Annotated in this window: 44 protein-coding genes, 3 tRNA genes, 1 other RNA gene and 1 other annotated feature; of the genes, 43 read left to right on the forward strand and 5 right to left on the reverse strand. The window is 45.3% G+C overall.

Annotated elements, in window-relative coordinates; genetic code table 11:
- Window positions 1-148 precede the first annotated feature (148 nt).
- The 7 genes from DW183_RS11615 (at window position 149) to DW183_RS11645 (ending at window position 4,157) form a co-directional block, all read left to right on the forward strand.
- Window positions 149-236: transfer RNA gene (locus DW183_RS11615), tRNA-Ser, on the forward strand.
- Window positions 237-252: 16 nt separating this feature from the next.
- A tRNA-Glu gene (locus DW183_RS11620) sits at window positions 253-324 on the forward strand.
- A 59-nt stretch (window positions 325-383) separates the two neighbouring features.
- Window positions 384-454 (forward strand) — tRNA-Cys (locus DW183_RS11625).
- Window positions 455-548: 94 nt separating this feature from the next.
- Entirely contained in the window at window positions 549-1,703 is a 1,155-nt protein-coding gene (locus tag DW183_RS11630) for an AraC family transcriptional regulator (protein WP_118282348.1), read from the forward strand.
- Between the two features lie 104 nt (window positions 1,704-1,807).
- Window positions 1,808-2,059: a glycoside hydrolase family 78 protein gene (locus DW183_RS11635; RefSeq protein ID WP_118282351.1), complete on the forward strand. Its 252-nt coding sequence runs from the start codon at window positions 1,808-1,810 to the stop codon at window positions 2,057-2,059.
- A 64-nt stretch (window positions 2,060-2,123) separates the two neighbouring features.
- Complete coding sequence (locus DW183_RS11640) at window positions 2,124-2,378, forward strand: alpha-L-rhamnosidase C-terminal domain-containing protein (protein WP_158573079.1); 255 nt, start codon at window positions 2,124-2,126, stop codon at window positions 2,376-2,378.
- A 258-nt stretch (window positions 2,379-2,636) separates the two neighbouring features.
- Window positions 2,637-4,157 carry an MFS transporter gene (locus DW183_RS11645; protein WP_158573080.1) on the forward strand — a complete coding sequence of 507 codons (1,521 nt, stop codon included), beginning with the start codon at window positions 2,637-2,639 and terminating at the stop codon, window positions 4,155-4,157.
- Window positions 4,158-4,223: 66 nt separating this feature from the next.
- Here the strand turns inward: DW183_RS11645 and DW183_RS11650 are convergent, their stop codons facing one another.
- Complete coding sequence (locus DW183_RS11650) at window positions 4,224-5,297, reverse strand: AraC family transcriptional regulator (RefSeq protein ID WP_118282359.1); 1,074 nt, start codon at window positions 5,295-5,297, stop codon at window positions 4,224-4,226.
- Window positions 5,298-5,592: 295 nt separating this feature from the next.
- Window positions 5,593-5,861, forward strand: a binding site (T-box leader).
- A gap of 115 nt (window positions 5,862-5,976) precedes the next feature.
- Here DW183_RS11650 and tyrS point away from each other — a divergent pair.
- The 22 genes from tyrS to DW183_RS11760 all read left to right on the forward strand — a co-directional run bounded on the left by tyrS (window position 5,977) and on the right by DW183_RS11760 (window position 29,444).
- Window positions 5,977-7,197 carry a tyrosine--tRNA ligase gene (gene tyrS / locus DW183_RS11655; RefSeq protein WP_118282361.1) on the forward strand — a complete coding sequence of 407 codons (1,221 nt, stop codon included), beginning with the start codon at window positions 5,977-5,979 and terminating at the stop codon, window positions 7,195-7,197.
- Window positions 7,198-7,221: 24 nt separating this feature from the next.
- Window positions 7,222-7,800: a phosphatase PAP2 family protein gene (locus DW183_RS11660; protein WP_243069574.1), complete on the forward strand. Its 579-nt coding sequence runs from the start codon at window positions 7,222-7,224 to the stop codon at window positions 7,798-7,800.
- A 313-nt stretch (window positions 7,801-8,113) separates the two neighbouring features.
- Window positions 8,114-8,686 (forward strand): manganese efflux pump MntP, encoded by a 573-nt coding sequence (locus DW183_RS11665; RefSeq protein ID WP_118282364.1) that lies wholly within the window; start codon window positions 8,114-8,116, stop codon window positions 8,684-8,686.
- A gap of 33 nt (window positions 8,687-8,719) precedes the next feature.
- The gene (locus tag DW183_RS11670; protein ID WP_118282366.1) at window positions 8,720-9,697 is read left to right on the forward strand and encodes a calcium/sodium antiporter; all 978 of its coding nucleotides are present in this window, start codon (window positions 8,720-8,722) and stop codon (window positions 9,695-9,697) included.
- 108 nt (window positions 9,698-9,805) lie between these two features.
- A complete protein-coding gene (locus DW183_RS11675; protein ID WP_330416404.1) occupies window positions 9,806-10,252 on the forward strand; it encodes a cytidine deaminase in 447 nt (148 codons plus the stop codon).
- 60 nt (window positions 10,253-10,312) lie between these two features.
- Window positions 10,313-11,104: a uridine phosphorylase gene (udp, locus tag DW183_RS11680; protein WP_118282369.1), complete on the forward strand. Its 792-nt coding sequence runs from the start codon at window positions 10,313-10,315 to the stop codon at window positions 11,102-11,104.
- 45 nt (window positions 11,105-11,149) lie between these two features.
- A complete protein-coding gene (deoB, locus tag DW183_RS11685) occupies window positions 11,150-12,340 on the forward strand; it encodes a phosphopentomutase (protein ID WP_118282371.1) in 1,191 nt (396 codons plus the stop codon).
- 87 nt (window positions 12,341-12,427) lie between these two features.
- Window positions 12,428-12,892, forward strand: a complete 465-nt coding sequence (locus DW183_RS11690; protein WP_118282373.1) for a zinc ribbon domain-containing protein — start codon at window positions 12,428-12,430, stop codon at window positions 12,890-12,892.
- Window positions 12,893-12,907: 15 nt separating this feature from the next.
- Window positions 12,908-14,875 carry a methionine--tRNA ligase gene (gene metG / locus DW183_RS11695; RefSeq protein ID WP_118282376.1) on the forward strand — a complete coding sequence of 656 codons (1,968 nt, stop codon included), beginning with the start codon at window positions 12,908-12,910 and terminating at the stop codon, window positions 14,873-14,875.
- 91 nt (window positions 14,876-14,966) lie between these two features.
- On the forward strand, window positions 14,967-15,755 hold the full coding sequence (locus DW183_RS11700) for a TatD family hydrolase (protein WP_118282378.1): 789 nt from the start codon (window positions 14,967-14,969) through the stop codon (window positions 15,753-15,755).
- 15 nt (window positions 15,756-15,770) lie between these two features.
- Window positions 15,771-16,640, forward strand: coding sequence for a 16S rRNA (adenine(1518)-N(6)/adenine(1519)-N(6))-dimethyltransferase RsmA (gene rsmA / locus DW183_RS11705; RefSeq protein WP_118282381.1), 870 nt, complete (start codon window positions 15,771-15,773; stop codon window positions 16,638-16,640).
- A 49-nt stretch (window positions 16,641-16,689) separates the two neighbouring features.
- On the forward strand, window positions 16,690-17,427 hold the full coding sequence (locus DW183_RS11710) for a M23 family metallopeptidase (protein WP_118282383.1): 738 nt from the start codon (window positions 16,690-16,692) through the stop codon (window positions 17,425-17,427).
- 67 nt (window positions 17,428-17,494) lie between these two features.
- Complete coding sequence (locus DW183_RS11715) at window positions 17,495-19,126, forward strand: GGDEF domain-containing protein (RefSeq protein WP_158573081.1); 1,632 nt, start codon at window positions 17,495-17,497, stop codon at window positions 19,124-19,126.
- Window positions 19,119-19,397 (forward strand): GIY-YIG nuclease family protein, encoded by a 279-nt coding sequence (locus DW183_RS11720; protein ID WP_118282399.1) that lies wholly within the window; start codon window positions 19,119-19,121, stop codon window positions 19,395-19,397. Before DW183_RS11715 ends, DW183_RS11720 begins: the two co-directional genes overlap by 8 nt.
- The gene (locus DW183_RS11725) at window positions 19,394-21,532 is read left to right on the forward strand and encodes a YhgE/Pip domain-containing protein (RefSeq protein WP_118282402.1); all 2,139 of its coding nucleotides are present in this window, start codon (window positions 19,394-19,396) and stop codon (window positions 21,530-21,532) included. Before DW183_RS11720 ends, DW183_RS11725 begins: the two co-directional genes overlap by 4 nt.
- A gap of 13 nt (window positions 21,533-21,545) precedes the next feature.
- Complete coding sequence (locus DW183_RS11730) at window positions 21,546-22,061, forward strand: hypothetical protein (protein ID WP_118282406.1); 516 nt, start codon at window positions 21,546-21,548, stop codon at window positions 22,059-22,061.
- 1 nt (window position 22,062) lies between these two features.
- Window positions 22,063-24,207 carry a YhgE/Pip domain-containing protein gene (locus tag DW183_RS11735; protein WP_158573082.1) on the forward strand — a complete coding sequence of 715 codons (2,145 nt, stop codon included), beginning with the start codon at window positions 22,063-22,065 and terminating at the stop codon, window positions 24,205-24,207.
- A 170-nt stretch (window positions 24,208-24,377) separates the two neighbouring features.
- Window positions 24,378-24,785, forward strand: a complete 408-nt coding sequence (locus tag DW183_RS11740; protein ID WP_118282413.1) for a Fur family transcriptional regulator — start codon at window positions 24,378-24,380, stop codon at window positions 24,783-24,785.
- Between the two features lie 103 nt (window positions 24,786-24,888).
- Complete coding sequence (locus DW183_RS11745) at window positions 24,889-25,482, forward strand: NADH peroxidase (protein ID WP_118282416.1); 594 nt, start codon at window positions 24,889-24,891, stop codon at window positions 25,480-25,482.
- A gap of 259 nt (window positions 25,483-25,741) precedes the next feature.
- Window positions 25,742-26,107 carry an Hpt domain-containing protein gene (locus tag DW183_RS11750; RefSeq protein WP_118282419.1) on the forward strand — a complete coding sequence of 122 codons (366 nt, stop codon included), beginning with the start codon at window positions 25,742-25,744 and terminating at the stop codon, window positions 26,105-26,107.
- Between the two features lie 30 nt (window positions 26,108-26,137).
- Complete coding sequence (locus DW183_RS11755) at window positions 26,138-26,941, forward strand: substrate-binding periplasmic protein (protein WP_243069575.1); 804 nt, start codon at window positions 26,138-26,140, stop codon at window positions 26,939-26,941.
- A gap of 4 nt (window positions 26,942-26,945) precedes the next feature.
- Window positions 26,946-29,444, forward strand: coding sequence for a hybrid sensor histidine kinase/response regulator (locus DW183_RS11760; protein WP_158573083.1), 2,499 nt, complete (start codon window positions 26,946-26,948; stop codon window positions 29,442-29,444).
- Window positions 29,445-29,676: 232 nt separating this feature from the next.
- Here DW183_RS11760 and DW183_RS11765 read toward each other — a convergent pair whose 3' ends face one another.
- The 4 genes from DW183_RS11765 to DW183_RS11780 all read right to left on the reverse strand — a co-directional run bounded on the left by DW183_RS11765 (window position 29,677) and on the right by DW183_RS11780 (window position 33,446).
- The gene (locus tag DW183_RS11765; protein ID WP_118282428.1) at window positions 29,677-31,470 is read right to left on the reverse strand and encodes an oleate hydratase; all 1,794 of its coding nucleotides are present in this window, start codon (window positions 31,468-31,470) and stop codon (window positions 29,677-29,679) included.
- A 145-nt stretch (window positions 31,471-31,615) separates the two neighbouring features.
- Window positions 31,616-32,173, reverse strand: a complete 558-nt coding sequence (locus DW183_RS11770; RefSeq protein WP_118282432.1) for a TetR/AcrR family transcriptional regulator — start codon at window positions 32,171-32,173, stop codon at window positions 31,616-31,618.
- Between the two features lie 18 nt (window positions 32,174-32,191).
- On the reverse strand, window positions 32,192-32,743 hold the full coding sequence (locus DW183_RS11775; RefSeq protein WP_118282435.1) for a GNAT family N-acetyltransferase: 552 nt from the start codon (window positions 32,741-32,743) through the stop codon (window positions 32,192-32,194).
- A 4-nt stretch (window positions 32,744-32,747) separates the two neighbouring features.
- Entirely contained in the window at window positions 32,748-33,446 is a 699-nt protein-coding gene (locus DW183_RS11780) for an anaerobic ribonucleoside-triphosphate reductase activating protein (RefSeq protein WP_118282439.1), read from the reverse strand.
- Between the two features lie 78 nt (window positions 33,447-33,524).
- On the opposite strand from DW183_RS11780, the gene tadA reads away from it, so the two are divergent.
- From tadA to DW183_RS11850, 14 genes are all read left to right on the forward strand, one after another.
- Window positions 33,525-34,028 (forward strand): tRNA adenosine(34) deaminase TadA, encoded by a 504-nt coding sequence (gene tadA, locus DW183_RS11785; RefSeq protein ID WP_118282442.1) that lies wholly within the window; start codon window positions 33,525-33,527, stop codon window positions 34,026-34,028.
- A gap of 92 nt (window positions 34,029-34,120) precedes the next feature.
- Window positions 34,121-34,253, forward strand: an RNA gene (gene ffs, locus DW183_RS11790) — signal recognition particle sRNA large type.
- 210 nt (window positions 34,254-34,463) lie between these two features.
- Window positions 34,464-34,712, forward strand: coding sequence for a TM1266 family iron-only hydrogenase system putative regulator (locus tag DW183_RS11795; protein WP_118282445.1), 249 nt, complete (start codon window positions 34,464-34,466; stop codon window positions 34,710-34,712).
- Between the two features lie 50 nt (window positions 34,713-34,762).
- Window positions 34,763-35,821: a [FeFe] hydrogenase H-cluster radical SAM maturase HydE gene (gene hydE / locus DW183_RS11800; RefSeq protein ID WP_243069576.1), complete on the forward strand. Its 1,059-nt coding sequence runs from the start codon at window positions 34,763-34,765 to the stop codon at window positions 35,819-35,821.
- 111 nt (window positions 35,822-35,932) lie between these two features.
- A complete protein-coding gene (gene hydG, locus DW183_RS11805) occupies window positions 35,933-37,351 on the forward strand; it encodes a [FeFe] hydrogenase H-cluster radical SAM maturase HydG (RefSeq protein ID WP_118282450.1) in 1,419 nt (472 codons plus the stop codon).
- Between the two features lie 58 nt (window positions 37,352-37,409).
- Window positions 37,410-38,642: a [FeFe] hydrogenase H-cluster maturation GTPase HydF gene (gene hydF / locus DW183_RS11810; protein ID WP_118282454.1), complete on the forward strand. Its 1,233-nt coding sequence runs from the start codon at window positions 37,410-37,412 to the stop codon at window positions 38,640-38,642.
- A gap of 209 nt (window positions 38,643-38,851) precedes the next feature.
- On the forward strand, window positions 38,852-39,778 hold the full coding sequence (locus tag DW183_RS11815; RefSeq protein WP_118282459.1) for a calcium/sodium antiporter: 927 nt from the start codon (window positions 38,852-38,854) through the stop codon (window positions 39,776-39,778).
- Window positions 39,779-39,920: 142 nt separating this feature from the next.
- Complete coding sequence (locus tag DW183_RS11820) at window positions 39,921-40,709, forward strand: hypothetical protein (RefSeq protein ID WP_118282462.1); 789 nt, start codon at window positions 39,921-39,923, stop codon at window positions 40,707-40,709.
- 18 nt (window positions 40,710-40,727) lie between these two features.
- Window positions 40,728-43,013, forward strand: a complete 2,286-nt coding sequence (locus tag DW183_RS11825; RefSeq protein ID WP_118282466.1) for a hydratase — start codon at window positions 40,728-40,730, stop codon at window positions 43,011-43,013.
- A 6-nt stretch (window positions 43,014-43,019) separates the two neighbouring features.
- The gene (locus tag DW183_RS11830) at window positions 43,020-44,381 is read left to right on the forward strand and encodes an AI-2E family transporter (RefSeq protein ID WP_118282469.1); all 1,362 of its coding nucleotides are present in this window, start codon (window positions 43,020-43,022) and stop codon (window positions 44,379-44,381) included.
- 185 nt (window positions 44,382-44,566) lie between these two features.
- Window positions 44,567-47,278, forward strand: coding sequence for a tetratricopeptide repeat protein (locus tag DW183_RS11835; RefSeq protein ID WP_118282472.1), 2,712 nt, complete (start codon window positions 44,567-44,569; stop codon window positions 47,276-47,278).
- A gap of 22 nt (window positions 47,279-47,300) precedes the next feature.
- Window positions 47,301-49,199 carry a 1,4-alpha-glucan branching protein GlgB gene (gene glgB / locus DW183_RS11840; RefSeq protein ID WP_118282476.1) on the forward strand — a complete coding sequence of 633 codons (1,899 nt, stop codon included), beginning with the start codon at window positions 47,301-47,303 and terminating at the stop codon, window positions 49,197-49,199.
- Window positions 49,200-49,216: 17 nt separating this feature from the next.
- Window positions 49,217-50,437: a DUF5711 family protein gene (locus DW183_RS11845; protein WP_118282480.1), complete on the forward strand. Its 1,221-nt coding sequence runs from the start codon at window positions 49,217-49,219 to the stop codon at window positions 50,435-50,437.
- A gap of 15 nt (window positions 50,438-50,452) precedes the next feature.
- The gene (locus tag DW183_RS11850; RefSeq protein WP_118282484.1) at window positions 50,453-51,244 is read left to right on the forward strand and encodes a CvpA family protein; all 792 of its coding nucleotides are present in this window, start codon (window positions 50,453-50,455) and stop codon (window positions 51,242-51,244) included.
- Window positions 51,245-51,610: the final 366 nt, after the last annotated feature.

The raw sequence follows: 51,610 nt of genomic DNA on the forward strand, positions 1-51,610 counted from the left end.
GCCAATCTTTTTATTTTTCAAAAGTTGGTGTCACATCATTGACTAATGTACAAGAAAATTGCGAAGAAATGCAATATTTCCGTTGACAAATGGGGATACCTTTAGTAGAATAGTTTGTGCATTGTGAATATTGATTTAGTTCGACTATGGAGAAGTACTCAAGTGGCCGAAGAGGTGCCCCTGCTAAGGGTATAGGTCGGGTAACCGGCGCGAGGGTTCAAATCCCTCCTTCTCCGTTTTCATAATGCATATGGCTCCGTGGTCAAGCGGTTAAGACATCGCCCTTTCACGGCGGTAACACGGGTTCGATTCCCGTCGGAGTCACTTACATCTTGACGGATGTATGACTTTTTTATATAATGCATCATGTTGATGCAAGTTATGGCGCCATAGCCAAGTGGTAAGGCAAAGGTCTGCAACACCTCTATCACCAGTTCAAATCTGGTTGGCGCCTCTGATTTAGCGGTTCACAGTAGTGAGCCGCTTTTGTTTTTCTGTCACAGGAAAAACCTGTGGAATTCCCTAATTTGTAAAGATGAGGAGACCTTATGATAAGCAGAGAAATGATTATATCTTATCTGACAGAATACAGTGCAATCGAAGAAATATTTCGCACATATTATGAACAGGATGGTAAAGTGAATTCTTTTTATGATATGGAAAAAAAATATGCTTTTTTTATGAAGGAAGGTAGCAGATTTCTTCAGAGAAAAAAAGAACTCGATGAAAAATATCCCAAAAAGATTCTTGATCTGGATAATGTAGATTTGGATGCATGGGAAAAAGAAAATGTACAAAAGAATATGGATCACGAAATAAAGAAAAAAAACAGAGTACATTTTCTTCACAAGGAATTTTTTGAAACAGACAAAAACATCTTTATCAATAAACACATTCGATTTTCTCCCGGAGAATTTCACGATCATGAATTTATAGAGATGTGCTACATATATAGGGGAAAGGTTGATCAATTTTTACGCAGTAAAGAAGGAAAAGCAGAAAAAAAGGAGACTTTGAATCAAGGAAACCTGCTGATCATTCCGCCGGGAATGCAGCATAAAGTAAATATTTATGATGACAGTATGATGATCAATATTGTAGTTAATAAATACACTTTTGAGAAGACATTTCTGGGGGATATTCCGCAACAGAGTCTTTTGCATCAGTTTTTCAGTGAGGTACTTTTTTCGCAGGAATCCAATGCATATGTTGTTTTTTCAGGTGGAAATGATGAAGTATTAAGGGACAAGCTACTTGATCTTATGGTAGCTTATCTGAATGAAACTACATACGGAGCAAGAATTTGTGATCATTATCTGAGTATCTTTTTTCTGGAACTTCTAGGTCAGTGTAAAAATGTAAAATTGTCCTCCAGGCTTGGAAAAGAAGGAGAGCAGATGACACAGATTTTATTGTATATCAATCATAACTATGCAAGCATTTCCCTAGAAGAAGTCGCAGAAGAATTTCACTATTCAAAAACTTATCTGAACCGGATTTTTAAAAAACACATGGGTACGACTATTTTAAAACAGATTCAGGATACACGTTTGCAGGAGTCTTGTCTGCTTTTGAAAAATACGAGAATGTCTGTGGAAGATATTGCCCTACATGTCGGATATGAGGATACATCCTATTTTATCGAACTGTTTAAGAAAAAGTATAAAAAGACACCTTTACAATATAGAAATGATATTGATTAGTTTTATATCACCATATTATATGGTATGAAAGACCTCTTTTTTTGTTTTATTTTGCAATCTACAATAAAGAAAAGATTGCTAAAAACAAAATGGGAGGTTTTTTCATGAAGATCAGAGATTTACAGGTAAACCATCTGTCTAAGCCATGCGGAATTGATGGGTCGGATATTACGTTGCGATGGAAACTGGAAGATGGAAGTCAGCAGAGTGCTTTTGAGGTAGAAGTTTACGATGTAAGTGACAAGGAAAACAAAGAGGAGATTGAAGTAAGTAGAAAAATAAGCGGAAGTCAGATGCAATACCATCTGAGTCAAAAAATTCCATATCGGACTACCGGAAAATTGGAATTGCTTTGATGAAAATGGTAATCCAAAGGATTCCTTTAATCATTATTCTTATGGGGCGATTGTCGGCTGGCTGATGGATTGTGCTGCCGGTATTCTTGTAAATGATGGAAAGATCGTGATCGCGCCGCAGCCAGACCAAAGACTTGGTTATTTGCATGCTTCCTATGATTCTCCATATGGAAAGATCACGTCTGACTGGAAATATGAAAAAAACCGTATTGTCTACACCTTTGAGATCCCGGCAAATATGACTGCTACGGTCCGATTGGAAGGCTGCGATCCAGAGACCCTGAAGGCAGGATCTTATGAGAGAGTTGTGTCTTTATAGTTTTGATATACAAATGTATAGTTAATAAATAAGGCAGAACAAAGAGAAAGCCTTATCTCCAACGAATTTGTATAGTAAAGTTGAAAAAATAGCCAGATCAGACAAATTTGTTTACATTTCGTCGAATTTTCCGACATCTGATTTTATAAACTCTTTATAATTTAATCATAAGCCACAGAGATACTGCACAACTTTCTACGAAATAGGAAAGCGCAGTATTGAGAAGTGATAAATGAAAAGAATATGGAGGGTTTGACTATGGCAAACGAGAAAAAAGCCGGCATTTTTAATGCCAGCGCACGTGATGGCGTTCAGTATCGTAAAGCATCCATGCTCGAAATGATACTTGGTAACGCAAATAACGGATGTGGTATCTGCTTTTATTTGCTGATGATGTATGCATCTTACATTGCAAATGCAGGATACGCAATCGTACCGGCAGTTGCAGGTATCATTATTACAGGAACAAGACTTTTTGATGGATTCACAGATGCGCTTTTTGCAGCATTGTTCGAAAAAATGAATCCAAAACATGGAAAGATCCGTATCTTCCTTGTTGTTGGATGGGTGATGGCAGCGCTCGCTGTACTTATGATGTACGACTGGGCATCCGGTAAATACACAGGAACAACTGGTATTGTAGTATTTATCCTTATTTATGTTGTATATATCTGCGGATATACCATCAATGGTATGGCAGGTGGTACCATCGGTATCGTACTTACAAATGATCCTACACAGCGTCCAATGATGGGTGTATTCGGAACATTATATTCTTACCTTGTACCACTTATCTTTAACAACATTGTTACTTTTGCAATCTTACCTAGATATGACAATCAGTACAATGCACCAATGCTGAAAGAAGCTTGCTACTGGTATGTAATCACAGCTGGTATCTTCATGTTACTTGCATGCTTTGCTGTACGCAAGTCTGATAATGCTAAGACATTTGAAGTTATCGGAAAAGATGGTCAGAAGAACCAGACCGTTAAGTTTAAGGACATGGTTGCTATCTTAAAAGACAACAAGCCTTGCCAGATGTATATGCTTACCGGTATTTCTGATAAGTTGGCTCAGCAGGTCGGATCACAGTCTATCATTACAACCATGGCGTCCGGTATCTTGATCGGATCCTATGCAGCAGCAACTATGATCGGTAACTTTACTATGATCGTAGGTATTGTATTTGCCTTTGGTGGTGGTGTATTCGTTGCTAAGATGGGTGCAAAGAAGGCAACAACCGTTTGGTCATGGCTTTCTATTGCAGTAGCAGTGGTTACAGTTGTATTCTGTGCGATCTTAGGACCAACCGGTATGAAGTCCATCGGTGTCTTCGGTGTACCAATGATCATTTATGCATTATTGCAGTTGGCAACAACCGGTACAAAGATGGTTCTTACCACAACCGGTACAGCTATGAGGGCTGATATCGTTGATTACGAATATGCAAGAACAGGTAATTATTTACCAGCCGTTATTTCCGGTGTATACAACTTCATCGATAAGTTAATTACATCACTTGCATCTACCATCGCAGCATTCTGTATTACATTGATCGGATATAAGGATACCGTTCCTCAGATGGGCGATCCTGCAACAAAGGGTGTATTCTGGATGACAATGTTCTTGATGTTCGGTCTTCCAATTCTTGGATGGTTGTGCAACATTGTTGCTATGAGATTCTACAAACTGAACAAAGAAGAAATGGTTGAAGTTCAGAAGAAAGTAGCAGAGATGAAGGCAAAAGCAGAAACTAACGAAAATGCAGAAGCATAAAATACATAAGTCATAAAATAACAGGAGTCGGGACGAAAGTCTCGGCTCCTTTTCCTATGACTGTTTTTATTCCTTTGTCTGGTTCTGTTTGCGGTATTGCATAGGTGTCATTTTATATTTTTCTTTAAAGACTTTATAAAAATGTGTTTGGTTGGTAAAACCCAAGTCTCTGGAAATATCAGCAATAGTCTGGTCAGTATCCAGAAGACGTATGCTGGCTTCCTTCATACAAAAATGCATGCCATAATCAAAAAGGGAAAGTCCCGAGTATTTTTTACAGATGGCATTGAGATAGGTGCCGGAATAACTGAGTGCATCAGACAATTCTTTTCTGGAGATATGTCCGTGGTTTGCCTCTAAAAGTTTGGTGATCTGCTGGAAAAGGCGGTTTTCCGTGTCTGTTCCGATGCGGATAGGAACTGAGTTGTAATAATCCGGGCGGGAGAGATTATAGAGCAGGTCTAAAAAGAGACCTTGTACCCGAATATTGGCATCCGGCGTAGGATCGACCGTGATATGTACGATCTGATCTAAGATGCTGTGCACATGCTTTACCAAAAATGTATGCTCTTTTTTGGGAATCAGATCCAGATAATTCTTATTTGCCGCTTGTCGTTCGTTGATATTGTTATCCAGAAACTGTAAGAATTTGGAGTCCTTTGTCTTATGTCTGCCAAAGATATGCAGGGTCATGCATTCATATAGGTGTTTCAGGAAATTCGATGAGATCTGGACAAATGCAACGCGATAGTAATCGCGATATTCCTCAGTATGCCGCACATTTTTATTGAGGATACAGCAGCTTCCTTTGGTATAGAGATGTCTTTCGTTTTCGATATTCTGATATACCTCCCCATCCAATACGATCATGATCTCATAAAAGTCATGTTTATGAAGATTTCTTCCATCTGGTACCTGCTTAAGTTCCTTCATGGATAGTTCAAAGAAGAAAGTCTCTTTAGGCGAGATTATGGTCAATTTCTGATAATGCTCCGGGTTGTCCGGCTGAATGGAGATCAACATGAGACGGTAAGGATGGTTTAAAACAAATCGTCCTGTATTTGATGAATCATGCTGAATAATAAAATCACTTTGTGCTTCACTGATATCACTTTGTGGATGACCTGTCATAAAAAACATAAATATTACCTCGAATATGTAAAAAAATAATAAAATCACAGTTAAAACTGATATGTTTCTATCACATATAATTATATATGATAGAAATATCCAATACAAGTTGTGTTGAAAGGGGTAAAACAACAATGGGAAAAACAAAAACAAATTCTACCGATAACAACCGGATCAAGGCAATTTCCGTAAATTTTAGATAAAACCCTTCTTGTAAAAGCGGTATGTGCAGTCCTTGGATTGCGCATGCCGTTTTTTACTTGTTGACAAATGAAAACCTGCGCCTGTATAATGAGGAAGATTGATAAATACGTTGATGGAAAAGAGTAGAGATACAGAGATCGGAATCAGAGAAGCGTCGGTTGGTGCGAGACGCAGAAGACGGTATCTTGAATACCTTCCTGAGTAGCAGTCTGAACCTGGATCTATAGTTCAAAAGTAGGATGCGCCGGATTGGCACACGTTATCGTGCTAAGAGTTTCACATGACATTATTTGTTATGAGACTTGATGAGGCAGGTATCGTGAGATATTTGTGAATAAAGGTGGTACCACGAGTTTACTCGTCCTTTATCTTTGGAAGAAGATAGAGGGCGTTTTTTTATTCCTATAAATAACGCTCTGTAACAGATCTTCCACGCATAGAATATAAGAGCAACTTTTGTCAGGTTGCGGAAATGGAGGAAAAAATGACAATTTATGATGAATTGGTTGCTAGGGGACTGATCGCCCAAGTAACAGACGAAGAAGAGATCAAGGAGTTGATCAATAACGGAAAGGCTACATTCTATATTGGATTTGACCCTACCGCAGACAGTCTTCATGTAGGGCATTTTATGGCACTTTGTCTGATGAAGCGCTTGCAGATGGCTGGAAATAAGCCGGTTGTATTGATCGGTGGCGGAACAGCCATGATCGGTGATCCATCCGGAAGAACCGATATGCGTCAGATGATGACAACAGAAACGATCGCACATAACGTAGATTGTTTCAAAAAGCAGATGAGCCGCTTTATCGATTTTTCAGAAGACAAGGCAATTCTGGTAAATAATGCAGACTGGCTGATGGGCTTGAATTACGTTGAGTTGCTGCGTGATGTCGGACCACATTTTTCCGTCAATCGTATGCTTACCGCAGAGTGCTACAAGCAGCGTATGGAGAGAGGACTGAGTTTTCTTGAGTTTAACTACATGATCATGCAGAGTTATGATTTTTACATGTTATTCCAGAAATACGGATGTAATATGCAGTTTGGCGGAGACGATCAGTGGAGCAATATGTTAGGTGGTACAGAACTCATCCGTCGTAAACTTGGAAAAGATGCCTATGCGATGACGATCAATCTTCTTCTTAATTCTGAAGGCAAAAAGATGGGTAAGACCCAGTCAGGTGCCGTTTGGCTTGACCCGAATAAGACATCACCGTTTGAGTTCTACCAGTACTGGCGCAATGTATCCGATCAGGACGTTTTAAAATGCCTGCGTATGCTTACTTTCCTGCCACTTGAGCAGATCGACGAGATGGATAAATGGGAAGGAAGCCAGTTAAATGAAGCTAAGGATATCCTTGCCTATGAACTTACCAAATTGGTGCATGGCGAGGAGGAAGCCGTAAAGGCAAAAGAGGCTTCTAAGGCACTCTTTTCTACCGGAAGTGCTGCAAATATGCCGACGGAGACCATCACAGAGGATATCTTTAAGGATGGCAGTGTTGACATCTTACAACTTCTGATCAGTGCAAATCTTGCCACAAGCCGTAATGAAGCAAGACGTGCGGTAGAGCAGGGCGGTGTTTCTGTCAATGGCGAAAAAGTAACAGATTCACATGCAACTTATGAAAAAGAAGCCTTTGCAGAGGAATTTATCTTGAAAAAGGGCAAGAAGAAATTCTGCAAGGTGGAGTTGGCATAAAATAATTATTCTGGGGGTATACATATGATAGCAACAATGGGAAATGTTTTTTATTTTGACTGGGAATTTGATCTTTTGTATTGGTTTCAGGGACTGCACAATCCGGTCTTAGATAAGATCGTGGTGGCGATCACATCACTTGGTAATGCCGGAATCTTTTGGATTCTGCTTACGATCGCTATGCTGATTTTCTGCAAAGATAAGAAGGTGGCTTGGACATCTGCGCTTGCCCTCTTATTTTCACTGCTGGTGATCAATGTATTTTTAAAAAATACAGTCATGCGGGCAAGACCTTGCTGGATTGATGATTCAGTAACGCTCTTAGTGAAAAATCCAAAGGATTATTCCTTCCCGTCGGGGCATTCTTCTGCCTCTTTTGCATCTGCGGTATCCATTGTCCAGTATGCAAGGTATCGAAAGCAGGGAATTGCAGCAGTGGTTTTGGCGGCGCTGATCGCCATTTCCAGAATGTATGTCTTTGTGCATTTTCCAACAGACGTGCTGACGGGAACCATTCTAGGTATTATTGAGGCAATTCTCGCGGGTATCATTGTACGCTTTATCTATCGCAAGATGGAGGAGAAAAAAACAAAGGTTGCATAGTAGGATTGTATCTATAAAAGTACAATGGATGAGACATGCTTTACATTGACACTTTCTGACATTTCCGATATATTGAAATGGCTATGAGGGAGTAGCTAGCACATAAGAATTGTGTGATTTGTCAACAGACCCGGCAATAGCCTGGCAAATCTTAAATGGTGAGACTCATATGTATATGGTGACTATTACATTTTGTAGTAGCAGATCATATGCATATGGAGTCTCTTTTTTATTCTATAAGATAATCTTTATTTTTATGGACAAGCACACATACAAAAGTTAAAATCCACACACTTTAGAAGAAGGGAGTAATATGGGACTTGTTGAACTCATGTTGATGGGCGTAGGACTTGCTATGGACGCATTTGCCGTGTCTATTTGCAAGGGTCTTGCCATGCGCAAGGTCAACAAAAAGCAATGTTTTGTCATTGCGCTTTTCTTTGGCGGATTTCAGGCGTTGATGCCATTTTTGGGATGGCTCTTGGGAAGTCAGTTCGCAGATAAGATCAGCGCGATCGATCATTGGATTGCATTTGTTTTGCTTGCTTATATTGGCGGCAAGATGATGGCAGAGGCAATCAGGGAAAAGGATGAAGTCGTAGAGATTGATCAGATGGATCCGCCACTTGATATCAAGGAAATGTTCATTTTGGCGATCGCGACCAGTATCGATGCGCTGGCGGTTGGCATTACATTTTCATTTTTGGAAGTCAATATTGTGGAAGCCATTACGATCATAGGTCTGGTAACGGCGGTCATATCTGCGATCGGTGTCTTTGTTGGTAACATTTTTGGAAACAAATACAAGGCGAAAGCAGAACTGGCAGGTGGTCTGATCTTAGTATTACTGGGATTAAAAATTTTGACCGAGCATCTGTTGGGATAAGAGAATGGCAGTATATTTATAGGAGGGAAAGAAATGGCAGTAACAATTTTAAAGGCAGTGGTCGTACTGGTCATTGGTTTTGTATTATTAGTAAAGGGAGCAGATTTCTTTGTTGAAGGTGCTTCATCGGTTGCAAAGATGTTAAAGGTTCCATCACTCATCATCGGTATGACGATCGTTGCAATGGGAACCAGTTTACCGGAGACATCTGTAAGTATTGCGGCATCCATGAACAATCAGAATACACTTGCGGTCAGCAATGTTGTCGGATCCAATATCTTTAATCTGATGGTCGTACTTGGTATCTGTGCAGTGATCTCAAAGTTACAGGTAAGCCGGGATGTCTTAAAAAGAGACTATCCGTTTTCTGTGCTATGTGCCATTCTACTGCTTGTTTGCGGATGCATTGGCATGGAACTGGGGCGTATCGATGGAATTGTCTTCTTGGTCATCTTTGTAGGATTTATCGTAGTTTTGATCAAGAGTGCAATGGATGCAAGAAAGCGTGGAGAAATCTCTGAAAAAGAGCGTGAGATGAACGAAGAGATGAGTGAAATGAAAGAACAGCCCGTCTGGAAATCCATTATCTATATCGTAGGTGGAGCTATTGCTATCAAATATGGCGGCGATTGGGTTGTAGACTCTGCCTCTACCATTGCTACAAGTTTTGGTATCAGTGCAACGCTTGTCGGGCTTACCATCTGTTCCGTTGGAACATCTTTACCGGAACTTGTGACATCCATTGTGGCAGCCAGAAAGAATGAATTGGATATGGCAGTTGGTAATGTCGTTGGATCGAATGTCTTCAATATTCTGATGGTGCTGGGTGTTGCGGCAACCATCAGCCCGATCACTTTCCTTATGGAGAACGTGATCGACATTATCGTGCTTTTAGTATTCTCACTGATCACATGGGTATTTTGCATGACCAAAAAGGAAATCGGCAAAAAGGAAGGCATCATCATGCTGGTTCTGTATGCTATTTATCTTGTCTATATTTGCCTGAGATAAAATATTATTTAACTATTAAAATAGCCGCCTGTGGGCGGCTATTTTGCTTTCTATCATTATAATCATGTTTATTGCAAAAGAGGATATCTTGTTTAAAAATAAGTTATTATGGGATATAATAAGACCATGGAAAGTACAGAGATCATAAGTTTGATAGAGCAAGCCATCGAGGCAAGAAAAAATGCATATACGCCCTATTCCCACTTTGCTGTCGGTGCAGCACTTTTGGGAAAAACTGGCAGGATCTACACAGGATGCAATATTGAAAACGCGGCATACACACCGACAAATTGTGCTGAGCGGACAGCGTTTTTTAAGGCAGTCAGCCAGGGCGAGCACGAATTTTCAGCCATTGCCATTGTGGGTGCCAGGGCAGACATGACTTGTGCGCAGATCTGTCCGCCGTGTGGTGTCTGTCGTCAGGTCATGCGGGAATTTTGCAAGGACGAATTTTTGATCTATCTGGGAAAGCAGACGCCGGAGGGAGAGATCTCTTACCGGACGATGACATTAGGTCAACTTTTACCGGAAAGTTTTGGACCGGATAATTTATAAGATGAACCAAAGGGGACACTCCATATGGCAAAAGGAACGTCCCTAAAAAGGAGGTAACGTATGGTTGATTACACAGAAGGGTCTGGCAAACAGTATCATACCGGAATCGGACCGGAAGACATTGGAAAATATGTGATCCTGCCGGGAGATCCCAAGCGCTGTGCCAAGATCGCTGAACATTTTACGGATGCGCATTTGGTGGCAGATAGTAGAGAATTTGTTACATACACAGGAATGCTGGATGGGGAAAAAGTCAGTGTGACTTCAACCGGGATCGGTGGACCGTCGGCAGCCATCGCCCTTGAGGAATTGTCAAAGGCAGGTGCGCATACCTTTATCCGTGTGGGTACTTGCGGTGGCATGCAGCAGGATGTATGTGGAGGTGACATAGTGATCGCCAGCGGTGCTGTCCGTATGGAAGGGACTAGCCGGGAATATGCACCGATCGAGTATCCGGCAGTAGCGGATGTCGATGTCATGCAGGCCTTGATACAGGCAGCAAAAGAGAAAGAAATCACATATCACGCCGGTGTTGTCCAGTGTAAAGATTCTTTCTTCGGACAGCATGAGCCGGAGGTCATGCCGGTATCCTATGAACTGGAGAATAAGTGGCAGGCATGGCTTCGGATGGGCTGTCTGGCATCCGAGATGGAATCTGCGGCACTCTTTATTGCAGGCAGTTTTCTGCGGGTGCGCGTGGGATCCTGCTTTTTGGTTGTGGCAAATCAGGAGCGTGCCAAGTTGGGACTTTCCAATGCACAGGTACATGATACGGAACTGGCGATTGAGACAGCCGTGGATGCCCTTCGAATCTTAATCCGGGATGACAAGACAGGATTAGAAGTATTGTAAATGCTAAAGATATTAGAGTAGATCAGGAAGAAAGAAGGAATTGTAATGTATCGTTACAAACGTGTTTTTCTCATTGTTATGGATTCACTTGGCATTGGCGCCATGCCGGATTCCGACAAATTCGGTGATTTTGGTGTGGATACTTTAGGACACATTGCAGAGAAGATGGATTCCTTTACCATACCCAATCTCCGGCGGTTTGGCATGGCAAATCTAAAAGCGATGGATAAAGTAGATCCGGTAGAAAGCCCTCTTGCTTACTATGCGCCCCTGCGTGAAAAAAGCAATGGCAAGGACACCATGACCGGACATTGGGAAATGATGGGGATTGAGACGACAAAACCTTTCATTACCTTTACAGAACATGGTTTTCCGCCGGAACTCATCAAGGAGTTGGAGGAGCGTACCGGTCGCCATATCATTGGCAACAAGGCGGCAAGTGGTACGGAAATTCTGGACGAACTGGGTGAGGAAGAGATCGAAAAAGGCCACCTGATCGTATACACATCTGCGGATTCCGTATTGCAGATCTGTGGCAATGAGGAGACCATGGGACTGGAAAATCTCTACCACTACTGCGAGATTGCAAGAGAACTTACCATGAAAGACGAGTGGCGGGTTGGACGTGTGATCGCAAGACCTTATGTTGGAAAGAAAAAGGGTCAATTTGTCCGTACCAGCAACCGGCATGATTATGCCTTGGAACCTACAGGAAAGACCGTTTTGAACAGTCTAAAAGACGCGGGATTTGATGTGATCTCCGTTGGCAAGATCAATGATATTTTTGTCGGTCAGGGTATTACGGAAAGTAACCGGTCCAAGAGCAGTGTGCATGGTATGGAGCAGACCATCGAGATCGCAAAGCGTGATTTTTGCGGGCTATGCTTTGTCAATCTGGTGGATTTTGATGCTCTTTGGGGGCACAGGCGCAATCCGATCGGTTATGGGCAGGAGATCGAGCGGTTTGATGTCAAGTTGGGTCAACTGCTCCCGGTACTCCGGGAGGACGATCTTTTGATCATCACGGCAGACCACGGAAATGATCCGACCTATACCGGGACGGATCATACCAGAGAAAAGGTGCCGTTTCTTGCGTATTCCAAGAAACACAAAGGCAGCGGACCTTTACCGGAAGAAGATACCTTTGCGGTGATCGGCGCGACGATCGCAGACAATTTTTCCCTTGCAATGCCAGAGCATACGATCGGGCACTCAATTCTTGACAGTCTGCGATAATACGTTGAAAAGCGCGCCATAATAATGTTATAATGACAGAATATATCAGTATGACTTTGACAAATTTATCTAAAGGAGGAAAAACAAATGGATTTTTTCAGCAAATTAGGTGATTCTATCGTAAGTGCAACACAGGAAGTCGGCGAAAAGGCAAAGGGCATGACGGATGTTGCAAAGTTACAGTATGAGATGCGTTCAAAGGAAGATTTTTTGAACAAGCAGTATCAGGAGATCGGTAAGATCTTCTATCAGGAGAATAAAGATGCCGCACCAGAGGCATATACCTCACTTTTTGAGGAAGTAGTAGCAGCACAGAAGCGGATCGAGGAGATCAAGGAGCAGATCGCATACACCAAGGGCGGTAAGGCATGCCCGAAGTGTGGCGCCGTTGTAAGTGGTAGCGCTGCTTTCTGTAGCAAGTGTGGTGCAAAGATGGACGATGACATTTTCGAGGATGAAGATGAGGTCGTAACCGAAGAAAAGACAGACGAAGCCGCTGAGGAGGCCGTAGAGACTGTTTCCGGCGAAGTCGTTGAAGAAGATGAAGAGTAGGAGTTAGAAGTTAAAATGTCAAACAAAGGAAAGTATTACATTACTACCGCCATTGCATATACCTCAGGCAAGCCGCATATCGGCAATACCTATGAGATCATCCTGGCGGACAGTATTGCTCGTTTTAAAAGACAGGAAGGATATGATGTATTTTTCCAGACAGGATCAGATGAACACGGACAGAAGATCGAGTTAAAGGCAAAGGAAGCCGGTATCACACCAAAGGAATTTGTAGACAATGTATCTACAGAGATCAAGCGTATCTGGGATCTGATGAATACTTCTTATGACAAGTTCATCCGTACTACGGATGAGGATCACGAGAAGCAGGTAAAGAAGATCTTCAAAAAGTTATACGATCAGGGCGATATTTACAAGGGTGCCTATGAAGGCTTGTATTGTACCCCATGTGAGTCTTTCTGGACAGAATCGCAGTTGGATGAGAATGGCTGCTGTCCGGACTGTGGCAGACCGGTACAGCCGGCAAAGGAAGAAGCCTATTTCTTCAAGATGAGCAAGTATGCCGATCGTCTGATCGAGCATATCAATACACATCCGGAGTTTATTCAGCCGGTATCCCGCAAGAATGAGATGATGAACAACTTCCTCTTGCCGGGACTGCAGGATCTTTGCGTATCCCGTACATCCTTTAGTTGGGGTATTCCGGTAGATTTTGATCCAAAGCATGTCACCTATGTATGGTTAGATGCCCTTACCAACTATATCACCGGTATCGGTTATGACTGCGACGGCAATTCTTCTGACCTTTTCAAAAAGAACTGGCCGGCAGACCTGCATCTGATCGGTAAAGATATCATCCGTTTCCATACCATTTATTGGCCGATCTTTTTGATGGCACTTGACCTGCCGCTTCCAAAGCAGGTATTTGGTCATCCGTGGCTGATCCAGAGCGATGGCAAGATGAGCAAGTCCAAAGGAAATGTGCTTTATGCCGATGAACTTGTAGACTTCTTTGGCGTGGATGCCGTACGTTACTTTGTCCTGCATGAGATGCCATATGACAATGACGGTATTATCTCATGGGAACTTCTGGTTGAGCGTATGAACTCTGACCTTGCAAATACACTTGGAAACCTGGTAAACCGTACCATTTCCATGAGCAATAAATATTTTGACGGTCTTGTTTGTGACAAAGGTGTAAATGAGCCGGTAGATGATGAACTCAAGGCAGTTGTTACTTCTACCGTTTCCCGCGTGGAAGCCAAGATGGAAGATCTTCGTGTGGCAGATGCCATCACAGAAGTTTTCGCACTCTTCAAGCGCTGCAACAAGTATATTGATGAGACAATGCCATGGGCACTTGCCAAGGATGAGACCAAGCAGGATCGTCTGGCAACCGTTCTTTACAATTTGGTAGAGAGTATTTCCATCGGTGCTACCCTGCTTAAGAGTTTCATGCCGGAGACAACCGACCGTATCCTGACACAGTTAAATGCAAAAGAAGTCCCATACGAGGACCTTTCCACCTTTGGTCACTATGTCAGCGGAACCAAGGTGACAGATGCACCGGAGATCCTTTTTGCAAGATTGGATCTGGGCGAGGTCATGACAAAGGTTGCTGAACTCCATCCGCCGGTTGCAGCACCGCAGGAGGAGCCGGAAGAAGATGCAGATGTGATTGATATTGAGCCAAAGGATGAGATCGGTTTTGACGATTTTACCAAGATGCAGTTTCAGGTAGGCGAGATCATCAAGTGTGAGGAAGTGCCAAAGTCTAAGAAGTTGCTTTGCTCACAGGTTCGCATTGGCAGTCAGACCAAGCAGATCGTGTCCGGCATCAAGAAATACTACAGTGCCGAGGAGATGGTCGGAAAGAAGGTCATGGTTCTCGTGAACTTAAAGCCAGCCAAGTTGGCAGGTGTACTTTCCGAGGGAATGTTGCTTTGTGCAGAGGACGCAGAGGGCAATCTGTCACTCATGACACCGGAAAAAGACATGCCGGCAGGCGCAGAGATCTGTTAATCAAACACTATAATCATAACTTCAGGGTCAGGTCGGATTGGTCTGACCCTGCAAGTGTCTATAAGATTACTTTAAATGAAGAGAGAAAAAGATGATATTTGAAAGTCATGCACATTATGATGACAGACAATTTGATGTGGATCGGGAGGATTTATTGAGAGTTCTCCCATCCAAAAATGTAGGTATCGTTGTCAATGTGGGAGCAGATATGAAATCTTCTGCATCCAGCGTCGCATTAGCACAGTCTTATGATTATATTTACGCAGCCGTTGGCGTGCACCCGGACGAGGTGGAGTCTATGGATGCGGCTTGTATTGACCGCCTCCGGCAGATGGCGCAGGATCCAAGGGTTCTTGCCATCGGAGAGATCGGGCTTGATTATTTCCGCAAGGAGGGACATGCCTGCAAAGATACACAAAAATACTGGTTCCGTCAGCAGTTGGATCTGGCAGTAGAGTTAGAAAAACCTTTTATCATACATTCCAGAGATGCAGCGGAAGATACCATGGAGATTTTGCGGGAATTCGGAAAAGCCCACCCGGATATCAAGCACCCGGGTGTCATTCATTGTTATTCCTATTCGCCGGAAATGGCAAAGGAATACATTGCCATGGGCTACTATATCGGGATCGGCGGTGTAGTTACCTTTAAAAATGCCAAAAAATTGGTTGAGACGGCAAAGGAGATTCCGCTTGAGCGTATTCTGGTGGAAACAGACAGTCCTTATCTTTGCCCGGAGCCAAACCGTGGCAAGCGCAATGATTCATCGCAGATTCGCTATGTGATCGATAAGATTGCAGCCATCCGCGGCATTTTGCCGGAAGAAGTAGAAAAGCAGACAGAGATCAATGCAAGAAACATGTATGGTCTATTACAATAGAAATTAGGAGTTACTATGGCATATTTAGGAAATCCAGCCTATACGATGGCAGTCTTAGAAAAACACGGATTCCATTTTCAAAAAAAATATGGGCAGAACTTTTTGATCGATACGCATATTCTGGAAAAGATCATCGATGCGGCCGAGATCACAAAGGATGATTTTGTCTTAGAGATCGGACCGGGTATCGGTACTATGACCCAGTATCTGTGCGAAGCCGCCAGAGAGGTCGTAGCAGTCGAGATCGATACCAATCTTTTGCCGGTCTTGGACGATACCTTAAAGGAATACGACAATGTGACGGTTTTAAATGAGGACATCCTCAAAGTGGATATTGCATCCCTTGCCGGAGAAAAAAATAGCGGAAAGCCGATCAAGGTCGTGGCAAATCTGCCATATTACATTACGACGCCGATCATTATGGGCTTGTTTGAGAGCCATGTGCCGCTGGCATCCATTACCATTATGGTACAAAAGGAAGTTGCCGATCGCATGCAGGTAGGACCTGGCACCAAGGATTACGGTGCGCTTTCTTTGGCAGTACAGTATTTTGCAAAGCCGGAGGTCGTCTGTGTCGTGCCACCGACCTGTTTTGTACCACAGCCAAAGGTCGCAAGTTCTGTGATCCGCCTGACCTGTCACGAAAAGCCGCCGGTTGAGATCACGGATGAAGGATTTTTGTTCCGTGTGATCCGCGCATCTTTCAACCAGAGACGGAAGACACTGGCAAACGGACTCAACAATGCACCGACCATTCCGGTCGCCAAGGAAGACATTATCGCGACTATCGAGGAACTGGGCTATCCGGCTTCTGTGCGTGGTGAAACCCTTTCCCTGGAAGAATTTGCGCGTCTGAGCGAAGCCTTAAAAAAGAAAGTACATTGATCGTATAAAATCTTTCATTTCAGCCATCCTATGAGTAGGAGGTAGTGGAATGAAGAGACAGAGTGAATATATAAAAAATCATCGTTTATCCTATCAGATAGCGGGAATTATGCTGATTATTGCCACGGTTGGATTCACGCTGATGTATTTTTATCAGAAGAATGTCATGCAGCGGCAGGAGGCAAAGCAGGAAAGTCTTGCAGAGGAAGAAAGCCAGTCGGTATCTGGCACGGTAGAGCCAAAGACCTCGACTGTAGATATGGAAGCCCTGCAAAAGGAGCGTTACGAGGCAAGCCTTGCAGAGAGGGACTCCCAGCAGACAGCCGAGCAGAGCGTGATCGAGCAGGTGGCAGAGACATCCGCGATCACCTTACATTTCCCGGACGAATTGACCTGGCCGGTTGATGGCAAGGTGCTGATCGACTACAGCATGGAGCAGACGGTGTATTTTAAGACATTACAGCAATACCAGTGCAACCCGGCACTGATCATCGGAGCAGAGGTCAATGACGAAGTCGTCAGCGCCTGTGCGGGAAAGATAACATCCATTTTAAATGATGCAAAAACGGGAACGACAGTAACAATGGACTTGGGAGATGGTTACGAGGCTGTCTATGGTCAGTTGAAGGAGATTCCGGTTGCAACAGGCGAGTATGTTGCAGCAGGCCAGTGCATAGGATATATCAGCCAGCCATCAAAATATTATTCAGCAGAAGGAGCAAACCTGTATTTTGAGTTGCGAAAGGATGGAAACCCAGTAAATCCGCAGGATTTTTTGCAACAATAAGAAAAATTCGGTAATAGATTTTTCAAAATGACAGGTTTATAATGGGCGTATGAATATCAGTCTTTATATGCAAGAGGTTCAAAATTGGATAAAAGAAATTCAGTCTGACCGGGGCAGAGACTCTAAGCGTCTTATGGAGAACTGCGATAAGATTGAAGAATACGGACGTAAGATACACGACGATGCATTGATAGGTTTTGCCTGCTTTTCCAGGGGCGAGACCTATTATTTAATGAATGACACCAGAAACTTTTATGTTCAGATGATCGCGTGTATTCCTTCCATGGAAAAGATCGGGGAGTGGGGATATGTCGTGATGGCAAACAATATGCTGGGCATCATGTCCCTAAATCGCGGCAACGCGCCCTATGCCATGGATTATTACTTGAAGGCACTTTCCTATTGTGAAAAATACGGACTGCCGAATCTGGAATGGATCGTACATATGAATATCGGTTCCCTGTATCTGAACATCCATGAGTATCAAAAGGCACTTGACCACCTGGAGAGCGGCTATCACTATATTATCGTGAATCCGACCATGCCCGGTTACATAGAGCATTTGACGGCGGCATATCTCAATATTGCCAAGGCATATCTTTGCATGGGCAAGGAGGAATCCGGTCAGGAAATGTTTGCGACGGCAGCGCGTTACAATGACAAGATCGAAAAAGAGTGCAAGCCATATCTGCAAAACGTCGATGGGCTTGTTGTGTCATGTTTTCAGGCGCGTTTTTATTATGAAAGAGAACAGGAAGATGCCTTATTGCGTGAGATAAGGCGTATCGGTGACTATCTGAAAGAAGAAGTGCCGATCATGGATGTTTACGACGATCTCTATGAGTATATGCGTATGCTTTTGGATGGCAAGCGTTATGAGGACTTTAAGGATTGCTATTTTATCGTCGAGGAACTGACCAAGCAGACCAATATCCGCAATCTGGAGAAAAAATTGCTGACGCTGCTGGTTCGCTACTATAAAGCCATAGAGGATCAGGACAATTTCCAGAAGGTGGCCGTGACCTATTATGAGTTGTCTGAGGAGATGGAAAAAGAAAACAGCGTCATGGTGGCGAGCATGATCAACATGCGTAATTCCCTCAACAATCTGGCGCAGATCAACTGGGAAGTGGAGCAGGAAAATATTGCCCTCCACCGCAAGTCAGAGACAGATCCTCTGACAGGACTCTACAACCGCTACAAACTAAACGAATACGGAGAAGATGCTTTTATCCGTGCACGCGAACAGCAGACACCACTTGGCATTGAGATCTTAGATATTGATTATTTCAAAGAATATAATGATAATTACGGACATCAGGCAGGAGATGAGGCGCTTAAGATGGTATCCCGCATGATCATGCAGATGCAGCATCAGGGGGAAGTTTTCTGTTCCCGCTATGGAGGGGATGAGTTTGTCCTCATATACTCCGGGATGTCAGAAGAAGAGACCTATCGGTGGGCAGAACATCTGAAACAGATGATCCTGCGTCAGGCGGTAGAGCATAAATATTCCAAGGCGGCAGAGGTTCTGACCATTTCACAGGGCATCTGCTGGGGTGTTCCCGTAGAGGAAAACAAGGTCTGGGACTATCTGCATGCAGCAGATGAACTTCTCTATCAGGTAAAGAAGGTTTCCAGAAACAGCATCCGACTGGGGCATTTGGGAGATGTAGAGAGGTTTGCCAATCATGACTGATAAAAAGCATTTTACCTACATACTCCGGTGTAGCGACGATTCACTCTACACAGGCTATACGACCAATCTGGCCAAACGCCTGCAAACGCATAATGCGGGCAAGGGTGCCAAATATACAAAAGCGCGTCTTCCGGTGGAAATGGTCTACCATGAGGAATATGTCACAAAGGAAGAGGCAATGCGCCGGGAAGCGGCGATCAAAAAATTAACGCGAAAACAGAAAATAGAATTGATCAAGAATCAGACAAATACGAAAGGGATAAAGGCATGAAGACGATCAAACAAATCTTTTTTACAGATGTGAAAAATCTGGCAAAAAATCTGTTTGCCCTGATTATCGCCATTGGTGTATGTTTTTTACCAGCACTTTATGCATGGTTCAATATCTATTCCAACTGGGATCCATACGGCAATACCGGTAATCTACAGTTAGCGGCTGTCAATTTGGATCAGGGTTATACGGATGATGACGGAGAGTTCAAAAATACCGGTGAAGACATCATGGATGAATTGGCAGACAACGATAAGGTCGACTGGCAGTTCGTGGATTCTGCGGATGAAGCCATTGAGGGTGTGGAATCCGGTAAATACTATGCAGCACTCGTTGTGCAAAAAGATTTTACATACAATATGTATAATATGTTCGTAAACACAACAGAGGAACCTACCCTGATCTTTTACCAGAATCAGAAAAAGAATCCGGTAGCCAATAAGATCTCGGATACCATCGTTACGACCGTACAGAGCAACATCAACGAAGAGTTTGTAAAGGTCATGACCAAGACCATCTTTGAAGATGTCAATGATATGTATGACGACATCGAGGAAGAAGGCGGTGTGGATGCCTTTATTGAGAAGTTAGAGAAGTTGAATGACAATCTGATCGATTATCAGGATACCATCGACAAGGTCATCAGTGGAAATGCGGTATTATCCTCTAATATTGCAAATGCCACAGATGATGTGAGTGATCTGGAGGGCAAGACCAAGTCTTCCGCAGGAAGTCTGTCTGAGGCAAACGGTTCTATCCAGCAGAGCCAGAATACCTTAAATGCCTACAAAGATCAGATGAATCTGACGGTTGATACCATGATCACCATGTTGACAAACATGGAAAATCAGTTAAAGCAGGCGCAGATCAGCGGTGATATTGATCAGATGGCAGATGCCTGTCAGCAGACCTTAAAGGATACCAACCAGTTAAATAAAGATATCAATGCCCTCAGCCAGTCCATTGCAGATGAAAACGGGAATACGGATGTGGTCAATACCCTGCAGCGGTTATCCGATGCCGTGGATGCCCTGCAAAAGATATTAGAACAGGCAGATCTGGACGGACAGTATGATGCGACCGCCCAGCAGATCAAGGATGCCGAGGCGACCATGATCTCAGATATTGATAAGGCGGTCTCCAATATCACATCGACCAGAAATACCATCAACAACCAGTTGGTACCACAGCTCAATACCTGCGTGGATAACTTAGAGGATGTGATCGGCAATGCAAGTACGGTCATGAACAATATGAGCGGCGTGCTCAACTCCATGGGAAATGTATTTTCTTCCTTGCAGACAACGATTTCTACTTCGGATAAGAGTCTGGAAAAGACCAAAGAAGCCTTATCCAAGATCAGCACCAGACTGACCAAGGCGATCGACAAGGCAAAGAGCGTCGAGGACGACGAGCGTGTGCAGGCACTGGTAGATACACTGACCGGTGATCCGGATATGTACGGTGAGTTCTTCTCCGAGCCGGTAGAGATCGAGTCCGTTGCGGTATATCCGATTGAAAATTATGGTTCTGCAGTTGCACCATTCTATACGGTTTTGTCTGTATGGGTAGGTTGTATCATCATGGTAGCCATTGTCAAAGTAAAAGTATCAAAATCAAAATACCCGGATGCGACACCGACACAACTTTTCTTTGGAAGAGGCATGTTCTTTATCGCAATGGGGCAGGTACAGACCCTGATCACGGTCTTGGGTGATCTTTTCATCTTGAAGATTCAGTGTGTTCACCCGCTTTTGTTCTGGGTGGTCGGCGCACTGACCAGTCTGACCTTTACCCTTTTGATCTATGCACTGGTCTACTCCTTTGGCGATGTAGGTAAAGCCATTGCCGTTGTTATCTTAGTGCTGCAGATTGCCGGAAGTAGCGGAACTTATCCGATCGAACTTTTGCCGGAATTTTTCCAGAAGGTATATATCTTCTTCCCATTCCCATACGCGATCAACGCTATGCGTGAATGTATCTGTGGATTATACGAGGCGGATATTGTAGTTTATCTGCTCAAGTTACTGACCTTCTTAGGTGTAGGTCTTGTCATCGGACTTTTGATCCGTATCCCATTCGAGGGGCTCAACCATTACATGGAAAAGCGTCTGGAAGATACGGAAATGATGTAAGGAGGGTAGGACTGTGGCAGAAAAACGAGAATACAAAGAGATGTATGAAAAGTTCATCAATTATGAACAGGATCTTCATCTGGAAAATCAAAAGAGAATCCGTATTGGTCTTAAAGTCAACATCATATTACCACTCTTCTTTCTGATCATGAGTTTTGCCATTTCAGAAGGGAAATTAGTCTTTTTGGTCCTTTGGATCCTTTCCCTCTTTGGCATAGCCTTCTATCTGATCTATGTGGAGTACAGTGATTACAAGATGATGGAGCAGATGAAAGAGTTTGGCGTGGATGTTGATAAACTGCATGACGACACCAGTCTGATCGGTGAAGGTGTGCAGCAGGCAGAGAGCAACATTTCCGAGAAATTAGATTATGTTGATGACCGCATTGACGAAGGCAAGCAAAAGATAGAGGCTGAAAAACAGAGAATCGGTGCCGAGATCGAGGAGCGTAAGGAGCAGTTCAAAGAGGCAGTGATCCAGAAGATCAGCCCGGACAATAAAAATACAGATGAAAAGGAGGACGAATAAGATGAGAAACATTATTCGGATTTTTACCTCCGATGCAAAGAGACTGGCAACAAATGTTGTTGCAGTTGTTATGATCATTGGTCTGACGGTTATTCCGAGTTTATATGCCTGGTTTAACATCATGTCCAACTGGGATCCATACGGAGAGGCATCTACAGCCAATTTGAACGTTGTAGTTGCAAGTTGCGACCAAGGGACAGAGATTGAGGGCGTAGAGTTAAATATCGGTAATATGGTTGTCAGCAACCTCAAAGAGAATAAGACCATCGGCTGGGTTTTTGTAGATAGCGAGGAAGAAGCGGTAGATGGCGTACAGAGCGGTGATTATTATGCGGCTTTAGTCATTGACGAGTCATTTTCGGAAGATCTGATCAGTTTCCTTGGCGGAGACATCGAGAATCCAAAGATCACTTATTATGAAAATGAGAAAAAGAACGCGATCGCGCCAAAGATTACCGGTAAGGTAAAGACGACTGTTCAGGAGGAGATCAACAGTGCTTTTGTATCGACCATGGCACAGGCACTCTTAAGCATGAGCGAGTATGTCGTGACAGATAATAGCGGCAATGGCGGCAACTTTACCAATGCCGTCCGGGATAAATTGGATGATATGGATGCCGATCTGAATACCTATATCACGATCGTAGATTCCTATATTGCCATTATTGACTCCGCAAACAGTCTGATGGATGCGACTAATGCTGTGACAGACCAGTTGGATTCCATTATGGAGACCGGACGGAGCATGGCAAACAGTGCAGATGCAGCAGCGGATGCGGCAGACGGCAGCATTGATACCGTTTCGGATATGGTGACGGTCAACCTAGATGATGTCTTAAAGCAGATCGATAACATGGCAGATGCTGTGGATGATGTTTTTGACAAGGTAGATAACACAAGCAATGGTATGTCAGACCAGATTGACTCCATCAAACTTGCTGTCGAAGCTTTGCAGACGAGTTTCAACAGTGCAATGGAAAATGTAAATATGAATTCAACCATTACACAGCAAAAAGATGCAGTCAATGCAGATTTTGACAAGATTGAGGCAGATCTGGATAATTTAAAAGCAGCATCTGACAAGACTTCTGCAGATTCCAATGCAATCTCACAGTCCCTGCATGCAGATTTTGATACCTGCAAAAAGAGCGTCGAAGCCTTAAGAACGACCTATAAAGATACGGTAGACCCACAGTTGAACTCTACCATGAATTCCATCCAGTCATCGATCAGCGAGATCCAGAAGATCCTGAACTACTCCAGCGATAGCATCAAGGATGTTTCATCTGCTTTGGACTCTTACCCGGATATGATGTCTTTTGGCAAGGATAAACTGGTAGCAACCAGGGATGATGCCATCGAGATGGAAGGCAAACTGCAGGATCTGATCGCCGATATGGATGATATTGAGTCAAACGACCAGTACAACATTTTGATGTCACTGATCGAGTCTGACCCGGATCTGATCGCAGACTTTATTTCCAGTCCGGTTAATCTGGATCAGGAGCCGATTTATGCGATGGCAAATAACGGATCTGCAACCGCACCATTCTATGTGATCTTATCTATCTGGTTTGGTGCCCTGATCCTGATCGCCATTATGCATACCGGACTTAAGACCAATCCGGGATGCAGGAACTTGCGGAATTGGCAGAAATTCTTCGGAAGATATATAGTGTTCTACCTGATGGGACAGTTGCAGACGATCATTACTGTTTTGGGATGTATCCTCTATGTAGGTATCCAGTGTGACCATCCGCTTATGTTCTGGTTTGCGGCATCCTTTACCAGTTTTACCTTTACCATCTTTATGTACTCTCTGGCATATGCCTTTGGCAATGTCGGCGAGGCAGCAGCAGTCGTGCTTATGGTTATCCAGGTTGCTGGAAGTGGTGGTACCTTCCCGGTAGAAGTATTGCCAAAGGTATTCCAGTATCTTTATAAATATATGCCATTCGCACATGGTATGAATGCTTTGCGTGAGGCAATCGCAGGTATGCATGGCAATGACTACTGGATGTATCTGACAGAAATGACAGCCTATATCGGAGTCGCTCTGCTCTTTGGACTGGTTATCAGTATTCCTTGCAAGAAATTGAATGAAAAGATCGAGGAAAGCAAAGAACGAACAGACCTCTTGGTATAATGACAATTGAAGACGGTTTTGGAAGGCGGTGTCTTGTGGCATCGTCTTCTTTTTACGTAATAAAACGTTCATCGAAAATTCAAATTGCATAAAACGCTTTACAAATAGCAGTTGCCATGTTAAATTGATAATAGTTACTGATTTGTTTAAGATAAAGAAAGGTTGAAATTATGAAAACTCTGAATTATAGCAGGCAGCGGGAAGCCATATATAATTATCTGCTTTCGACGAAGAAGCATCCCACTGCAGAGACCATATTTCAAGCAGTTCAGCAGGATTACCCAAAGATCAGCCTTGCGACGGTCTATCGAAATCTGACGGTCTTAGAGGAAACCGGACAGGTGCAGCGTATCCCTTGCAACGATGCCAAGGATCATTACGATGCCAACACAGCAGAGCATCCGCATTTTGTCTGTAACTACTGTCAGTCAGTCTTAGATCTGGAAATGGATAATCTGGAATTTCTGCATACCCTTGCAAATCAAGGGTTTGGCGGCACGATCGAACAGAGCCAGGTAGTTTTCTTTGGAAAATGCCCTGCCTGTTTGGATAAAGAAAAAAATAATAATAATTCCTAACTTTCTATTGACATTTCATTGGTGAGGTGTTATATTAAGATCACCGAAAGGGAACAGTAAGTAATTAAGAATCATCATAAGTAAAGAAAAGGAGAAAAGAATTATGGCAAAGTATGTATGTAGTGTATGTGGATATGTTTATGAAGGCGAGCAGCCACCAGAGGAGTGCCCGGTATGTCATGTTGGTGCTGACAAGTTTAAGGAAGTCAAAGAAGGCGAAGAACTGACACTTGCTGCTGAGCATGAATATGGCGTATATGCTAAGACGGTAAAGAATAACGACGCTATCAGCGAAGAGGACAAGAAGTACATCTTCGATCAGTTAAAGGCAAACTTCGAAGGAGAATGCTCAGAAGTTGGTATGTATCTTTGCATGGCTCGTATCGCTCATCGCGAGGGCTATCCGGAGATCGGACTTTACTGGGAAAAGGCAGCATACGAAGAAGCAGAGCATGCTGCAAAGTTCGCTGAGATGTTAGGCGAGGACCTTGAGCCAAACATGAAGGCTACGACCAAGGACAACCTGGCTTGGAGAGTAGATTGCGAATTTGGCGCTACCGCAGGAAAGGTTGATCTTGCAAAATGTGCAAAGAAGAACAATCTGGACGCTATCCACGATACCGTACATGAGATGGCTCGCGACGAGGCAAGACATGGTAAGGCATTAAAGGGTCTGCTTGACAGATATTTTGGCTAAGCCGGATTTATAGAAGTTAAAAAGATAGAGGAATGTGTATGAGATTTACACATTCCTCTTTTTTATATTTTGTCGTCTTTTTTCGACAGGAATAACCACCTAAGGATAGGAATTTGGTGTATGCTGGCTTTTGAGAGTGAAAAGTGTTGGTCTTTCTGCAAAAGCAGGCATATAATGAAGCAATAACATAGGTGAATTATACCTATAGGATAAATTGCGTTTAGACAGAGCAAAATACATAGAATACGGAGGACGGATAATGACCGTACAGGAATGTTATGAGATGATCGGAGCAGATTGGCAGGATGTGCTTCAGAGATTTGGAGGAAGTCAGGCGATCGTCAAGAAATTTGCCATCAAGTTTTTGGATGATCCGAGTTTTTCAGACATGAAAAAAGCAGTAGCGGAGAAAAATGTGGAAGATGCATTCCGGGCAGCACATACCTTAAAGGGTGTTTGCCTAAATTTGGGATTTTCGGATCTCTATCATACTTCTTATGACATTACAGAGATCTTTCGTGCCGGAACGTTTGAAGGTGCAGAAGAATTGATGGAGGCAATGGACGATCAGTATCAGACGATCCAGGATGCTGTGACCCGCTTAATGCAAGAGGACGCAGAATAATGGATTTTTGACCGTATGGGGAGAAAGAGCATGAAAAAGAGATTATTAAGCCTGGTGCTTTGTGTAGGGCTGGTCCTAGGGCTGGCAGGCTGTGGAAGCAGTCCGGCAGCGGCAGAGGACACCTTACCGCAGATCATCATAGGCAGTGACGATTATAAACCTTACAATTATGTGGATGAAGACGGAAATGCAGCAGGCATTGACGTGGAACTTGCCAAAGAAGCCTTTGGGCGCATGGGATATGAACCGGTCTTTCGCAATATTGTCTGGGAGAAAAAGGAGGAATATCTGGCGGATAGACAGATTGACTGTCTCTGGGGATCCTTTACCATGACTGAACGTGAGGATGAGTACACCTGGGCGGGCCCCTATCTAAAGAGCCGTCAGGTCGTGGTCGTACGTCAGGAAAGCGGCATCAAGACCTTGCAGGATCTTGCGGGCAAGCGCTTTGCCGTGCAGGTGTCCTCCAAGCCGGAGGAGATCCTGCTCAACCATGAGGATCCCAGAATACCACAGGTGGATGAGGTTTATTGTTTTTCTACATTAGATGAAGTGTATGCCTGTCTGCGCAAGGGCTATTGTGATGCCATTGCGGGACATGAGAGTGCATTGCGCCTTTTTATGGATTCTATGCCGGACGAGTTTTACATGCTGGATGAAAGTCTTTATGAGTCCGAACTTGGCGTTGCCTTTGAAAAGGGGACACACGAAGAACTGGCAGAGGAACTGACCCGGACCTTGCAGGAGATGCAAAAAGATGGAACCACAGGGGAGATACTGGAAAAATACGGCATGAGCGCAGACCGCGCTTGGAGTGACGCAGATGCAGAGTAGAGATATGAGAAAAAACAAAGAGATCAGTTTGGCATGCTTTCTCTTAATCTTAGGAATAGCCGTTAGTTTGATCAGTGGTATGATCATCATACAGAGTGATCGCGCCAGACTATATTATGTCATGGATGAAAGTTTTGACACGATCAAGTCCAGGATCGTGCGATGGAATAACTATGAGGTCGGAGACCGCACCAAGAGCGAGGTCCGTCTTTTGGACAAGGCAAAGGAGTTGAGCCGTTGCCTAAAGCGGGAGGAAGCCTCAGATGCTCTCTTAGAGCAGTATGCCTATGAGCAGCGTCTGGACGGTATTCTGGTAACGGATGCGGACAATGTGCCGACATACGGTTGGGGAGAGATTGATGAGTCTGTCTGGGATGAATTTTTGAATAACGATGTTTCGTATGATGCATCCCACTATCCGGAAAATTCTTATGCGACCCGTATGGATATCGGGGGTAGCCAGTACGATTTTGCCATTGTTTCCCGGCAGGATCAGGCGGGCTGTGTGGCAGTTTTATCGGAAAAAAGAGAGATCTTTGCCAAGGACGAGATCAGCATACAAACGCTTTTAGATGATTTTATCTTTGAATTAAAGGGCACGGCTGTCATTGCATCCGGGGATGAGATTATCAGTACCAACGATGAAGAACTCAAAGGCAAATGCCTACAGGACTGGCTAAAGATGAGTGCAGAAGATTTTGGGGAATTGAACCAGACCCGTAATCTGATCCGCCTGACGATAAATGGCAGACATCTGTGTGGCGATGTGCGCCGGGTGGAAGGCTATGATATTTATATCTTTTTCCCGGAGGTCAAGGTCTATTCCACCTTTATCATGACGGAAAGTTTTGGGATCATCTTGTATGTGCTTGCCTGTATTCTTTTCTTATTCCTGCGTTATAAACAGGAAGAAAAGAACCGGGAAAAAAGTGCAGAGCAACTGCGTACCATCAGTTCTATCAGCCGGGTCTATAGTTTTGTTTTGCTCATAGATTTGGGGACGGACTCCTGGAAGGTCTTAAAATCCGCGGATAAGATGGAGAGTGCGCTCAGTCAGGGCAGTGACGTAAAATATATGCTGAAAAGATATGCAGAGCATGTTTTGACTGAAGCCTATCAGGAGGATTTTCTGCGCTTTTCGGATATGGCGGATATGGCGGCGCGTGTCGCAGGTAAGACCTATGTTTCCTGTGTCATGGAAGAAAAAAATGCCAAGTGGGAACAACTGTTTTTTGTGCCGCAAAAATATGATGAGGACGGAAAATTACAGGAAGTTATCTTTCTGTGCCGGGATGTGTCGACCGAGAAGAAAAAGGAGATCCACTATCAGAACAGTCTGCGCCGTTCTGTGGAACATGCAGAGCGTGCAAGCGTGGCAAAGACAGACTTCCTTCGACGGATGAGCCACGATATCCGGACACCAATCAATGGCATTAAGGGTATGATCGAGATCAGCCGATATTATGCAGGTGACGAGGAAAAGCAGGAGGAATGTCGTCAGAAGATCGTCAGCGCTTCCAGTTTCCTTTTGGATCTGGTCAATAATGTGCTGGATATGAATAAGTTGGAGTCCGGCCAGGTGCGTCTGGAGCAAAAGCCGTTTGACCTCTTGGAATTATTCCGGGAAACGGTATCACTGGTTGAGGTACAGGCGGTAGAGTGCCAGGTCGATTTTCAGGTGGACGTTTGCAAGGGGGTACACTGGAATGTTTTAGGCAGTCCACTGCACCTGCGCCAGATCTTGCAGAATATCATGAGCAATGCCATCAAGTACAACCGTGAGGGAGGGACTGTGCATGTCAGCGTAGAGGAAACCGGATCGACCAGAAAGATGGTGATCTTTGTCTTTACCTGTCAGGACACCGGACTTGGCATGTCGGAAGAATTTCAAAAGCGTGCCTTTGAGCCGTTTGCCCAGGAAAATGCATCTGCCAGAACTTCCTATGCCGGAACCGGTCTGGGACTGCCGATCGCCAAGGAGTTGACGGAAAAGATGGGTGGCAGCATCCACTTTACCAGCCAGCAGGGGCAGGGAACGACCTTTACCATAGAATTGCGTTTCAAACTTGCCGACCATGTGGAGGATAAGGAGGACAGCGAGGACCAGGACATCCGTCTGGATGGCATCCATGTTCTTTTGGTAGAAGATAATGATCTCAACATGGAGATTGCGCAGTTTATCCTTGAAAATGCGGGCGCGGCTGTGACCAAGGCATGGAACGGACAGGAGGCAGTAGACTGTTTCCTGCAATCCGAGGGCGGCACCTATGACATCATCCTGATGGATATTATGATGCCGGTCATGGACGGACTGGATGCGGCGCGCTGTATCCGTGCCCTGGATCGGTCGGATGCAAAGAGTGTGCCGATCTTTGCCATAACAGCCAATGCTTTTAGTGATGACAAGGAGCGCAGTTACAAGGCTGGCATGAACGAACACATATCCAAGCCTATCATTAAAAAAGATTTACTACGGATTATGAAAAAATACATACCAAAGTAGGACAGAAGTCTATTATATTGGTATATAGGTAGTTTCGCGGAAAGGCGGATAAATAATTATGACAAAACGATCTCAGCCCAGATCGTATCTTTAGCGGATGTCTATGTGGCACTGACCGGGATATCCGCAGAGAATCCGAAAAGAAATAAATAAAAGAAAAAAGAACGCCAAAGCCGACGCAGAGCCAGTTTTGGCGTTTTCTTAATTCAAGATTTATTTTTTAATGATGGGCTTATTCGATCAGACCGCTGTTTTTCAGCAGGATCTCCACATCGGTTCCCTTGACCTTCTTGAGCAGGACTTTCAGGGCTTCTTTTTCTGCAAAGGAAAGTTTTACATCTGTGATCGGTTTCTTGTCGATTGCATAGTAGCATGCACGCAGGAGTTCGCGCACGTCATATTTACTTCCCCATACTTCAGGAACACCGCGGTCAATATCAAGTAGTGTGTAAACAGATTCCATACCGGTACGCATAGAGTATTCAATGGTAAAGATGGTATCTCTCGGTGTCTCGGTAAACTGACCTAAGAAAGCAAAGTTGACAGAGCCTTCCGGTACGACCTTTGGACGATCCTCATTCTTTCTTGGCTGGAAGAAAGCATTGATAAACGGCATAAAGCATGTGGTTGTGTTGCAGGCATTTTCTGCCAGATCCGGGATCTCCTTTGGATCCACGCCGATATGATAGAGCCATTCTTCGCAGACTTCCTTACCGGTACAGTCACGCATGGCTTTCTTTACAAAGTTTCCTTCCTTGTTGGTATTGAGGGCATAGAGCCAGACAAGGACCATATTCTTATCCTGAGCCTTGAACTGTGGCTGACGGTTGATGGTCCAGGACAGATACCAGTTTTCGGTACTATCCTTTACTGTGACGATACCACCGGTCGTTACCTTGCCGTCTCTCGGATCACGCTTGCAGATATCCTTGATCTTGCTGATGATCTTTTCATCGGAAGTGGCAACGGTCGCGCTCATCCAGTTAGTTGCTTCGTAGTCATCACAGAAGTTATCCGGGTTACCGAATTCACCGTGCTTTGCCTGTCTTGCAATATTTTTCCACAGATCCCATGACTCGCCGGCACCATTTTTTACCTTAGAAAGATCCGGTACATGGGTCTGGTCGCCGTAGCAGGAAGTATCGGTGCAGCAGCCGTTTGTGATGAATACAAGATCATCCTCTACCAGATCCAATGTCTGCTCCTCGCCGTCCTTGATATATACGATCTGGCGTGCGACCTTCTTGTCGCCGACCGTTTCAATGACAACATTCTTTACATCCATGCCGTACTCGATCTGTACTCCATGTGCCGTCAGATAGTTGACAAGCGGCATGATGAGGCTTTCGTACTGATTGTACTTGGTAAAACGAAGGGCACTAAAGTCCGGGAGCCCATCAATATGGTGTACATAACGGCAAAGGTAACGCTTCATCTCCAGGGCACTTGACCAGCGCTGGAAAGCAAACATAGTCTGCCAATAGAGCCAGAAGTTGGTATCCCAGAATGAATCCGGCAGCACTTCGGAGATCTTCTTGCCTTCCAATTCTTTTTCCGGTGTGATAAAGAGTTTGGAAAGTGCCTGTGCGCTTGCCTTATCCAGCCCGAATTTCTTGTCTGTGTGAGCGTCCTGACCGCGATTTACGGTAGCACGGCAGAGAGAATAGTTCGGGTCATGCTTGTTGAGCCAGTAATATTCGTCCAGAACAGAGATTTGCGGGTTTTCCATGGAAGGCACGTCACGGAACATATCCCACATGACTTCAAAGTGGTTATCCATTTCACGTCCGCCTCTCATAAAGAAGCCCTTGGTAATATCTTTTCTTCCATCGCATGAACCGCCGGCGAGGGTCAGTTTTTCCAAAAGGTGGATATGCTCGCCCTTCATTTGACCATCACGCACCAGATAAAAGGCTGCGGTCAGACCGGCAAGTCCGGTTCCGATGATGTATGCGGATTTTTTGTCGACACCCTCCGGTTTCTCCGGATGTGCGAATGATTCATAAGTTCCTGCTGAGTAATACATAATGTTTACCTCCTTCATTTCTTGGTACCTGTAGTATAGGTTTGTCAAAGAAAAAGGAAAATAAACAAAAAAGACCCCATGATAATTTTTTTATCATGGGGGTATGATTGTAAATAATTTTATCAAATCCGGTCTTTTGATAAAATCAGTGGTCACATAGACGATGTAGGGCTGCCGACAGGTTTCCCTGGATGACAATGGCAAGACGCTCGACCAGTTTTTCCGGGTCTTCTTTCATGTCATCGGCGACCCAGTCCAACATGAGCCCGACCAGGACATAGGAGTAGATCTGTGCGATAAAATCCTTGTCTGTCTGCTTGACAAAGAGTCCCTCGGACTGCTCCTCGATCACATCGACTAAGAGTTTATCGGTCAGGGGCATGAGGTATTTTTCTACACGTTCCCGGCTGACGCAGTGGTAGACATTCATGATGAATGGCTTATTTGCCTGCACAGCGTAAAAGATCTGTAACAGCCCCTGCTCCCAGGTATCATAGGTTTTTTTGTTGTTCAAGGCTTTCTCGGCATCTTCCAGACAGGACCATTCCACCAGATCATAGATATCCTTGAAATGATAGTAAAAGGTCATGCGGTTGATACCGCAATCTGCCGTAATATCGTTGATCGTTATTTTATCCAGCGGCTTTTGTAAAAGAAGATTTTTCAGTGATGTCTCTAGGGCACGCTTGGTTACTTGTGACATGAGGTCTCCTTTCTGCACTTACATTTTCGGAACGATATAACCATAGAGATAATGATCGCGCCAGCGATTTTGCAAAAATACCTTATCTACCAGCAGACCTTCCTTGTGGAAGCCCAGTTTTTTCAAAAGGCAGATAGAGGGGGTGTTGTCCGGCAGTACAAGTGCCTCGTAGCGGCGGATGCCGATGTCTCCCGAAACAATACGGATGCCTGCCTTGATCGCTTCGTAGCAGTAGCCTTTTCGCCAGAAATGCTGATCCATCTTGTAGCCTAACTGAGCAGAAGAATAGATATTCGGCGAAATGTTGTGGAAACTGACCGTGCCGATGATACGGTCGGGATTATCTTTTTCAAAGATCCAGAAACGCAGCATATGTAACTTCAGGATCTCCTGATACTCGTAGGTCAAAAGGTTTTTCTGATGCTCCAGACTGTAAAAGTCATTTCCGATCAGGGGTTCAAACTGCTCAAAGATCGCAGCGTTGTCTTTGTAAAATTGTAGTACCTTTTCGGCATCATCTGCGGAAAGGATACGCAGAATCAGGCGGTCGGTCGTCTGTTCAAAATTCACTCACTTAACCTCGGATTTCTACCTTATTCAGAAAGGCGGATAATATTTGGACAAATTCCTGCATGGTCTTATCGTCCGGTGCGTGAAATCCCGGGTGCAGGACATCCGGCGATTCCTTGTATGGCTGGAGATAGTAGGCTTTGGCACCGGATAACCACATACCGATAGCGGTCATATCTTTTGCCTCATGGAGTTCCTGGCAAACAGTCGTGCGGAACTCGTAATCGACTTTTTTGGAAGCTTTTAAGATCTCCACCGATTCGGCGATCGCATCCAGATCAAACTCATCCGCGTGGACGATATCTGCATATTTTGTCCGGCATTGCTTGATATCCATGGCAACATAGTCCACAAAGCGGTCTTTGACCAGAGAGCGGAGCATGTCAGGGTTGGTCCCGTTGGTGTCCAGTTTTACCTTGTAGCCCAGGAGTTTGATCTGGCGGATAAAGTCCGGAAGATCCCGGTTCAAGGTCGGTTCTCCACCACTGATGACAACGCCGTCCAGGACATTTCTTCTTTTGTGCAGATGATCAAAAATATCATCTTTTGTGTATGGTTTGATGTCGTTCAGCCCGACGATCAGATCACCATTGTGGCAGTAAGGACAGCGGAAGTTACAGCCTCCGGTAAAGAGGGTTGTAGCAACACGCCCCGGATAATCAACCAAGGTTGTTTTCTGCATTCCATATATTTTTACAGTCATAGTGTTACTCCATTTCTTATCGTGTTATAATGAAACCAATCAAAAAACATTATAACAGTTTGGTGGAGGTTTTACCATATGGCACTGAAAGAGAAAATCGAAAAGAACAGACAGGAAAAACATGACGAGAAGTACATGAAGATGGCACTCAAGGAGGCAAAAAAGGCATACGATCTCAACGAAGTACCGATCGGCTGCGTGATCGTGCGCGATGATAAAGTCATCGGCAAGGGCTACAACAAGCGCAACACGGACAAGAATGTACTTTCCCATGCGGAATTGATCGCAATGAAGCAGGCATGTAAAAAGACAGGTGACTGGCGACTGGAGGACTGTACCATGTATGTGACCCTTGAGCCATGCCAGATGTGTGCAGGTGCTATGGTGCAGGCGAGATTGAAAAAAGCGGTTATCGGCAGCATGAATGCCAAGGCGGGCTGCGCCGGATCCGTCCTTAACATTTTACAGATGGATGCTTTCAATCATCAGGTCGAGGTTGAGCGCGGTGTCCTCGAAGATGAGTGTTCAGCCCTCTTAAGCGGATTTTTCGCAGATCTGCGTGAGCAGAAGAAGCAGTTTTAGGGAGGAAAATCCGCAAGATCATATGAAGGTTGATAGAATGATGGGTTTTGATTGACAAATGTGTCATAATCCCATACAATGCAAATGGCGGCCTCCACAAGTGGCGTTGATACTTGGGTCTTGCGCGACGGATGCCTACGAATCGTGTCAGGTCAGGAATGGAGCAGCACTAAGAAGGAGTTTCCGGGTGCCGCAAGGGTGCCTGGGTTGAGCAGGCTGTGGAGGTAACGCTATGAAAGACAATTTCAGGGAGATCAAGGTATCTCCCTTTTTTACATTATGAATTAAAGTCATCTGCGCGCAAAGGGCAGCCTGAGCGTAAAGATACGGGATTTTATAGGTGTTTGATAGGGAAAGTCTCTGTATCTTTGGATGCAGGGACTTTTTCATATTATAGGTAAAAGCACACTCTTCATAAAAGAAAGGAGCATACTGATGGATACCAGAGTAGCAATTCTTGCGATCGTGGTGGAGGAGCGTGACAAGGCAGAAGAACTCAACCACGTCCTGCATGCATATGGCAAATATATCATCGGGCGCATGGGGATCCCTTATGAAAAACGCGGGATCTCACTGATCAGCGTCGCCGTAGATGCACCCCAGGATGTGATCAGTGCCATGTCAGGAAAGATCGGCAATATTGAGGGGGTAACGGCAAAAGCCGTCTATTCCAAATTGCAGTAAGTGACGCTTGGATAATAGCGAAAGAAAAGAGAAAAAGGAGAGAAATGCCTATGGCACTGGCAATGCAGGATGTCAAAGCATTGATTGATAAATTAGATAAAGAAAATGCACTAAGTCTGGATGAATGGGAAGAACTTATCCGCGGACGATGCGATCAAGTGGCAGAATATGCAGCGGAAATTGCCCGTCAGAGGTCCAAAGAGATCTTTGGCAACAGGATCTATACGCGAGGATTGATCGAGATTTCCAATTACTGCAAGAATAATTGCTATTATTGTGGCATCCGCAGGGATAACCGGCAGGTTGAACGTTACCGCCTGAGCCGGGAGGATATCTTATCCTGCGCAGATATTGGGGAAGAACTGGGTTTTCGCACCTTTGTCCTGCAGGGGGGAGAAGATGCTTACTATACGGATCAGGTCATGTGTGATCTGATCCGGGAGATCAAGGAGCGTCACCCGGATTGCGCCATTACCCTGTCTCTTGGCGAAAGAAGTGAAGAAAGTTACCGCTTAATGAGAGAAGCAGGGGCAGATAGATACCTTTTAAGGCATGAAACAGCGGATAAAGACCATTACAAGAGCCTGCACCCGCAGGAAATGGACTTTGACCACCGTATCCAATGCCTTTATACCTTAAAAGACTTAGGTTATCAGGTGGGTTGCGGTTTTATGGTCGGTTCCCGGGGACAGACGCCACATACGCTGGCGAAGGATATGGTCTTTATCCAGAACTTACAGCCGGCAATGGTGGGGATCGGACCTTTTGTGCCTCACCACGAGACACCCCTGAAAGACCAGGCACAGGGGACTGTGGAGGAGACCCTGTATCTGATTTCACTGCTTCGGCTTTTACAGCCAAAGTTGCTGCTTCCGGCAACGACAGCGCTGGGGACGATCGATCCGCGCGGGCGTGAAAAGGGGATCTTGGCGGGAGCCAATGTCGTCATGCCAAATCTGTCGCCGACTAGCGTGCGCAAACAGTATGAGTTGTATGATAATAAGATCTGCACCGGAGATGAGGCGGCAGAGTGTCGTCATTGTCTGGGAAACCGTATGCAGTCTATAGGTTATGAACTGGTCGTAGACCGTGGCGATGCACCTGTTTAATAGGTGCTGAAATTATAAGAAAATTTAATTTTACAAACAACCGTCGATTTTACAAGGGATAAATGAGACGGACTATAACATAAGACACATAGAAAAAGGGAGGAAAAAAGAATGTATGATGTAATGTCATCAAAGGCAGAGGAGTTCATCAGCGATAAGGAGATCCGCGAGTGTCTCGATTACGCTGAGAAGAACAAGAACAATCGGGAACTGATCGACCAGATCCTGAACAAGGCAAGAAAGATGAAAGGGATCAGCCACAAGGAAGCCATCGTGCTTTTAGACTGCGAACTGGAAGACAAGAATGAGGAGATCTATCAGTTGGCAAAAGAGATCAAGCAGGAGTTCTACGGCAACCGTATCGTTATGTTTGCTCCGCTTTATCTGTCCAATTATTGTATCAACGGCTGTGAGTATTGCCCATATCACGCAAAGAACAAGCATATTCACAGAAAAAAACTGACGCAGGAGGAGATCCGCGCTGAGGTTATTGCTCTACAGGATATGGGACATAAGCGTCTGGCACTTGAAGCAGGCGAAGATCCAAAGAACAATCCGATCGAGTATATTTTGGAAAGTATCAAGACAATCTACAGTATTCACCATAAAAATGGAGATATTCGCCGCGTCAACGTCAATATCGCGGCAACAACTGTCGAAGAATACCGTATGTTAAAGGAAGTTGGTATTGGTACTTATATCCTTTTCCAGGAGACCTACAATAAGGAATCTTACGAAAAACTGCATCCGACCGGACCAAAGAGTAATTATGCTTACCACACCGAGGCAATGGATCGTGCAATGGATGGCGGTATTGATGATGTAGGGCTTGGTGTTCTCTTTGGACTCAACAATTACCGTTACGACTTTACCGGAATCATTATGCACGCAGAGCACTTAGAGGCAGCCAAGGGCTGTGGACCGCATACCATCAGCGTACCGCGTGTGCGTCGTGCAGATGATATTGACCCGGATGTTTTTGACAATGGTATTTCGGACGAGACCTTTGCAAAGATCGTTGCCTGCATCCGTATCGCTGTGCCATACACCGGCATGATCGTATCTACCAGAGAGACCAAGGAGAGCAGAGAGCGCGTACTGGAACTTGGTATTTCCCAGATCAGTGGCGGCTCCAGAACCAGTGTCGGTGGCTATGTTGAGCCGGAAGCAGAGGAGGACAACTCAGCACAGTTTGATGTCAGTGACAATCGTACCTTGGATGAAGTTGTCAAGTGGCTGATGGATATGGGATATGTGCCAAGTTTCTGTACGGCATGTTATCGTGAAGGCAGAACCGGTGACCGTTTCATGTCTCTTTTAAAGAGCAAGCAGATCGTCAACTGCTGCCATCCAAATGCACTTATGACCCTGAAAGAATATCTGGAAGATTACGCAAGCCCGGAGACTAAGGAAGTGGGAGAGGCTCTGATCAAAAAAGAACTGGAAGTCATCACCAATCCAAAGGTAAAGGAAAAGGCGACCGAGTATATCGAAAAGATCCACGAGGGCAACCGCGACTTCCGTTTCTAAATGTGACGAAAGTCTGATATGACAGCAGAAAACGTTTGGGAAGAGAAGGGAATAATCTATGAGTATGAATGAGACACCAAGCGGAGAGCGCATGCACATTGGCATTTTTGGCAGGCGCAATGCGGGAAAATCCAGCCTGATCAACGCGATCACGGGACAGGATCTCGCTATCGTATCGGAAGTCAAAGGTACGACGACAGATCCGGTCAAAAAAGCAATGGAACTCTTGCCTCTCGGACCGGTCGTTCTGATCGATACGCCGGGACTGGATGACGAAGGCGGACTGGGGCAAAAGCGCATGGAAAAAGGTCTGCAGATGCTCCGCCAGACCGATGTTCTTCTGCTTGTGATCGCAGCAGATACTATGGTAGGAGATCTGGAACAAGATCTTTTGGCAGAGGCAAAAAAACGTGGTCTGCCTTATCTGATTGTCTTAAATAAGACAGACCTTCTGGCAGATCCGGCGCAGATCGATGAAAAGGCAGGAGAGATCGCACAGGCACTGGCGGTCGATCCTGCTAAAGTCTGTCCGGTCAGTACAGATCCGGCACAGGGGATCGGGGAATTAAAGGAGCGATTGGCAAAATTACAGCCCAAAGAGGCAGAAAGACCTTTGATCCGTGATCTCTTAGAGGAAGGAGATCTGGTTGTTTTAGTCGTGCCGATTGATTTCGCTGCGCCAAAAGGGCGCTTGATCCTGCCGCAGCAGCAGGTCATCCGCGACAGTCTGGAGGCAGGTGCCATTCCGGTGGTGGTCAGGGATACCGAGTTGTCGCAGGCGCTGGCAGCCCTTGGCAAAAAGCCCCGCCTTGTTGTGACCGACAGTCAGGCATTTGGGACAGTGGCAAAGATTGTGCCGAAAGACATTCCTTTGACCTCATTTTCTATACTGATGGCGCGTTACAAAGGAGATCTGACAGTGCAGATCGCCGGTGCGCAGGCGATTGAGGATCTGAAAGATGGCGATACGGTTCTGATTTCCGAGGGCTGTACCCACCACAGACAGTGCGATGATATCGGTACGGTCAAGATGCCGCGCTGGATCAGGGAATACACTGGTAAAGACCTGCATTTTGCCTTTACCAGTGGAACAGAATTTCCCAAGGATCTTTCGCCTTATGCACTGGTCGTGCATTGTGGCGGCTGTACCCTGCCTTTACAGGAAATGCGCTATCGTATCTCCTATGGGGACAGCCAGAAGGTTGCGATCACCAACTACGGAGTCATGATCGCCTACATTCACGGTATCCTGCCGCGCGTGACGGAGACTTTTGTCGATAAAAAGAGATAAATAGGACTTGACAGACGGATTGTTTTTTTGCTACGATCTGCTTAGATAAAAGGGAGTAGCTGACACAGCAGACCTGTGTCTATATATCGTCAGTACGATTGCGAGCAATCCGGTATGTAGCCTAGTAGCGAGACTTTTGTTGTATTATTTTTTGATGCAACAAAGGGACTCGCTTTTTTTATCCCCAAGTTGCAGGAAGGGAGAAAGATATGAACTTTGTACTACAGATTGTCTTTTTAGCGCTGGGATTTTTCCTTTTGGTCAAGGGGGCGGACTGGTTCGTGGACGGAGCCTCCGGGCTGGCAAGGAAATTGGGCATACCGCAACTGGTCATTGGTCTTACGATCGTTGCCATGGGAACCAGCCTGCCGGAAGCGGCTGTCAGCATTTCGGCGGCACTACGGGGAAATGCGGAGATCACGATTGGCAATATCGTGGGAAGCAATATTTTAAACATCCTCATCATCCTCGGCGTGACGGCGCTGATTGCAACGCTTAAGGTGGCGGATTCCACTGTCCGCTATGAGATCCCCTTTATGATCGTCGTTACCTTTGTTCTCTTGTGGCTGGGCTATACCGGAGGTCAGGTAACGTGGCTGGAAGGCGTTATCCTCTGGGTCTTATTCCTCCTCTATCTGCGCTATCTCTACATGATGGCAAAAAAGGGCAAGGAAGAAGAAAGGGAAGTGGAGCAGCTTTCCACGGCAAAGATCATAGGTCTGATCTTGGCGGGTGTCGTCATGATTGTGGCAGGAAGTAATTTCGCGGTCGAGGGAGCGAGTAATCTTGCAAAGGCGCTTGGCATCAGTCAGCGTTTTATCGGGCTGACCATTGTGGCGTTGGGCACCAGCCTGCCGGAACTGGTGACGAGTGTGTCCGCGGCACGAAAACATAATGCGGATATCGCCATTGGAAATATCGTGGGGAGCAACATTTTTAACATCCTCTTTATCGTAGGTACCACAGCCCTGATCACGCCGGTTACCTTTGCTTCCGGCTTTGTTGTGGATACCCTGATCGCCGCGGCGGTCGGCATTTTGTTATTTGTATGTGTGGCACGGACAAAAGAATTGCGAAAGAAAGCCGGCATCGTCATGCTGCTTGCTTACATTTTGTATTTTTTATATCTTCTTTAGAAATGATGTCCTTTTATTAACAAAATTTAAGATTTCCCTGACCGTCAAGCGTTGTCAGACTCTGGCTTGTATGCTATATTTTAAAGAGTATTTTCATATTTATATGTAAAATGCCAAAAGACGAACGGATGAGGTGTGAAATATGAGTGCAGCAGATCGCACAGAGAAAGTGCTACGGGATATTCATGTACTTTTTTCCAAGGCAGAGCCATACAACGGCAGTAAACGCGACGTGATCGTGAACAAGAACGAGATGATGGATCTGCTCAAGGAATTAAATGCCTGCATGTATGACATGATCGACGAACATGAATTGTCCCAGACCAAAAAGGATAAGGCAAACCGTGAGATGCAAAAGCAGGGAGACGACATTATTTTTGCGGCTTCCCGCAAGGCGGAGGATATCTATGCGGCATCGATCATGTATACGGACAATGCCTTAAACGACATTCAGCAGATCATTGAGGATGCGGGAGATGCGATCGCCAAGATCTACGAAGACGCCAAGGATAAGATGGCAAGCGAAAAGCAGACCATCAAGTCCAACCAATCAGAACTCAAGTCGCAGTTGGGAGATCTGATCGACACGCAAAAGTATTTACATCTGATCGAGGAGGAAAATCACCGTTTGCGCTTAGAGCGGGAAAAGGGAGAAAAAGGCGATTTCGCGCCAAAGGATACCCCGTCCTATGCCAATGTGCAGCCGGAGATCCGCATCAACAAGGATTATTTCATACAAAATGGCATCCCGTTGGAGGATGAGGAAGAGACCACGGGGGTTCCGACCCAGGGCGAGTTGACCGAGAAAGAGGCAGCCGCACTTTCCGAGGATCTGGACAAGGAATATTTTGCATGGAAGGAATCCGACCAGGAAGAAGAGAAAAAGCCGGAGGAGGGAAAAGGTATTTTCTCTCTCTTCGGCAGAAAATAAAAATTGAGGAGGAAACACATGAAGTTATATGAACAGGGAGTATATCTGCTCCGTGGAACAGAGTTGGTCGCTAATGGCCCACAGGCACAGGATGAGATCAGACAAAAGACGGGACAAGAAGTCACAAAGGAAGAAGCAGCCAAGCAGACGATGGCATATGGTATCTTAGAGAGCCATAACACATCCGGCAATATGCAGAATTTGCAGATCAAGTTTGACAAACTGACTTCCCATGACATCACTTACGTTGGTATCATCCAGACAGCAAGAGCATCCGGGCTTGAGAAATTCCCGATCCCTTATGTGCTGACCAACTGCCACAACAGTCTTTGCGCCGTAGGCGGCACCATCAACGAGGATGACCACATGTTTGGACTGACATGTGCCAAAAAGTACGGCGGCATTTATGTACCTCCTCATCAGGCTGTTATCCATCAGTTTGCAAGAGAAATGCTTGCAGGCGGCGGTAAGATGATCTTGGGATCCGATTCTCACACGAGATACGGTGCTCTTGGAACCATGGCTATGGGCGAGGGTGGACCGGAATTGGTAAAACAACTTCTGAACAAGACTTATGATATTGCCATGCCGGGCGTTGTCGGTGTCTATCTGACCGGTAGTCCTATGAAGGGCGTGGGACCACAGGATATCGCGCTTGCCATTATTGGTGAGGTTTTTGACAAGGGTTATGTCAAGAATAAGGTCATGGAGTTTGTCGGACCGGGTGTTGCCAACCTCAGCGTAGATTATCGTATCGGCGTGGATGTTATGACAACAGAGACGACCTGTCTTTCTTCTATCTGGAGAACAGACGACAAGGTGCGTGAGTTCTATGAGATCCACGGCAGAACCGAGGACTTTGCAGAGTTAAATCCGGGTCAGGTTGCATACTATGACGGTATGATCGAGATCGATCTTAGCCAGATCAAGCCAATGATCGCTATGCCGTTCCACCCGAGCAACACCTATACGATCGAAGAACTCAATGCAAATCTCATGGATATTCTGGATGATTGCGAAAAGAGAGCCAAGGTCAGCCTGGACGGACAGGTAGACTTCACCTTAAAGGATAAGGTCAGAAACGGCAGATTATATGTAGATCAGGGTATCATTGCAGGTTGTGCCGGCGGTGGTTTTGAGAATATCACGGATGCAGCAGACATCCTGCGCGGTGCATCCATCGGACCGGATGAGTTTACACTCAGCGTTTATCCGGCGTCCACACCGATCTATATGGAACTTGTGAAAAATGGCTGTGTTGCAGATCTGATGGAGACAGGTGCGATCGTCAAGACAGCATTCTGTGGACCATGTTTCGGTGCCGGAGACACCCCAAGCAACAACGGCTTCTCCATCCGCCACTCTACAAGAAACTTCCCGAACAGAGAAGGATCCAAGCTACAGAATGGACAGATCTCATCCGTAGCACTTATGGATGCCCGTTCCATCGCTGCAACTGCGGCAAATAAGGGTTATCTGACAGCAGCAACCGATATGGATGTCAACTACACCAAGCCAAAATACTATTTCGATAAAAATATTTATGCCAACCGCGTCTTTGACAGCAAGGGCGTTGCAGATCCGAATGAGGAGATCAAGTTTGGACCGAATATCAAGGATTGGCCGGCTATGAGCCCATTACCGGAAAATCTTTTCCTCAAGGTCGTATCTGAGATCCACGATCCGGTAACAACGACAGATGAACTGATTCCGTCAGGAGAGACATCTTCTTACCGCTCTAATCCTCTTGGATTGGCAGAATTTACACTTTCCCGTAAGGATCCGGAATATGTAGGCCGTGCCAAGGAGATCCAGAAAGCACAGAAGGCACTGGAAGCCGGAGAATGTGCCGGACAGGCAGTACCGGAACTGCGTGAGATCGTGCACACCGTGAAAAAGACCTTCCCGGATGTAAACCATGACAACTTTGGTGTAGGATCTACCATTTTTGCCGTAAAACCGGGCGATGGTTCTGCAAGAGAGCAGGCGGCTTCCTGCCAGAAGGTATTGGGTGGCTGGGCAAATATTGCCAACGAATATGCGACCAAGAGATATCGTTCCAACCTGATCAACTGGGGCATGCTCCCATTTTTGATCCCGGCAGGTGATCTTCCATTTAAAAACGGAGATTATCTCTTTGTTCCGGCGATCCGTCAGGCGATCATCGATAAGACAGAAGAAATTCAGGCATATGTGGTAAAGGATGGACAGATGCAGCCGTTCACACTGCAACTTGGTGCTCTGACAGATGATGAGAGAGATATCATCTTAAAGGGATGCCTGATCAACTATTACAGAGGTTAATGACTTATGGATATACAAAAACAACCGGGGAGTAATGGCAGAGGGAATGTAAAGCGCATGATGACCATCTCTGTGGTGGTCATCTTCACGGCGTGTTGTGTGATCCTGTTTTACTTTGGTGTAGAGCGTTATCAGGGACTGGGCGAAGGCTGGAGCAAGTTTATGAGCGTCCTGCAGTCCATCATCATAGGATTTGGACTTGCCTTTCTGATGAATCCCATCATGGAATTTTTCGAGAGGCACATGTACCCCTTCTTTGCAAAACACTGCAAGACGGAAGAAAATGCCAAAAAGACCACGCGTATGCTCACATCTTTGATCGCACTGGTCATTGTGGTTGGTATTATTGTATTGTTCTTTGTTGCGATCATACCGCAGTTATACCAGACCATCCATTATCTGGTCACACACATCAACGAACAGATCGATGGTGTCTTGGATTGGGCAAACCAGATTACCGGCGGGCGCTATGAAAAGAATATCATGAGCGCTAAGGGCAGTAATCTTGACAAGGCGATCGATAAGGGCGTCAAGTGGCTGGAAAATTACATAGATGTGAGCACCAAGGATGTGATATCCGTGGCGGTGACAGGAGCGCTCGGTGTAGGGCGTTTGCTGGTCAACTGCATTATCGGCATCATCGTGTCCGTCTATGTGCTTTGTAGCAAGGAAACATTTAAGGGACAGGCCAAGAAACTGATCTACGGTATTTTCCGTGCAGATCAAGCCAATGTCATCCTGGAAATCGGCAGAAAGACCAGAGACATTTTCTATGGATTTATCATAGGGAAGATCATTGATTCCGCTATTATCGGTGTGATCTGTTATGTATGTATGCTGATCTTTAAGATGCCGTATCCACTTCTGGTATCCATCATCATCGGCGTGACCAATATCATACCGGTATTTGGACCATATATTGGGGCTTTGCCGACCGTTATCATTATCTTTTTAACGGAGCCGATGCAGGGAATATATTTCCTTATCTTTATCATCGTATTGCAGCAGATCGATGGTAATATCATCGGACCAAAGATTCTGGGCGACTCTACCGGACTTTCTTCTTTCTGGGTTGTCGTTGCCATCGTTGTTGGCGGCGGATTGTTTGGATTTGCAGGTATGCTCTTTGGCGTACCGACCATGGCGCTCATCTACTATCTGGTGGGACGCTTCTCCAAGCACATGCTGAGAAAACGGGATCTGCCCGAGGAGACAGCCGACTATATCAATATGGAAAGAGTCAACGAGGCAGATCATACTCTTGTAGAGCATACCAAGGAATATGAAGAAGAATCACATGTAAAAGTCAATGTGTTCTTCAAAAAGAAGAAAAAACAATCTTCTGAGAAAGAGGATACAAAAGAATAAAATTATGAGGAGGACAGTTTCAAAAGCAAAGGAAACTGTCCTTTATATTGCTAAAAAATGGCAGGTTTTTCACAGATTTGTCAGACAAATATTTTTGACATGTCATGTGCCCTATGATACACTGAAACTGTATATTTATAGCTTGAGATAAGAGCGTATCAGGATACTTTTTCGAGGTAAGAACGTTGGATAAGAACGAGTTTAAGACAAAATACGATGAGATTAAACAACTGATAAAAGAAGGGCGTACAGATGAGGCTCTGGATATTGTGGAGAGCACAAACTGGCGCAAGGTGCACAATGTCAACGCGCTGGTCAAGGCAAGTGAGGTGTGCGAGGAGGCAGGCCGTCTGGAAGAGGCGCGGGAACTCCTTTATATGGCGCACGACCGCTCTCCGATCGGCAGGATGATCATTTATCATCTGGCGATTCTGTGTGTGAAGTTGGGCGATCTGGATGAGGCGAAGGAATTCTATGATGAATTCGTGGAGATCGCGCCGCATGACAGTCTCAAATATATCATCAAATACCAGATCAACAAGGCAAAAGGTGCCGATTATACGACACTAATCGGTATTTTGGAAGAGTTAAAGGAGCATGATTTCTTGGAGGAGTGGGCATATGAACTTGCCTATCTCTATCACAAGACCATGCAGGTAGACAAGTGTATCGATCTGTGTGATGAGATCATCCTCTGGTTTGGTGACGGTCCTTATGTGGAGCGTGCCCTTGAGATGAAGATGATATACCAGCCGCTCGACAAGATGCAGGAGGACAAGTACCGCCATTTCCAGCAGCGCCGCGACGGTGTGACGGAGATCCGCGCCAATGAGATCCTGCACTCCGGTGAGATCGTGCATGAGACTATGGCGATCCCGCAGGTAGAGTTACCGGCGGAGCGCTTCAACACGGTCAATTTGCAGGCGGAGATCAAAAAGAATATCGACGAGATCATGCGTGCAACGGAGGCAGAGGCTGTTTCCGAGAATATGGAAAATATCAAGACTCTGGTTGAGGAGATCCCCTATCTTCAGGTCAACGAACAGAGTGATGCTATTGCAGAGGAACAAAAGCAGGCAAAACAGGAACTGGATGAGTCCTTAAAAGATACTTTCAATGAGTATCTCGCCGAGGAATACGACGGTCAGATTAGTCTGCTCGTGCCGGAATCCAAAGAGGTCGAGCAGCAGGTAGACGGTCAGATGACCATTGAAGATGTCATGGAGGAATGGGAAAAGACCAGACGTGCAGCTGAGGCGGCATTACAGGAGGCAGAGCAGCAAAAGTTGGAGTCTGCCAAGAATATCGCACTCAAAGAGGCATCCCAGATCATGGATCGTCTGGAAGAAGCGATCCCGAAATTAGATGCCGGCGCAAGGCCGACAGATCTTTTAAAAGAAGAATATATGGCAAAGCAGGATGAGGCTTCATCCGAGCCGGTCAAAGATCGGACTGAGGATCCGGCACCGGCGGTATTCCAGATCCCAAAGGTGGAAGCGGATGGCGTCATGGGCGTTGGTCTGGAAATTCCGGTCGTAGATCCTGCAAGTGCGCATATCATTAAAGGGGAAGAGAGCCCGGAGGCTCCTTCTATCGTCAAGTCTGTAGAACCAGACGCCAGCGAAGAATGGCATCCACCGGTTCTAGAAGACCAGGATGAAAAAGCAGATCCTGCGCAGGAAGCGTCCCTGCCGGAAGAAGCAGATTTGGAGGAAGTGACAGACGTGGATTATAAAGAGGCAAGCAAGATCGTTGCCGATGTCAATGACATGTTACAGCAGGAAATTGACAGGATCATGGCAAACGAGGGACAGGAAGAGGTCAGACACTTAGAGGAAGAAACGCTTGCATCCGAGGTGGCAGAGGAGATTGCCCCAGATGTAGAGGAAGATGATCTGCCGGAGATCACATTGCCGGAAGATTTACAGGAGTTTGTAGCAGAGGCAGAAACGGCAGAGTCGGAAGTCGGCCCACAGGAGGCAGTGGCAGAAGAGGCAATGCCAAGCCGGGAGCAGGAGGTGGCAGAGGAGCCACTCCCTGAAATCGCGGATGTGGTATTGGACCCGGAAGAGATGGCAGAACTACTGGATGAGAATGTCTTAGAACGTGCCATCAGTGAGGAGATGCCGGAGTTGACCCTGTCCGAGGAGGAAAAGGAGATCTTCTCTTACTTTATGCCGATCGACGGCATGGAAAATACAATCTGCCAGGCATTGACAGGTGTGCGTTACCGTCTGGAAAATAAAAAGAATTCTGCAAGTGGCAATATCATCATCCAGGGAGGTGTCGGCAGTGGAAAGACCATGTTGGCATCCAATCTGATCAAGGTATTGCAGATTGAGACAGACAAACTGACAGGCAATGTCGGCAAGATTGATGCAGAACAGTTAAATAAAAAAGATGTGGCACTGGTACTTTCCAAGGTGTCAGGCGGATGTCTGATCATTGAGGGAGCAGGCAGACTGAGTGAGCGTACTCAGGAGACCATGCGCCAGTTGATGTCGCAGGAGAATTGTGATGTTCTGGTTCTTATGGAAGACCAGAAGAAGCGCATTGACAAGATGCTTTCCCACAACAGTGCATTTGCAGCCATGTTTACCGAAAAGATCACCATTCCGATCTTTACCATAGACGAACTGGTCAATTTCGGTAAGGTTTATGCCTTAGAGGAGGGCTATGTTGTGGATGAAATGGCGATCCTTGCCATGTATAACCGTATCAATCTGATCCAACGCGTAGACCATCCGACCTCCCTGATCGAGGTGCGTGATATTGTGGAATCCGCCATTGATAAAGCAGAAAAGGGCGGTATCAAGGCAATGTTCAGCCGTTTTGGATCCAAACGTTATGATGAAGATGGCAACTTGATCTTACGGGAGCAGGATTTCGAGTTGTAATATAAAGGAAAAGGGGTTTACTATGGGCAATTTTTCAGAGTTAGATATGTACCTGTTTGGGCAGGCGACGCATTATGATATCTACAAGAAGATGGGCGCACATGTGCAGACCAAAGACGGCATCGAGGGGGTATATTTTGATGTTTGGGCACCACATGCAGCAGCGGTAGCAGTGATCGGCGAGTTTAACGGTTGGAATGAGACATCACATATGATGGAACGTCTGGTCGAGCCGGATATGGGAATTTATGAACTCTTTGTACCGGAGGCAAAGCCGGGACAGTTATACAAGTTTTTGATCTATACGCCGGACGGCGGCAAACTCTACAAGGCAGATCCTTATGCAGCCATGGCAGAGGTGCGCCCGGGTACGGCATCCCGTATTGTTGCGCCATTTTCCTATGCATGGCAGGATGACAACTGGATGAAGGAACGCCGCAAACAGGAGAATTTCTGGGAACAGCCAATGTCTATCTATGAGGTACATCCGGGTTCCTGGAAAAAGCATCCGACTGCAGAGAATGACGGCTTTTATTCTTACCGCCAGTTGGCTGAGAGCCTGGCGGACTATGTATGCGATATGGGATATACCCATGTCGAGTTGATGGGAATCTCAGAGTATCCCTATGATGGATCTTGGGGCTATCAGGTAACGGGCTATTATGCGCCGACGTCGCGCTATGGAAGCCCGGAAGACTTTATGTACCTGATCGATTATCTGCATCAGAGAGGCATCGGTGTTATCTTAGACTGGGTTCCGGCGCATTTTCCAAAGGATGCGCATGGACTGGCAGATTTCGACGGTCAGCCCTTGTATGAGTATGCGGATCCGAGAAAGGGCGAGCATCCGGAGTGGGGTACCAAGATCTTTGATTATGGCAAGAATGAGGTCAAGAACTTTTTGATCGGCAGTGCCCTTATGTGGATCGAGCAGTATCACATCGATGGTCTGCGTGTAGATGCAGTCGCATCTATGCTTTATCTGGATTATGGCAAGGAACCGGGGCAGTGGGTGCCAAATCAGTTTGGTGGCAATGAAAATCTTGAGGCGGTAGAGTTTTTCCGTCATATCAATACCCTGATCCGCGGACGCAACAAGGGCGTTGTCATGGTCGCTGAGGAATCGACTGCATGGCCAAAGGTCACTGGTGATGTAGAAGATGGCGGTCTGAATTTCTCTTATAAATGGAATATGGGCTGGATGCATGATTTTCTGGATTACATGAAACTGGATCCGTATTTTAGAAAAGACAATCACAGTAAGATGACGTTCGCTATGAGTTACAACGAGTATGAACGTTATATTCTGGTCTTATCCCATGACGAAGTGGTTCATCTGAAATGCTCCATGCTGAGCAAGATGCCGGGACTTGAGGGGGATAAGTTCAAGAACCTCAAGGCAGGCTATACCTTTATGATGGGGCATCCGGGCAAAAAACTTCTCTTTATGGGTCAGGATTTCGGACAGATCCAGGAGTGGAGCGAGGAGAGAGAACTGGACTGGTATCTTTTAGACAATCCAAATCACAGCCATCTTTCGACCTTTGTAAAGGATCTCTTACATATATATAAGAAGTATCCGGCAATGTATGAACAGGATGTTTCATGGGCGGGCTTTGAATGGATCAATGCCAACGACAGTTATCGCGGCATTTTTAGTTTTGTCCGCAAGTCTAAGAATGGCAAGAATGACCTGCTCTTTGTATGCAACTTTACACCGGTAGCCTATGATGATTACCGCGTTGGCGTATTAAACCAACGCAAACATAAACTCATCCTTAATAGCGAGGATGCCAAATACGGCGGCACAGATACCAAACGACAGGTATCCTATACACCGAAGCGACAGGAATGTGATGGACGGGAATATTCGATTGGCTATCCTTTACCGGCATATGGAGTGGCTGTATTTGTATTTTAGAATAAGGAAAGAGATATATGGCAGAGGATAATGCAGTAGTTTCAGCAAAAGAAAAGAAACATAGCGTCAAGGATCTGGGCGCGGCGGGAACCGAATTCCTGCGAAATCATAAGCACATATATACGAGACATCGGAAGAAGATCTTGGTCTTCTTCCTTTGTATTGTTGCGGTCATTTTATGGGTGCTTGTCTTTAATCTGCGCAAGTATGATGACTTTGATGTAAAAGAGACATATGAGCGTGTGGATTCTGCGGAGACACACTATGTGGATTTTCAGGACAACTTTTTGAAATATAGCAGGGATGGCGCTTTTTATACGGAGTATGACGGCGACCTGATCTGGAACTATACCTATGAAATGGATGATCCCCAGATCGATGTGTGCGGCAATTATATCCTGATCTATGATGTGCAGGGCACGCAGGCGGCTATCCTTACTAATACCGGCTTCAAGCAGACCATTAAGACAGCCATGCCGATCGTGGATGCCAATATCGCATCCCAGGGAACGGTTGCGATCCTGATGCAGGACGGTGAGGCGGGTTATGTGCAAGTCTGCAATGACGCGGGAAAAGTGCTGGCATCCGGCGAACTTCACATGAAAAATAGTGGTTATCCACTGGCGATCGCTCTTTCCTCTACTGCGCAAAGGCTCATGGTCTCACAACTGGATGTCAAAGATGGAAATGTAAAGACGACGATCTCTTTCTATGATTTTAGCAACAAAGGCAAGGATGAGATCGACAATATTGTTGCTACCTACAGTTTTTCGGATCAGATCATCCCGCAGATCGCCTACGTGGATGGAGACAAGGCGATCGCTTTTGGTGACAGCGAAGTGATCGTGTTCAATAACAATTCCAAGGCGAGCATTGCCAAGGAGACCTTTGTTGACGGACAGATCAAGAGTGTCTTTTATGATGACAAGTATTGGGGGATCATTTGTCAGGCAACGGATGACGAGGGAAAGTATATCGATCAGATGACAGTCTATACCCTGACCGGCAGAAAACGCTGCCAGAAGACGATCGACATAGCATCAACCAATGCGGAATTTGTGGCAAACCATGAAATTGTTCTTTCTAATAATAAAGAGGTAGAACTATACACCTTGCAGGGGATCAAAAAGTTTGCATACGAATTTAGCACAAGCATATATAAAATAATACCACAGGATGCATCGCGCAGATATGTTTTCGTGGAAGATGGACATACAGATGTGGTCCGATTGAAATAGTGAAAAGGGGACAAAATGAACATAGTATTGATCGTTATGCTGTTTATTCTTTTTTTCCTGACGCTGCAAGGCTGGCGTAAGGGAATACTTGGCATTGTATATGGACTGGTTTCTTGGATCTTTATCTTTATATTTGTATCGGTAGCTAATCCTTATATTCTGGGATATCTGAAAACAGAGACAAATATATATGATAAAGTCTATGAGCAGGCAGAAAAATTTGTGACAAATAAGGCGGAAAACCTGCCACAGGATACAGGGCTTGAGGACTGGTATCAATCCCTGACGGATGCCATTCCGGGAAATGCGCTGGGGGATGTGACGGATTCGATCCGGCAGATGCAGACGAATGTGGAGCAGAACCCGCAATTACAGGATCTTTTAAATGGACTGCAGACGCAGAATGATCTTACAGTCGCGCAATTTGGCGGGGCATCCAGTATCCTGCAATTATCGGATGGCACGCAGACCCTTGGACAAATGATCTGCGGTAAGATCGCGGATTTTATGATGCAGGGTATTGCAGTCTTTATCGCCTTTGTGATAGCACAGATCATTGTGCTGATCGTGGGTTATTTTGTCAAAGGTGCCAGAAAGGCACCGGGGCTCGGGCAGGTCAATGGCTTGCTTGGTCTGGTCGCCGGGGCTGCAGAAGGATTTCTGGTCGTTTGGATCATCATGTATGCGGCTGCCTGCATCAGTACAACGACACTTGGGCAGGGGCTTCTTGCCGGCATCGATCAGAGCAAATTCCTGACTTATCTGTACGATCATAATCTGGTTATGGCATTTCTTTCTACGATGTGATCCGGAAAATGCTCTTGGATACAAAATACATCCTTTTTATTATAGAAGAAATAGAGCAATAGATGTTGTGGTAAATGATCGGTTTGCCCCAACATCTATTTTCTTGTAATAGTAAACAAAAAAATAAGAAAAAAAGTAGTAAAAATGCCTTGACATTGGGTGTGGTCTTTGATAATATAATTTTCGCACCGCACGTGAGGCGGTTGCAACAACGGAATAAAATATGATTTCTCAAAAACTTTTAAAAAGTTGTTGACAAAGAGAAATACATATGATATTCTAAATGAGTTGTGTCTGACAGATGCAACAAAGGACAACCTTGATAACTGAACAGTGAAACAACCTTGAAAGATTCTAAGAGAATAA

The organism is Roseburia sp. AM16-25, from assembly GCF_003473825.1.
In the GTDB taxonomy this organism is placed as follows: Bacteria; Bacillota; Clostridia; order Lachnospirales; family Lachnospiraceae; genus Pararoseburia; species Pararoseburia lenta.

Bases quoted from the DNA above. Each gene is read 5' to 3' on its own strand.
- udp (WP_118282369.1), top strand. From the start codon at position 10,313: ATGGTTGATTACACAGAAGGGTCTGGCAAACAGTATCATACCGGAATC.
- DW183_RS11725 (WP_118282402.1), top strand. From the start codon at position 19,394: ATGAAGACGATCAAACAAATCTTTTTTACAGATGTGAAAAATCTGGCA.
- DW183_RS11635 (WP_118282351.1), top strand. From the start codon at position 1,808: ATGAAGATCAGAGATTTACAGGTAAACCATCTGTCTAAGCCATGCGGA.
- DW183_RS11815 (WP_118282459.1), top strand. From the start codon at position 38,852: ATGAACTTTGTACTACAGATTGTCTTTTTAGCGCTGGGATTTTTCCTT.
- DW183_RS11765 (WP_118282428.1), bottom strand. From the start codon at position 31,470: ATGTATTACTCAGCAGGAACTTATGAATCATTCGCACATCCGGAGAAA.
- DW183_RS11690 (WP_118282373.1), top strand. From the start codon at position 12,428: ATGGATTTTTTCAGCAAATTAGGTGATTCTATCGTAAGTGCAACACAG.
- DW183_RS11735 (WP_158573082.1), top strand. From the start codon at position 22,063: ATGAGAAACATTATTCGGATTTTTACCTCCGATGCAAAGAGACTGGCA.
- DW183_RS11850 (WP_118282484.1), top strand. From the start codon at position 50,453: ATGAACATAGTATTGATCGTTATGCTGTTTATTCTTTTTTTCCTGACG.
- tyrS (WP_118282361.1), top strand. From the start codon at position 5,977: ATGACAATTTATGATGAATTGGTTGCTAGGGGACTGATCGCCCAAGTA.
- hydE (WP_243069576.1), top strand. From the start codon at position 34,763: ATGGCACTGGCAATGCAGGATGTCAAAGCATTGATTGATAAATTAGAT.
- DW183_RS11760 (WP_158573083.1), top strand. From the start codon at position 26,946: ATGAGAAAAAACAAAGAGATCAGTTTGGCATGCTTTCTCTTAATCTTA.
- rsmA (WP_118282381.1), top strand. From the start codon at position 15,771: ATGGCATATTTAGGAAATCCAGCCTATACGATGGCAGTCTTAGAAAAA.
- hydF (WP_118282454.1), top strand. From the start codon at position 37,410: ATGAGTATGAATGAGACACCAAGCGGAGAGCGCATGCACATTGGCATT.
- DW183_RS11715 (WP_158573081.1), top strand. From the start codon at position 17,495: ATGCAAGAGGTTCAAAATTGGATAAAAGAAATTCAGTCTGACCGGGGC.
- DW183_RS11820 (WP_118282462.1), top strand. From the start codon at position 39,921: ATGAGTGCAGCAGATCGCACAGAGAAAGTGCTACGGGATATTCATGTA.
- DW183_RS11665 (WP_118282364.1), top strand. From the start codon at position 8,114: ATGGGACTTGTTGAACTCATGTTGATGGGCGTAGGACTTGCTATGGAC.
- DW183_RS11675 (WP_330416404.1), top strand. From the start codon at position 9,806: ATGGGATATAATAAGACCATGGAAAGTACAGAGATCATAAGTTTGATA.
- DW183_RS11795 (WP_118282445.1), top strand. From the start codon at position 34,464: ATGGATACCAGAGTAGCAATTCTTGCGATCGTGGTGGAGGAGCGTGAC.
- tadA (WP_118282442.1), top strand. From the start codon at position 33,525: ATGGCACTGAAAGAGAAAATCGAAAAGAACAGACAGGAAAAACATGAC.
- DW183_RS11755 (WP_243069575.1), top strand. From the start codon at position 26,138: ATGAAAAAGAGATTATTAAGCCTGGTGCTTTGTGTAGGGCTGGTCCTA.
- DW183_RS11770 (WP_118282432.1), bottom strand. From the start codon at position 32,173: ATGTCACAAGTAACCAAGCGTGCCCTAGAGACATCACTGAAAAATCTT.
- DW183_RS11750 (WP_118282419.1), top strand. From the start codon at position 25,742: ATGACCGTACAGGAATGTTATGAGATGATCGGAGCAGATTGGCAGGAT.
- DW183_RS11670 (WP_118282366.1), top strand. From the start codon at position 8,720: ATGGCAGTAACAATTTTAAAGGCAGTGGTCGTACTGGTCATTGGTTTT.
- DW183_RS11640 (WP_158573079.1), top strand. From the start codon at position 2,124: ATGGATTGTGCTGCCGGTATTCTTGTAAATGATGGAAAGATCGTGATC.
- DW183_RS11745 (WP_118282416.1), top strand. From the start codon at position 24,889: ATGGCAAAGTATGTATGTAGTGTATGTGGATATGTTTATGAAGGCGAG.
- DW183_RS11825 (WP_118282466.1), top strand. From the start codon at position 40,728: ATGAAGTTATATGAACAGGGAGTATATCTGCTCCGTGGAACAGAGTTG.
- DW183_RS11710 (WP_118282383.1), top strand. From the start codon at position 16,690: ATGAAGAGACAGAGTGAATATATAAAAAATCATCGTTTATCCTATCAG.
- metG (WP_118282376.1), top strand. From the start codon at position 12,908: ATGTCAAACAAAGGAAAGTATTACATTACTACCGCCATTGCATATACC.
- DW183_RS11830 (WP_118282469.1), top strand. From the start codon at position 43,020: ATGGATATACAAAAACAACCGGGGAGTAATGGCAGAGGGAATGTAAAG.
- DW183_RS11740 (WP_118282413.1), top strand. From the start codon at position 24,378: ATGAAAACTCTGAATTATAGCAGGCAGCGGGAAGCCATATATAATTAT.
- DW183_RS11700 (WP_118282378.1), top strand. From the start codon at position 14,967: ATGATATTTGAAAGTCATGCACATTATGATGACAGACAATTTGATGTG.
- deoB (WP_118282371.1), top strand. From the start codon at position 11,150: ATGTATCGTTACAAACGTGTTTTTCTCATTGTTATGGATTCACTTGGC.
- DW183_RS11845 (WP_118282480.1), top strand. From the start codon at position 49,217: ATGGCAGAGGATAATGCAGTAGTTTCAGCAAAAGAAAAGAAACATAGC.
- DW183_RS11645 (WP_158573080.1), top strand. From the start codon at position 2,637: ATGGCAAACGAGAAAAAAGCCGGCATTTTTAATGCCAGCGCACGTGAT.
- glgB (WP_118282476.1), top strand. From the start codon at position 47,301: ATGGGCAATTTTTCAGAGTTAGATATGTACCTGTTTGGGCAGGCGACG.
- DW183_RS11630 (WP_118282348.1), top strand. From the start codon at position 549: ATGATAAGCAGAGAAATGATTATATCTTATCTGACAGAATACAGTGCA.
- hydG (WP_118282450.1), top strand. From the start codon at position 35,933: ATGTATGATGTAATGTCATCAAAGGCAGAGGAGTTCATCAGCGATAAG.
- DW183_RS11720 (WP_118282399.1), top strand. From the start codon at position 19,119: ATGACTGATAAAAAGCATTTTACCTACATACTCCGGTGTAGCGACGAT.
- DW183_RS11650 (WP_118282359.1), bottom strand. From the start codon at position 5,297: ATGTTTTTTATGACAGGTCATCCACAAAGTGATATCAGTGAAGCACAA.
- DW183_RS11780 (WP_118282439.1), bottom strand. From the start codon at position 33,446: ATGACTGTAAAAATATATGGAATGCAGAAAACAACCTTGGTTGATTAT.
- DW183_RS11660 (WP_243069574.1), top strand. From the start codon at position 7,222: ATGATAGCAACAATGGGAAATGTTTTTTATTTTGACTGGGAATTTGAT.